At 66.5% G+C, this 50438-nt stretch carries 46 protein-coding genes and 1 riboswitch (1 of these 47 cut by a window edge); of the genes, 23 read left to right on the forward strand and 23 right to left on the reverse strand.

What is annotated here, in order from left to right:
• A protein-coding gene (locus HWN72_RS25745; protein WP_036526556.1) for a TonB-dependent receptor crosses the window boundary here: on the reverse strand, positions 1–2009 show its 5' portion. It extends 427 nt beyond the left edge of the window; 2009 of the gene's 2436 nt are visible here — the first part of the coding sequence; it begins with the start codon at positions 2007–2009; the stop codon falls past the left edge of the window.
• A gap of 428 nt (positions 2010–2437) precedes the next feature.
• Between HWN72_RS25745 and HWN72_RS25750 the strand changes: the two genes are divergently transcribed.
• The 4 genes from HWN72_RS25750 to HWN72_RS25765 are packed head-to-tail and all read left to right on the forward strand — an operon-like array spanning position 2438 to position 7763.
• A complete protein-coding gene (locus HWN72_RS25750; RefSeq protein ID WP_236727366.1) occupies positions 2438–3886 on the forward strand; it encodes an FAD-dependent oxidoreductase in 1449 nt (482 codons plus the stop codon).
• The gene (locus HWN72_RS25755; protein ID WP_211151704.1) at positions 3883–5589 is read left to right on the forward strand and encodes an FAD-dependent oxidoreductase; all 1707 of its coding nucleotides are present in this window, start codon (positions 3883–3885) and stop codon (positions 5587–5589) included. Before HWN72_RS25750 ends, HWN72_RS25755 begins: the two co-directional genes overlap by 4 nt.
• A complete protein-coding gene (locus HWN72_RS25760) occupies positions 5590–7194 on the forward strand; it encodes a GMC family oxidoreductase (RefSeq protein ID WP_036526559.1) in 1605 nt (534 codons plus the stop codon). It abuts the gene before it with no gap.
• 14 nt (positions 7195–7208) lie between these two features.
• Complete coding sequence (locus HWN72_RS25765) at positions 7209–7763, forward strand: nuclear transport factor 2 family protein (protein ID WP_036526561.1); 555 nt, start codon at positions 7209–7211, stop codon at positions 7761–7763.
• 631 nt (positions 7764–8394) lie between these two features.
• On the opposite strand, the gene HWN72_RS25770 is transcribed toward HWN72_RS25765, so the two are convergent.
• Genes HWN72_RS25770 through HWN72_RS25780 form a run of 3 tightly spaced genes read right to left on the reverse strand, consistent with a single transcriptional unit; the run spans position 8395 to position 10659 of the window.
• On the reverse strand, positions 8395–9876 hold the full coding sequence (locus HWN72_RS25770) for a class I adenylate-forming enzyme family protein (protein ID WP_036526563.1): 1482 nt from the start codon (positions 9874–9876) through the stop codon (positions 8395–8397).
• Positions 9842–10234: a MaoC/PaaZ C-terminal domain-containing protein gene (locus tag HWN72_RS25775; RefSeq protein ID WP_051586885.1), complete on the reverse strand. Its 393-nt coding sequence runs from the start codon at positions 10232–10234 to the stop codon at positions 9842–9844. Before HWN72_RS25775 ends, HWN72_RS25770 begins: the two co-directional genes overlap by 35 nt.
• Positions 10231–10659 (reverse strand): hypothetical protein, encoded by a 429-nt coding sequence (locus HWN72_RS25780; RefSeq protein ID WP_008829114.1) that lies wholly within the window; start codon positions 10657–10659, stop codon positions 10231–10233. The genes HWN72_RS25775 and HWN72_RS25780 overlap by 4 nt, the downstream gene beginning before the upstream one ends.
• Positions 10660–10804: 145 nt before the next feature.
• Between HWN72_RS25780 and HWN72_RS25785 the strand changes: the two genes are divergently transcribed.
• Both HWN72_RS25785 and HWN72_RS25790 read left to right on the forward strand, forming a co-directional pair.
• Positions 10805–11512 carry a TetR/AcrR family transcriptional regulator gene (locus tag HWN72_RS25785; protein WP_162177390.1) on the forward strand — a complete coding sequence of 236 codons (708 nt, stop codon included), beginning with the start codon at positions 10805–10807 and terminating at the stop codon, positions 11510–11512.
• Positions 11513–11700: 188 nt separating this feature from the next.
• Positions 11701–12372 (forward strand): TetR/AcrR family transcriptional regulator, encoded by a 672-nt coding sequence (locus HWN72_RS25790; RefSeq protein ID WP_248006342.1) that lies wholly within the window; start codon positions 11701–11703, stop codon positions 12370–12372.
• Here the strand turns inward: HWN72_RS25790 and HWN72_RS25795 are convergent.
• Positions 12360–13094 (reverse strand): ThuA domain-containing protein, encoded by a 735-nt coding sequence (locus HWN72_RS25795; protein WP_069709554.1) that lies wholly within the window; start codon positions 13092–13094, stop codon positions 12360–12362. The two genes, HWN72_RS25790 and HWN72_RS25795, sit on opposite strands and share 13 nt — an antisense overlap.
• A 119-nt stretch (positions 13095–13213) precedes the next feature.
• Between HWN72_RS25795 and HWN72_RS25800 the strand changes: the two genes are divergently transcribed.
• From HWN72_RS25800 to HWN72_RS25810, 3 genes are all read left to right on the forward strand, one after another.
• Entirely contained in the window at positions 13214–14422 is a 1209-nt protein-coding gene (locus HWN72_RS25800; RefSeq protein WP_211151705.1) for a CaiB/BaiF CoA-transferase family protein, read from the forward strand.
• Positions 14419–14778: a Zn-ribbon domain-containing OB-fold protein gene (locus tag HWN72_RS25805; RefSeq protein ID WP_211151706.1), complete on the forward strand. Its 360-nt coding sequence runs from the start codon at positions 14419–14421 to the stop codon at positions 14776–14778. The genes HWN72_RS25800 and HWN72_RS25805 overlap by 4 nt, the downstream gene beginning before the upstream one ends.
• A gap of 196 nt (positions 14779–14974) precedes the next feature.
• The gene (locus HWN72_RS25810; RefSeq protein ID WP_211151707.1) at positions 14975–16126 is read left to right on the forward strand and encodes an acetyl-CoA acetyltransferase; all 1152 of its coding nucleotides are present in this window, start codon (positions 14975–14977) and stop codon (positions 16124–16126) included.
• Between the two features lie 138 nt (positions 16127–16264).
• Here HWN72_RS25810 and HWN72_RS25815 read toward each other — a convergent pair whose 3' ends face one another.
• On the reverse strand, positions 16265–17626 hold the full coding sequence (locus tag HWN72_RS25815; protein WP_211151708.1) for an MFS transporter: 1362 nt from the start codon (positions 17624–17626) through the stop codon (positions 16265–16267).
• An 8-nt stretch (positions 17627–17634) separates the two neighbouring features.
• Positions 17635–18093: a VOC family protein gene (locus tag HWN72_RS25820; RefSeq protein ID WP_256434631.1), complete on the reverse strand. Its 459-nt coding sequence runs from the start codon at positions 18091–18093 to the stop codon at positions 17635–17637.
• A 102-nt stretch (positions 18094–18195) separates the two neighbouring features.
• Between HWN72_RS25820 and HWN72_RS25825 the strand changes: the two genes are divergently transcribed.
• The 6 genes from HWN72_RS25825 (at position 18196) to HWN72_RS25850 (ending at position 23336) form a co-directional block, all read left to right on the forward strand.
• Positions 18196–18966 carry an enoyl-CoA hydratase/isomerase family protein gene (locus HWN72_RS25825; RefSeq protein WP_211151710.1) on the forward strand — a complete coding sequence of 257 codons (771 nt, stop codon included), beginning with the start codon at positions 18196–18198 and terminating at the stop codon, positions 18964–18966.
• 170 nt (positions 18967–19136) lie between these two features.
• Positions 19137–20363: an aromatic ring-hydroxylating dioxygenase subunit alpha gene (locus HWN72_RS25830; RefSeq protein ID WP_036526571.1), complete on the forward strand. Its 1227-nt coding sequence runs from the start codon at positions 19137–19139 to the stop codon at positions 20361–20363.
• A 52-nt stretch (positions 20364–20415) separates the two neighbouring features.
• Entirely contained in the window at positions 20416–21237 is an 822-nt protein-coding gene (locus HWN72_RS25835; protein ID WP_211151711.1) for an SDR family oxidoreductase, read from the forward strand.
• Positions 21234–21716, forward strand: a complete 483-nt coding sequence (locus HWN72_RS25840) for a VOC family protein (protein ID WP_211151712.1) — start codon at positions 21234–21236, stop codon at positions 21714–21716. The genes HWN72_RS25835 and HWN72_RS25840 overlap by 4 nt, the downstream gene beginning before the upstream one ends.
• Positions 21717–21930: 214 nt before the next feature.
• A complete protein-coding gene (locus tag HWN72_RS25845) occupies positions 21931–22842 on the forward strand; it encodes an acyl-CoA thioesterase II (protein WP_211151713.1) in 912 nt (303 codons plus the stop codon).
• On the forward strand, positions 22839–23336 hold the full coding sequence (locus HWN72_RS25850) for a MaoC/PaaZ C-terminal domain-containing protein (protein ID WP_008830398.1): 498 nt from the start codon (positions 22839–22841) through the stop codon (positions 23334–23336). The genes HWN72_RS25845 and HWN72_RS25850 overlap by 4 nt, the downstream gene beginning before the upstream one ends.
• Positions 23337–23513: 177 nt before the next feature.
• Here the strand turns inward: HWN72_RS25850 and HWN72_RS25855 are convergent, their stop codons facing one another.
• The 7 genes from HWN72_RS25855 to HWN72_RS25885 all read right to left on the reverse strand — a co-directional run bounded on the left by HWN72_RS25855 (position 23514) and on the right by HWN72_RS25885 (position 32298).
• Positions 23514–24677 (reverse strand): acyl-CoA dehydrogenase family protein, encoded by a 1164-nt coding sequence (locus tag HWN72_RS25855; RefSeq protein WP_211151714.1) that lies wholly within the window; start codon positions 24675–24677, stop codon positions 23514–23516.
• A gap of 13 nt (positions 24678–24690) precedes the next feature.
• Positions 24691–26136: a 2-oxo acid dehydrogenase subunit E2 gene (locus HWN72_RS25860; protein WP_211151715.1), complete on the reverse strand. Its 1446-nt coding sequence runs from the start codon at positions 26134–26136 to the stop codon at positions 24691–24693.
• A gap of 11 nt (positions 26137–26147) precedes the next feature.
• On the reverse strand, positions 26148–27158 hold the full coding sequence (locus tag HWN72_RS25865; RefSeq protein WP_211151716.1) for an alpha-ketoacid dehydrogenase subunit beta: 1011 nt from the start codon (positions 27156–27158) through the stop codon (positions 26148–26150).
• A gap of 10 nt (positions 27159–27168) precedes the next feature.
• A complete protein-coding gene (locus tag HWN72_RS25870; RefSeq protein WP_211151717.1) occupies positions 27169–28143 on the reverse strand; it encodes a thiamine pyrophosphate-dependent dehydrogenase E1 component subunit alpha in 975 nt (324 codons plus the stop codon).
• A 140-nt stretch (positions 28144–28283) separates the two neighbouring features.
• Entirely contained in the window at positions 28284–29648 is a 1365-nt protein-coding gene (locus tag HWN72_RS25875) for an SRPBCC family protein (RefSeq protein WP_248006343.1), read from the reverse strand.
• Positions 29648–30409 carry an SDR family NAD(P)-dependent oxidoreductase gene (locus HWN72_RS25880; protein ID WP_008830392.1) on the reverse strand — a complete coding sequence of 254 codons (762 nt, stop codon included), beginning with the start codon at positions 30407–30409 and terminating at the stop codon, positions 29648–29650. Before HWN72_RS25880 ends, HWN72_RS25875 begins: the two co-directional genes overlap by 1 nt.
• Before the next feature lie 254 nt (positions 30410–30663).
• Entirely contained in the window at positions 30664–32298 is a 1635-nt protein-coding gene (locus tag HWN72_RS25885; protein ID WP_036526583.1) for a class I adenylate-forming enzyme family protein, read from the reverse strand.
• 272 nt (positions 32299–32570) lie between these two features.
• On the opposite strand from HWN72_RS25885, the gene HWN72_RS25890 reads away from it, so the two are divergent.
• The 3 genes from HWN72_RS25890 to HWN72_RS25900 all read left to right on the forward strand — a co-directional run bounded on the left by HWN72_RS25890 (position 32571) and on the right by HWN72_RS25900 (position 35181).
• Positions 32571–33257, forward strand: a complete 687-nt coding sequence (locus HWN72_RS25890; RefSeq protein ID WP_008830390.1) for a TetR/AcrR family transcriptional regulator — start codon at positions 32571–32573, stop codon at positions 33255–33257.
• Positions 33258–33363: 106 nt separating this feature from the next.
• A complete protein-coding gene (locus HWN72_RS25895) occupies positions 33364–34284 on the forward strand; it encodes an SDR family oxidoreductase (protein ID WP_211151718.1) in 921 nt (306 codons plus the stop codon).
• A 138-nt stretch (positions 34285–34422) separates the two neighbouring features.
• Positions 34423–35181 carry an SDR family oxidoreductase gene (locus tag HWN72_RS25900; protein WP_008830388.1) on the forward strand — a complete coding sequence of 253 codons (759 nt, stop codon included), beginning with the start codon at positions 34423–34425 and terminating at the stop codon, positions 35179–35181.
• A 4-nt stretch (positions 35182–35185) separates the two neighbouring features.
• Here the strand turns inward: HWN72_RS25900 and HWN72_RS25905 are convergent, their stop codons facing one another.
• The 3 genes from HWN72_RS25905 to HWN72_RS25915 form a co-directional block, all read right to left on the reverse strand.
• A complete protein-coding gene (locus tag HWN72_RS25905) occupies positions 35186–35683 on the reverse strand; it encodes a methylated-DNA--[protein]-cysteine S-methyltransferase (protein WP_211151719.1) in 498 nt (165 codons plus the stop codon).
• 71 nt (positions 35684–35754) lie between these two features.
• The gene (locus HWN72_RS25910) at positions 35755–37101 is read right to left on the reverse strand and encodes an SRPBCC family protein (protein WP_211151720.1); all 1347 of its coding nucleotides are present in this window, start codon (positions 37099–37101) and stop codon (positions 35755–35757) included.
• Positions 37098–38453 carry an SRPBCC family protein gene (locus tag HWN72_RS25915; protein WP_211151730.1) on the reverse strand — a complete coding sequence of 452 codons (1356 nt, stop codon included), beginning with the start codon at positions 38451–38453 and terminating at the stop codon, positions 37098–37100. Before HWN72_RS25915 ends, HWN72_RS25910 begins: the two co-directional genes overlap by 4 nt.
• Before the next feature lie 168 nt (positions 38454–38621).
• Here HWN72_RS25915 and HWN72_RS25920 point away from each other — a divergent pair, with 168 nt between their 5' ends.
• The 5 genes from HWN72_RS25920 to HWN72_RS25940 all read left to right on the forward strand — a co-directional run bounded on the left by HWN72_RS25920 (position 38622) and on the right by HWN72_RS25940 (position 42622).
• A complete protein-coding gene (locus HWN72_RS25920; protein WP_211151721.1) occupies positions 38622–39155 on the forward strand; it encodes a VOC family protein in 534 nt (177 codons plus the stop codon).
• 119 nt (positions 39156–39274) lie between these two features.
• A complete protein-coding gene (locus HWN72_RS25925; protein WP_211151731.1) occupies positions 39275–39940 on the forward strand; it encodes a murein L,D-transpeptidase catalytic domain family protein in 666 nt (221 codons plus the stop codon).
• 57 nt (positions 39941–39997) lie between these two features.
• Positions 39998–40588 (forward strand): hypothetical protein, encoded by a 591-nt coding sequence (locus HWN72_RS25930; protein WP_211151722.1) that lies wholly within the window; start codon positions 39998–40000, stop codon positions 40586–40588.
• 4 nt (positions 40589–40592) lie between these two features.
• On the forward strand, positions 40593–41219 hold the full coding sequence (locus HWN72_RS25935; protein WP_211151723.1) for a glutathione S-transferase: 627 nt from the start codon (positions 40593–40595) through the stop codon (positions 41217–41219).
• 68 nt (positions 41220–41287) lie between these two features.
• A complete protein-coding gene (locus tag HWN72_RS25940) occupies positions 41288–42622 on the forward strand; it encodes a dicarboxylate/amino acid:cation symporter (RefSeq protein ID WP_211151724.1) in 1335 nt (444 codons plus the stop codon).
• A 68-nt stretch (positions 42623–42690) separates the two neighbouring features.
• Here the strand turns inward: HWN72_RS25940 and pnuC are convergent, their stop codons facing one another.
• From pnuC to HWN72_RS25970, 6 genes are all read right to left on the reverse strand, one after another.
• Positions 42691–43266, reverse strand: coding sequence for a nicotinamide riboside transporter PnuC (pnuC, locus tag HWN72_RS25945; protein ID WP_211151725.1), 576 nt, complete (start codon positions 43264–43266; stop codon positions 42691–42693).
• Positions 43266–44357, reverse strand: coding sequence for a phosphotransferase enzyme family protein (locus HWN72_RS25950; protein ID WP_375154546.1), 1092 nt, complete (start codon positions 44355–44357; stop codon positions 43266–43268). The genes pnuC and HWN72_RS25950 overlap by 1 nt, the downstream gene beginning before the upstream one ends.
• A gap of 43 nt (positions 44358–44400) precedes the next feature.
• On the reverse strand, positions 44401–46698 hold the full coding sequence (locus HWN72_RS25955; protein WP_008830748.1) for a TonB-dependent receptor: 2298 nt from the start codon (positions 46696–46698) through the stop codon (positions 44401–44403).
• Positions 46699–46730: 32 nt separating this feature from the next.
• A riboswitch (TPP riboswitch) is annotated at positions 46731–46840 on the reverse strand.
• Between the two features lie 53 nt (positions 46841–46893).
• Positions 46894–47655, reverse strand: a complete 762-nt coding sequence (locus HWN72_RS25960) for a GntR family transcriptional regulator (RefSeq protein ID WP_008830749.1) — start codon at positions 47653–47655, stop codon at positions 46894–46896.
• A 104-nt stretch (positions 47656–47759) separates the two neighbouring features.
• Positions 47760–49490 (reverse strand): N-acetylglucosamine-specific PTS transporter subunit IIBC, encoded by a 1731-nt coding sequence (nagE, locus tag HWN72_RS25965; protein WP_211151727.1) that lies wholly within the window; start codon positions 49488–49490, stop codon positions 47760–47762.
• On the reverse strand, positions 49487–50438 hold a 952-nt coding region (locus HWN72_RS25970; protein ID WP_211151728.1), incomplete at its 5' end, for a phosphoenolpyruvate--protein phosphotransferase. The genes nagE and HWN72_RS25970, both read right to left, overlap by 4 nt.

Genomic DNA, 50438 nt, shown 5'->3' on the forward strand with positions numbered 1-50438 from the left:
GGATTGCAGCCCTGCAGGCGGGTCTGGCCGGTGACGCACGGTGCGATGAAGTCCACGTAGCGCGCCTTGTTGTAGTTCAGCGCGCCGCGCATCGTCAGGCCCGGAAGCGCATGCGGCGCCCACTCGGTCGAAATTTCGATGCCCTTGGTGCGCGCCGAACCCGCGTTCGTGGTGATGTAGCGGAACGTCTGCGCCTCGAAGAAATCGACCTGCAGGTTGGTATACTCATACGTGTAGAGCGCAACGTCGAAGCGCAGCTGGTTGTTGAACAGCGTGGTCTTCACGCCGCCCTCGAAGCCCTTGGCCTTCTCCGGCTCGAAGTCGAGATCGGCGGGGATCGACGCGTTGGTATAGGAACTCTGGTTTGAGAAGCCGCCCGACTTGTAGCCGGTCTTGAAGCCGCCATAGATGTTGACGCCCGGCACCGGCTTGTACGACGCGGTGATTTCCGGGCTCCAGTTGGTGAAGGTTTGGTTCTTGTAGATCGGGTCGTTCAGGCGGTTGATCTGGCCGGGGCGATTGACCGGGTGGACGAAGAAGCTGTCCTTGGTCTCATGTGTATAGCGGATGCCGGACGACAGCTCGACCTCGGGCACGACCTTCCAGGTGACTTGCGCGAAGGGAGAGATCGTCTCACCCTTGGTGTAGGAATCCTTGCCGAAGGCGACGTATTCCCATTCCGGCCGCTGGGTGCTGACGCGCGTGTTGCCCGAATAGACGTACTGGTCGGACTGCAGTTTGGTCTTCTGATACAGCACGCCCAGCATCATGTTGACCGGGCCGTCGTAGTTGGTCTGCGCGCGCAGTTCCTCCGAGAACGCCCACCACTTCTCACGCGAGCCGACGTAGATCTGCACGGCGCGCTGCTGGTAGTCGCTGTCGGTCAGCCAGCGGTTGTTCTGGTTCTGGTAGTTGGTGGCCGACGTCAGCGTGACATCGCCCAGGTTCCATTCCAGATTGTTGGTCGCCTGCCAGGAGCGGTACTTCGTGTAGAGTTCGCCATCTGCGCGCGCGAAGGGGAAGTTCGCAGCAATCTCGGTCGGCATCTGGTTGTGGTAGTATTTCCAGTCCCGCTTGCAGGGCACGCCGGGTTGCAGCGTGCTGAACCCGGTGGCGCAGGAGAACACGATGTTGTTCCAGGCGCCGTCGTTGGTGGTCGTCTCGTTGGCGGACACCTTGAAGGTGTTGGTGATGGTGTCGGTCGGCTCCCACTTGAGCGTGAGGCGGCCGACAAGTTCCTTCTCCTTGGGTCCGCGGCGGTCGCCCGGAGGCGCAACCAGGTTCTGTACCGGGCCGCCGGCCTGGTCGGTGACGGTGAAGGGCTGCGCCGTGGCGTAATTGCGCGAATAGCCGCCGAACATCTTCGATGCCCGCAGCGCCACGCGCAGCCCGAGCGTGTCGGTGAGCGGCGTGGAGATCATCTGCTCGATGTAGGGCCGCTTGGCCCGGAACTCGTAGCCCACACGGGTCGAGCCCTCGAAGCTGGAGCCGGGATCGGCGGTGGTGATCGAAATCACGCCCGCCGTCGCGTTCTTGCCGAAGAACAGCGCCTGCGGGCCTTTCAGCACCTCGATCCGCGACAGGTCGAAGAAGCCTTCGTTGAGGATGCGGCCGCTGGCGTAATAGATGCCGTCGACGATGATCGCGGTGGAGGATTCGATGCCCAGCGCGCTCGCCGGGGTGCCGATGCCGCGCAGCGAGATCTGCGCGCCCGAACCCGTCGTCGCGCGGCCGACCGTGAGGTTCGGCGTCGTCGCGGCGATGCGCTCGATGTTGGAGATGTCCTGACGGGCGATCTGCGCGGGCGAATAGGCGGTCACCGCGACGGGAATGTCCTGCAGCGATTCCGAACGCTTGCGCGCGGTGACGACGATTTCTTCGAGGCCGCCCGCAGCCGCCTGAGGGGCGGCGTCCTGAGCCATCGCGGGGCTGGCGAGGCCGATCGCGGAAGCCGACGCCATGAGCCCGGCTAGCAGGCAGGCGCGATGAAAGTTCGGTAGGTCCTTCATTCTCTTCTCCCCGTTCATCTCTTCGCTGCGAAGGATGACTTATTTAGAAAATCGAAGGCATGACCACAGCCCCCGGACATGCCGGAGTGCGCGGTTGAGCCAGTCTTCATCCCGTTCCCTGGAGCACCCGGCGATTCGTCGCCGTGGTGATCCAACCTCTTTTCTGCCCGGCTTTATGCGCAGGATGATTCGCCGTGACAATAAAAAAGTCGATCATGATTGCTTTTTTATGGCGCGCGCAAGCCCGCAACCCCGCCAAACCTGCGGGTTTCAGCGATAGGCCGCATTCAAAGTGCGGCCAGATAGCAACAATTGAGCTAGACTTATTACCCGTCGCTCGCCATGCTTCGGGTCATCGGCCGCGAGCGTGACCGCCTTCGTGCGGAGGCGCTGCGGCCCAACGACAATCATGGATGGAGAGGCGCCCGATGCCGGTCATGGCTGAGAGGATTTCCGTTGTGTCGCCCGTCGCGGGAGTGGAAGCGGCGATGAGTGAGGCTCTCGATTACGACGTCATCGTCATTGGCACCGGGGCGGCGGGGCTCAGCGCCGCGGCGCTTGCAGCACAGGGCGGCGCCAGCGTCCTGATGGTCGAGGCAGCCGACCGCACCGGCGGGTCTAGCGCCTTGTCCGGCGGCGTGTTCTACGCGGCGGGCACATCGCTCCAGCGCGAGGCCGGGCTGGAGGACGACACGGCCGAGGCGATGTTCCACTATTATATGACGCTCAACCAGTACAAGCTGGAGCCCGCGCTCGTGCGCACGCTTTGCGAACGCTCGGCCGAGGCGTTCGAGTGGCTGCGCGGGCTTGGCATCGGGTTCACGGTGGACAACCTCTATTCATCGGGTGTCGACAAGATTCGGCGCGGCCACCGTGCCACCGACGGCGGCGCGGGCATCGTCGAGGGCCTCGAAGGCTTCCTGTCCGGCAGGAACATCGACACCGTCCTCGATACCCGCGTCGAAACCCTGCTGGTCGAGAACGGCCGGGTCTGCGGCATCGTCGCCGACGGCGCGCCGGTGCTCAGCGCCGCAACGGTGATCGCCACCGGCGGCTTCGGCGCCAATCCCGAGATGCTGGCGCAACTCTATCCCGATGCCTCGCGTTACGGCGACCTCCACTGGTATATCGGCGCCCCTACCTGCCGGGGCGATGGCCTCGGCCTTGCCGCGCAAGTGGAGGGGCAGTTGAGCAAGGCCAATCGCGGCCTGCTCCTGATCACTCCGGGCTTCGTCAAGGACCTCGAAAGCTACCTCCCCGGCTGGCTGATGATGGTGAACCGCGACGGGCGCCGGTTCATCGACGAAACGATAGAATATTCGGTCCTCGCCGCCGTCCTCGACGAACAGCCGGGACGGGACTGCTTCGCGGTGTTCGACGAGGCATCGCGCCTCGCCTCGAAGACCACCAAATACCGGCCTGCCCCCAACTGGACGGCGGACCGGCTGCTGGACCATGTGGAGGCCGGAACGCTGATCAGCGCACCGACGCTGGAGGACCTTGCCGGGAAACTCGGCGTGCCCGCCGCCCGTCTTGCGACGACGGCAGAGCGCTACAATTCGCTGGTACAAATAGGGAACGACGAGGACTACTTCAAGCCCTCGGCGATGCTGCGGCCAGTCGCGCAAGGGCCGTTCTACGCCGCGCATATCCGCCCGGCCGTGATCTGCTGGACGGGCACCGGCATCCGTATCGACACCGAAGCCCGCGTGCTCGGCGCCGACGATCGCCCGGTGCCGGGCCTCTACGCCGCCGGGGAGACGACCGGCGGCATGTTCGGCCAATGCTACGCGGCGGGCGGCGCCTCGATCGGCAACGCGGTCGTCTTCGGCCGCATCGCCGGCGCCAACGCCGCGAAAGAGAAGGTGAACGCATGACCATGGGAGACAGGACCGTCGACGTCCTCATCGCCGGGACCGGCGCGGCGGGCCTCACCGCCGCCGTCACCGCGCGGCGCGCCGGGCTGGACGTTCTGGTGGTGGAGAAGGAAGCCGTCTTCGGCGGCACCACCGCGACCTCCGGCGGCGTGCTGTGGGTGCCCGGCAACCACCACTCCCCGGCCATGCAGCGCGCCACCGGCCAGAGCGATGACATCGCCAGCGCCCGCGCCTATCTGGTCGAGGAAACCGGCAACTACATCGAGCCCGACCGGGTCGAGGCCTATCTCGACACCGCGCCGCGCATGGTGCGCTTTCTCGAGGAAAACAGCCACGTCCGGTTCTACGGCATGGACTATCCCGACTATCATTCGGAGAGCGCGCATAGCTCCATCGTCCGCTCGATCGGCACCGTCGATTACGAGGCGCGCGAACTCGGGCCGCACCTGAAGAACCTCAAACAGCAATTGCCGCAGACGCTGTTCCTCGGCTTCGCCGTGGGTTCGGGCGTGGAGATGATCCAGTTCATGAAGGCTGGCCGATCGGTCAAGGCGCTGGGCTTCGTCGCGAAGAAACTGGCCCGGCACTTCGCCGACGTGCTGCGCTATGGCGAGGGGCAGCAGGTGGTGCGCGGGCGGGCGCTGGTGGCGCGGCTGGCGCGCACGCTGTTCGACCTCGACGTGCCGATCTGGCTGTCCTCCCCCGTTGCCGGGCTGACCCGCGCGGACGGGCGCGTCACCGGGGCCGAGATCGACACCCCGCAGGGCCGGGTGCGGATCACCGCACGCCGGGGCGTCGTCCTCGCCTGCGGGGGCTATCCCAACGACCCGGAGCGCCGCGCCGCCTCGTTCCCGGCACCTGCGAACAACCACGAGCAGCGCAACCCGACCAACCCCGGCAATACCGGCGACGGCATCCGCCTGGCCGAGAGCGTCGGCGGTGTCTTCAACGGCAATGTCGCCCATGCCGCGCCGTGGATGCCGGTCTCGGTGCTGCCGGGCTCGACGGACTTCACCGGCGTCTGGCCGCACCTGATCGACCGTCAGAAGCCCGGCTTCATCGCCGTGCGCCCGGATGGCCGCCGCTTCGGGGACGAGTCCAGCGCCTACCACGACCTCGTCCCCCAGATGACCCGCGCCAGCGAGGGCGACACCAGCGCATGGTGCTGGCTGATCGGCGACGCGGCGGCGGTGAAGAAATGGGGCATCGGCATGGTCCGCCCCTTCCCCATTCCCCACGGCGAGCACTTGCGCAGCGGCTACCTCAAGCGCGCCGCGACGCTGCAGGAACTCGCCGCCCAGTGCGGCATCGACGCCGCCGCGCTGGAACGTACGGTCGCGACCTTCAACGCCAATGCCGAGGCCGGAGTGGACCCCGAGTTCGGACGCGGCGGGCGGGTCTACGACGTCTATCAGGGCGACCCGGAGCACCGGCCCAACACCTGCCTCGGCCCGCTGACCAAGGGGCCGTACTACGCCATCCGCATGGAGGCCGGGATCATCGGCACCTTCGCGGGGCTCAAGACCGACCGCCACGCCCGCGTCCTCGACGGCGAGGGCGCGCCGGTGCAGGGCCTCTACGCAGTGGGCAACGACCAGGCCAACGTCTTCGCCGGAGCCTATCCGGGCGCGGGGGCGACGATCGGCCCTGCCATGACCTTCGCCTATATCGCGGGCAGACACCTTGCGGGGCAGGCGGCGTAAATGGAGGAGTTCGATTTCATCGTCAGCGGCGCGGGCTCGGCAGGCTGCGTCGTCGCGGCGCGGCTCAGCGAGAACGGGCGTTACTCGGTGCTGCTGCTGGAGGCCGGGCCGGAGGACAAGGCGTTCTGGATCAGGCCGCCGATGGGTTACCCGATGCTGTTCGCCGATCCCAGGGTCAACTGGATGTTCGAGAGCGAGCCCGAGGCCGAACTCGGCGGCCGCCGCATGTACCAGCCTCGCGGCAAGGTGCTGGGCGGGACCAGTTCGATCAACGGCATGCTCTATATCCGGGGCAACGCGCGCGACTACGACGACTGGCGCCAGCGCGGCTGCGAGGGATGGAGCTTCGCCGACGTCCTGCCCTACTTCCGCAAAGCCGAGGACCAGCAGCGCGGGCCCAATGCCTATCACGGCGTCGGCGGGCCGCTGACGGTGTCCGACCAGCCTGGCCGCTCCGAGATCGCCGTCGCCATCGTCGAGGCGGCGCAGGAGGCGGGCATTCCCTACAACCCAGACTTCAACGGCGCGGAGCAGGAAGGCACCGGCTTCTTCCAGACGACCACCCGCAACAACCGGCGCTGGAATACCTCGCAGGCGTACCTCACCCCGGCGCGGGGGCGGGCCAACCTGAAGATCGAGACCGGCGCCCATGCTACCCGGGTGCTCGTCGAAGGGGGCCGCGCCACCGGGATCGAGTACCGCACCAAAGCGGGCCTGGTCACCGCGAAGGCGCGGCGCGAGGTGGTGGTCTGCGGCGGCGCCTTCGGGTCGCCGCAGCTTCTGCAGCTTTCCGGCATCGGCCCCGCCGCGCACTTGCGCGAAAGCGGCATCGCGCCGGTGCTCGACCTGCCGGGGGTCGGCGCCAACCTCATGGACCACTTCTACATCTCGCTGATGTTCCGCTGCACCCGGCCGATCACCATCAACGAACTGGCCAACAGCCCGCTGCGCAAGCTGAAGGCGGGGATCGACTACGTCCTGTTCAACAAGGGGCCGCTCGCCAGCAACGGCATCTATGCGGGCATCTTCACCCGCACCGACGAGCGGCAGGACCGGCCCAACCTGCAGGTCAACACCAACATCTGGACCGTCCAGAGCCGCACGGCGGCGGGCATGAAGGCCCACCCCTTCCCCGGCTTCACGATGAGCCCGGTCCACCTCAACCCGCGCGCAAGCGGCACGGTGCGGCTGCGCGGGCCGGACCCGCTGGCCGACCCGGTGATCCGCCAAAACTTCTTGACCGACCGCATCGACGTGGACGCGATGATTGCGGCGGTGAAGGTGGTGCGCGGCGTGGCCGCCCAGCCCGCGCTCGCGCCCTACAATGCTGGCGAGATATCGCCCGGCGCGGATGCCCGCAGCGACGCGGAGATCGAGGCTTACGTGCGCGCCGCCGCCATCGCCAACCTGCACCCGGTCGGTTCGTGCCGGATGGGTGTCAGCGCCGACGCGGTGGTCGATCCGCGCCTGCGCGTCCACGGCATCGCCGGGCTTCGCGTCGCCGACGCCTCGATCATGCCGAGCCTGCCGTCCGGCAACACCAACGCCCCCTCGATCATGATCGGCGAGAAGTGCGCCGACATGATCCTGGAAGACGCCCGATAAAAGAGGAGAGAGACATGCCGACACTGGAACAGCGCATCGCCCGGCTGGAAGCGGAATCGCAGATCCGCCAGCTCGTCGCCCGCTACTGCTTCACCATCGACGACCGCGACATCGACGGCATCCGCGCCCTCTTCGCGCCCGATGCGGTGCTGAAATCGGCGGACGGGGTGATGAACGCCACCGGCGTCGATGCGATCATGACGCAGTACGACGGGCGCTTCGACGTGCTCGGCCCGGGGCACCACTTCATGCACGACGTCCAGATCGACTTCGTCGACGACGGCTCGCAGGAAGCGACCGGCCGCGTGATCGGCCATGCGGAACTGTGGCGCGGTGGCAGGATGATGGTCACCGCCATCCGCTACGACGACAAATACCGCAACACCGACGCCGGCTGGAAGTTCGCCGAGCGGACGATCGGCTTCCTCTACTACGTGCCGATCGAGGAGTATCCCGGCATCCTCTCCACGCCCTTGCGCAACCACGCCTATCCCGAGCCCATGCCGGCGGATTTCCCCGAGCGCCTGCCGACGTGGATCGCCTACGAGAAATCACGCGGGAGGGGTTGAATCCTCCCCCTGGGGGAGGATGCGCGTGTCGTACGTCATCCCAGCGAAGGCTGGGACCGCTGGCCGCGCAAAGCCCAACCCTCTGCTAGGCGTCCTGACGACAGTTGGCCGTAACAGGCCAGCGGTCCCAGCCTTCGCTGGGATGACGGGGGGTGTGCTTGCAGTCAGCGCACGCAAAAACACCCGCTGGCGAGTGCGGGCCATTACGCCGGGGAACTCAACGCAACCGAAGTGAACATCGGGTCGGCGTCGGGAGCGTCCTCACCGGGACGCTGGGTTTTGTGTTCCGTGAAGCTCTGGCGAGCGGCCGGGTAACTCACGGTGCAGCCCGGCTCGACCTGTATTCCATCGGAAAGTCCCATGTGGCCGTCGTTAGGGTTCGCATCGTTATCGGCCGAAGGCTATCCGGGATGGCCGTCCCATGCCCAACGACGTGTCGAAGGATCGTATGGACGGCGTTTTCGGTAGCGCAGAGACAGTCCGGGTCTTCGAACGGACGCGTGGTTTGCGCGATCGCGGCTGAAACCGCATCCCGGCCCACGACGCCGACCCGATACACCTCTCCAGCGTGATCATCGCCGGATCGGATGCTGGGTCATATAACCTATTTGGCTATAAATGTCAACCTGCCTCATCCGATCATCGCCTCCACTTCCTCGCGGATGATCTTGCCGCTGGCGCTGCGGGGGAAGGCTTCCATCGCGATGAAGCGTACCGCCTTGGGCTGCTTGTATCCGGCCAGCGCATCGCGGCACATCTGCATCACCACCTGCTCGTCAAGCGAGGGATCGTTGCGCGCGATCACCGCCACCGGCACTTCGCCCCATTGCGGGTCCGGGCGGCGCACGACGATGGCATCGTTGACCCGCGCATCGGCGAACAGCACGCGCTCGATCTCGGCCGGGTAGATGTTCTCGCCGCCCGACTTGATCAGGTACTTCGAGCGGCCGACGAAGTCGTAGCCCGAAGGCGTCCGGCGGAACAGGTCGCCCATGTGGAACCAGCCTCCGGCGAAGCACTCGGCATTGGTGGCCTCGGCATTCCAGTAGCCGCTGAACAGCGTCGGCCCGCGCACGCAAGCCTCGCCGGTCGCGCCGTCGGGCACCTCGTTGCCGTCCGCACCCAGCAGGCGCAAGTCGCACAGCAGGCTCAGCCGCTTGGGGAAAGCCGAAGGCATCGTGCCGACCGGGATCAGATCGGCCGATAGCGGCGGCATTCCCGTCTCGGTCGCACCGAAGGAGTTGAGGTAAGGCGCGCCCAGCGCCCGGGTGATCGCCGCGATCGTGGCGGAGGGGACGAGATCCGCCATGCAGCCCGCCGCCTTGACCCCGCGCACCCTGGCATCCCGCGCCTCGAGCCGTTCGAGCAGCGGCTCGATCGTCGCGGGCACCAGCATCAGCCAGCCTATGGGAAATTCCTCAAGCGCATCAACCAGCGCATCGGCGTCGAAACCGTCGACGATGATCCCGGTGCCGCCGCACATCAGCGTCGCCAGCAGGTGCTCGGTCCCGCCCATGTGGAACATCGGCGCCCACGAGACGTAGGCGTCGGTCATCGCCATGCCCATGTCGAGCCGCATGGCGCACATCCGCGCGACTTCGGCGCGGTGGCTGATCACGGCAGCCTTGGGCAGCCCCGTCGTGCCGCTGGTGTAGATGATGAGCAGGCCGTCTTCCGGTTCGGCCACGCTGGCGGTCTCTCCCGCCGCGCCGAGACGATCGATGGCGGCGAAGGGACGACCGTTCGTCACTGTCTCCCCCAGGGCCAGATGGCGGGGCGAGGCGACCAGCAGGGACGGGTCCACCAGTTCGACGCAGTGGCGCATCTCGGCATCGGAGAGCCGCCAGTTGAGGCAGGCCGCGATCAGCCCCAGCTTCGCGCAGGCAAGCTGGACGGCGGTGTACTCGAAGCGGTTTTCCGACAGGATCGCCACGCGCTGCCCGCGCACGAGCCCGCGCGCGGCAAAATCGGCGGCCACCGCATCGACGCAGGCAAGCACCTCGGCATAGCCGAGGCGCATCCCGCCCTGCACGATCGCCAGCGCCTGGGGGGTCGCCCGCGCGCGCATGGCGACAAGGTCATAGACGCTGGCTGCGAAAGCCTTCTCCATCATCGCTGTCTCTCCCGTCCGTTTCTATTCTTGCCCTGAGCACGACGTTGTCCGGTGCGACCACGAGTTCCGCGTCGCAGGTGTCCTGGTCCCAGGTCCCGCGCGCCAGCACGCCGTCGCCCGCCAGCACGTTGCCCAGCAGCGCCGCCTCGATCGAGCATATCTCCCGGTCGGGCCGCGCTTCCATCACCATGTTGAGCAGATAGGCGAGGTTCGTCGGCCCCGGATTGACCGTGCGCGGGCCGAAGCCCAGCGCCTCGGCCGCGGCGGGGTCGACGTGGATCGCATTGTCGTCGCCCAGCGCCTCGCACCACAGCGCCATCGCCTCGGCGGGCACGGCGCCAAGTTCCCACGCGCTCATGCGGGTGCCTGCACGGCCGGTCCGGGCGCGGGCATGATCGTGGTGAGGCTGACCCGCGCGTGCGGCCGCCCAGCGGCGCTGACCGTCATGCCCAGGGTCAGGTGGTCGGCCGCGCCGAACCTGCGGCTTGCCTTGCGCTCCAGCGAGACGACGCGGGCGGCCACGTCGTACCCGGTATCGACCGTCAGCGGCGCGTCGTAGTCGATCCGGCAGCGACCCAGCACCGCCCCCTCGTCGAACGCGAGGCCGAGCGCACGGCACACGTCGCCCACCCGCGCACCCATGCCGCCCAGCGCCGCGACGAAGGCGAAGACGGGGTGCGCCTCCTTGGCCCGGCGCTGCGGCGCTGCGCAGGAGCGCCGGATCGCATCGTCGAGCCCGGCAGACAGCAGGAAGCGCCCCGGCGGTATCGCGAAATGGTCCATGCCTCTCCCGGAATGGCTGCTTGGTAAGTCCGCGCCCACGTGTTGCATGTCGCGCGATTGGGCGTAAAGCTGACCTCGGGCTTCGCCGGAGTCAACCGCAATCGAGGCCAGTAATGAGGATGGTTCAATTATTATGGCGAACCCGGTGAAGACCACGGAGGCCGAACCCCTCGCTTGGCGGCGTCGCAAGGACTATCGCCCGCAGGAAATCCTCGCCGCCGCGCGCCGGCTGATCGAGGAGGAAGGCACCACAGCCACCTCGATGGCGCGGATCGCCAAGCTGGCGGGCGTGTCCGAGGCTACAGTCTACAAATACTACGACAGCAAGCAGGAACTGGTGAACCAGGTGCTGGTCGACTGGGCGACGCCTTTCGTCGAGCGCCTGATCGCAGAGCTGCGGCACATCACCGACCTGCGTTCGCAGCTGACGCTGATCGCCGCGCGCTTCATGCGCTCGATCGAGGAGACGCCGCGCTTCCACCGCGTGTTCTACCAGGAACTGCGCTGGGCGGACTATCGCGGGTCGGCGCTGCACAAGCTCAACCACGTCTTCGCGCATAGCGTGGTCGAGGCGGTGCAGCAGGCGCAGCACGAGGGCAAAGTCCGCGCCGACGTCGATCCGGTGATGATCCGCGACATGATGTTCGGCGGGCTGGAGCACGTCGCCATGCGCACCAGCTTCATCGGCCGCCCGCTCGACATCGACGCGGAGGCGAAGCGGTATGTCGACGTGCTGCTCTGCGGCGTGCTGTCCGAGCCGGGCGAACCGCGCGGACCGTCGGAAACGGAGCGGCTGTCGGCGCTGATCGACCGGATGGAAGCGGCGCTGAAAGACCCGTCGTCCCGGACCTGATCCGGGACCGCTGGCCGTCTTTAGGAAACGGTCGCCGGCAAGGCGCCCCGATGCGAGGTGGGCTGTTCACGGCCAGCGGTCCCGGATCAAGTCCGGGATGACGAAATGCGCGCAACTGACGTCCGTATAATTATAAAAGACGTTCATGAATGTCTTTTTTTATCGACCGGATTGCGCTACCGATCAGGTTGGCGAGGCCGGAACCCACCGGCCCGCACGGCGTGGGAGAGCGCGATCCAGTGAGACGACCCGGCGCGGACGAACCGACGATGCAGGCGCTCAAGAGCGCCCAGACCCGCGCGCGGCTGATCGACGCGACGATCCGGGTGCTCGTCCGCAGCGGCTATTCGCGCACCACGACGCCGCAGGTGGCGATCGAGGCCGGGCTGTCACGCGGCGCGATGCTGCACCACTTCGACAACGGCGTATCGCTCATCAAGGCGACCATCATGCACCTGCACGAGCGCCGCCTGCGCGCCTTCCGCCGCGCGGCGGAGCGCAGTGCGCTGGATCACGGAGCGATGGTGCGCACGTACTGGAAGCAGATCCAGAAGCCCGCCTTCATCGCCTTCCACGAACTGGCGGTGGCGGCACGTACCAGTCCCGACCTCGCCGCCGTGCTGATGCCGCTGCAGGTGGAGTTCCGCGAGCGGTTCAACCAGCTCGCCGTCCAGCTCTATCCCGAATGGCAGGCCAGCCCGGAGAAGTTCGCGCTGGCCATGGCGATCTCGCAGGCGACGATGGAAGGCATGGCGATCAACCTGCTGACGGGCGCCATGGACGCCGGGCTGGTGGAGCCGGTGCTCGAAGCGCTCGAAACCCAGCTCCACGCCCTCAGGCCGCAGGATCAGGCCGCATGAGCAAGACCCCAGCGAATGCCCCGCCGCAGCAGTTCGTGGAACACCGGGTAATTCCACGAGCAGCGCTGCGGATGGGGCCAGAACGGGCTTACCGGCAGCAGGTCGTAGTGACCCCGGCAATGGCCGAGCGTCAGGTAGAGGATCGCACCCTCGCCGACCTTGCGCTCGTAGAGCACGGGCACTTCCGCCTCGTCCCAGTCGGCATCGCGGAACTCGTCGCAGCGACCGGTGAAGCTGGTGTGCAGCAGCACGTCGATGTCTGCGGTGCGGTGCGTCAGGTAAAGCTCGTCCTCGACCCGGAAGTCGCGCAGCCCTTGCGTCATCTCGTGATCGCCCCGGGTGACGAAGACCTTGAACGGCGCGATCGGCGGATGGCCGGCGAAACGCGTGCCGAGCAGGCCGGTGAAGGTGGGCACCTCGTCCGGGGTATCGACCACGCCGTCCGCGCCGAAGCGCAGCACCGCGTTGGTCCCGTGCAGCGCCAGCCAGCGCCCACCGCGCGCCAGGAACGCCTCCAGCGCGGCGACTTCCTCGCCGCGCGTCGGCACCAGATCGCAGGTGTAGGTGATCAGCAGGTCCGCCGCCGCAAGGCTCGCCAGATCGGCGTAGTCGGAGGCCACCGAGGCGCGGATGCGCGGGGTTTCCGCCAGCAGCTTGAGCAGTTCGAGGCGGGCATAATCGATGTCGTGGAACTTCCCCGCGGCGATCAGGTGGACCTTCATTCCGGCAAACTCCCCTCACGTGTGTGCGTGTATGCGCCCGAGCGTAAGGCTCGCCGCAGCCGCGTCCAAGCATCGAAATTCAGGCCGCAGCGCGGTCGCTTCATCATCGGAGAATACGAATGAGCGGTAAGGGCAAAGGCCCCCTCGCAGGTGTCAGGGTGCTCGATCTCACCAGCGTGCTGATGGGGCCTTACGCGACGCAGATCTTCGCCGATCTGGGCGCGGACGTGATCAAGGTGGAGAGCCCCTCGGGCGACACCACGCGCTTCATCCCGCCGGGGCCGGACGCCTCGCGCGGGGCGATGTTCCTCAACGTCAATCGCGGCAAGCGCTCGATCGTGCTCGACCTCAAGCAGGGCGAGGCGCGCGCCGCGCTGCTGAAGATGGCGGAAAGCGCCGACGTGTTCATCCACTCGATGCGTTCCAGCGCGATCGGGCGGCTCGGGCTGGACTATGCGGCGCTGAAGGCCGTGAACCCGAAGATCATCTACGCCAATCTCTACGGTTTCGCGCGGAGCGGCCCGTACCGCGACTATCCCGCCTACGACGACATCGTGCAGGCCGCCTCGGGCATCGTCGACCTGCAGGCGCGCCTCTCGGGCGGCGAGCCGACTTATGCCGCGACGGTGATCGCCGACAAGGTGGCGGGCCTCACCGGCGCCTACTCGGTGATCGCAGCGCTCTATGCGCGCGAGAAGACCGGGATCGGGCAGGAGATCGAGGTCCCGATGTTCGAGACGCTGGTGTCCTTCGCCATGGTCGAGCATTTGTGCGGCTCGCTCTTCGTGCCGCCCCAGGGGCCGCCCGAATACCCCCGCGCCACCTCGGAAGCGCGGCGCCCCTACCGCACGGCGGACGGCTACATCGGCGTGATGATCTACAACGACAAGCACTGGCGCGCCTTCTTCGATGCGCTGGGCAACCCGGAGTGGTCGCAGGACGCCATGTTCGCCTCGATGCGATCGCGCACGCAGAACATCGGCACCGTGCTGGCGAAGGTGGCCGAAGTGATCGAGACGCGAACGACCGAGGAATGGGTGGAGCTGTTCCGTCAGGCCCACATCCCCGCCACCGCGATCAAGAGCCTGACCGACCTGCTCGACGATCCGCATCTGGTCGAAACCGGCTTCTGGCAGGAGCGCGAAACGCCCGAGGGCACCCTGCGCTTCCCCGGCATCCCGACGACTTTCTCCGAAACCCCCGGCGCCATCGGCGATCCCGGCCCAGCGCTGGGCGGCGAGAGCCTCGACGTCCTGCGCGAAGCGGGTTTCTCGGCCGAGGAGATCGCCGATCTCCAAGCGCGGGGCGCGGTAAGGACGGCGGCATGAGCCCCGAAACCCATTGGCGCACGGCGCTGGCGGAAGGTCGCCTGCTGCTCCAGCGCGCGGAGGATGGCAGCGCGGTGTTCCCCCCGCGCCTCGCCGCACCGGGCAGCGGCGGGCCGCTCGAATGGTTCGAGGCATCCGGGCGCGGCCGGGTCTACACGCTCTCGTGGATCAACCGGAAGCCGCCCGCCGAGCCCTATCACGTCGCGCTGATAGACCTCGACGAAGGCGCGCGGCTGATGAGCCGGGTGGAGGGCGTGACGCCCGAAACGCTGGCCATCGGGATGCGTGTGGAAGCGTTCGTCGATCACGACGGGGATGCATCGCTGCTGCTGTTTCGGGCCGTGGAGGGGGCATGATGGCCCACCCCGCTGCGGCCCACCCCGCTGCGACTAGGGCCTGCGGCCCAAGTCTCGCTCCCCTCCCGCAAGCGGGAGGGGGAGGACAGTACGACGAACGCCTTCCCGCAAGCGGGAGGGCCGGGAGGCTTGGCGGTTTACCGCCTAGCCGGACGGGGTGGGCACAGCGCCACTCCCCAAACCTCAAGGCATACGCATGACCGACACCTTCCCTCGCGCCCGCACCGCCATCGCCGGCCTCGCCACCTTCGGCATCGGCGAGACGCCTGGATACAGTTCGATGGAACTGACCGCGCAGGCCGCCCTCCTCGCCGTCGCCGATGCCGGGCTGACGCTGGCTGACGTCGATGCCCTGTTCATCTGCCAGCCCGATGACTTCTTCGCAGGGCTCTCCTTCGCCGAATACCTCGGCCTGCAGCCGCGCTATACCGACAACAACCGTACCGGCGGCTCGGCCTTCATGAGCCACATGGCAGTGGCGGCGATGATGCTGGAGGCGGGCTACATCGACTGCGCGCTGATCGCCTACGGCTCCAACCAGCGCAGCAACGGCGGCAAGCTGGCGACGAAAATAACCAATAATCAGTGGGATGCGCCTTACGCGCCCATATTCCCGCTGACCGGCTATGCGCTGGCGGCAGCGCGTCACATGCACGAATACGGCACCACCCGCGAAGACCTCGCCGCCGTGGCGCTGGCCGCAAGGGCCTGGGCGCAGACCAACCCCGAGGCTTTCGCCAAAGGCCCGCTGTCGCTGGAGGAGTGCCTTGCCGCCCGCATGATCAGCACCCCGATCTCGGTGCGCGACTGCTGCCTCGTCACCGACGGCGCCGCGGCGATCGTGATGACCCGCACGTCCCGCGCCCGCGATCTTGCGAAACCGGCCGTGCCGCTGCTGGGCGCGGCTGCTGCGACGTGGTGGAACTCGATCGCGCAGGCCAAGGACGTGACCGTCACCGCCGCCAGGGAGTCCGGCGCGCGGGCGATGGCGATGGCGGGAGTCTCTCCCTCCGACATCCGCACCGCGCAGCTCTACGACGCGTTCACGATCAACACGATCCTGTTCCTCGAGGACCTCGGTTTCTGCCCCAAGGGCGAAGGCGGCCGCTTCGTCAGCAGCGGCGCCATCGCACCGGGCGGCAGCCTGCCGGTGAACACCAACGGCGGCGGCCTCTCGTGCTGCCACCCGGGGATGTACGGCCTCTTCGCAGTGATCGAGGCCGCGCGCCAGATCCGGGGCGAGGCGGCGAACCAGCTTTCCGGCGTGGACGTGGCGCTGGCGCACGGCAACGGCGGCACCCTGTCGAGTCAGGCGACGGTGGTGCTGGGAAGCCTGGCTACCTTGTAAGTCGGAATGCGTCGTCGTCCCGGACTTGATCCGGGACCGCTGGCCGTGAACAGCCCACCTCGCGTCAGGACGTCTCACGGCCAGCATTCGCCTCAAGAATTGCCAGCGGTCCCGGATCAAGTCCGGGAGGACGCGTCTTCACTGCAGCGCCAGCACCCGCCGATAGCCCTTGAGCGCGCGGCCCACGAAGAACGCCGAAACCCCCGCCGCCGCCGCGCACGTCACCGAGAGCGAAAGCCCGACGCTGCGCTCGTCGGCGAAAACATGGTCGGTCAGCAGCGCCACGATCGTCGGCGCGGCGCCGAGCCCCATGACACTCGCCACGAAGACGTAGACCGACGAGGAAATCCCCCGCATCCGGTTCGGCGTCGCCATCTGCAGGCCCGAAGACGCCAGCGCCTGCGGGAGCGAATAGGTGAAGCTCGCAAGCGTCGCCACCACCATCGCGAATTCGTAACTGGGCGCGAATGCCAGCGCCAGCGAGATCGGGATCAGCGCCAGCGCGGCGAAGAACGGCACCCGCATCAGCGCGTCGATCCGCCCGCGCCGCTGCAACCAGCCCGCGATTACCGGCCCCGCCAGCACGCCGATCGAGCCGGTGACGAGCACCGCCACGCCGTACTGCACGCCCACCGTGGCCGCGCTCGCCCCGAAACGGCGCATCAGCATCGCCGGCATCCACGCCGGGAAGGCGTAGAGCACGATCACCAGCGAGGCCATGCCCGCATAGAAGTTGCCGTAGAAATCGCGGCGCTCCGCGAACGTGCGCCAGACTTGCGCGAACGGCATGCGCTGGCCGCTGTCCTGCGCCGCCAGCTTGCGGGCAGGCTCGCGGATGCGCAGCATGAGCAACAGGATCGCGAAGCCCGGCAGTCCGGCGACGAGGAACACCACCTGCCACGGCTGCAGCGCGCCCAGATAGGGCACCGCGCCGAGGTCCCAGCCCTGCGCCGCCTCCAGCAGAAGCCCGCCGAATATCAGGGCGAGGCCGCCGCCGATATACGGCCCCATCAGGAAGATGCTGAAGGCACGCGGGATCATGCGCGTCGGGAAGCTGTCGGCGATGATCGACCATGCGGCGGGCGTCAGGCTGGCCTCCGCACCGCCCACGGCGGCGCGAGCGAAGAACAGCTGCCAGTATCCGCGCGCGAGGCCGCACAGGCCGGTGCCCAGGCTCCACAGGCCGATGCCGCCGATGAGGAGGCGGCGCCTGCTGCCGGTATCCGCCAGTCTCCCGAACAGCGGGCTGAACAGGATATACGCGGTCGTGAACGCCAGCCCCTGCAACAGGCTGAGCCGCGTGTCGGACAGCCCGAAGTCCGCCTTCAAGGGCGCCACCAGCAGGTTGAGCACCTGTCGATCGATAAAGCTGACGGTATAGGCCAGCGTGAGCACGAAGATCAGATACCACGCCGCGGCGCCGGGCGCCGGTTCGGTATCGACCGGGAGCGGTGCTGCCTGCTCCCCGGGTTCGGCCATGGCGATCGCTGCGCCGCTCATGCCCCCGCTCATGACCCTATCCATTCTTCGATCATCGGCCGGATCGGCTCGCCCACGAGTTCCAGCACCGGGCCGTCGCCGCGCGCCATATAGGCCATCTGGCCGTAGCGATGCTTGGGGGACGCGCCTGCCGCGATGAGGCGCCAGCCCTCCGCCAGCAGCGCTTCCACCTCCGCGCCGACATCGTCCACCCAGGCCCCGACATGCGCGGGCGAAACCGCGCGCAAGGCCTCGTAGGCGCCACCGGACACCATCTGGATCAGTTCGATATGGATCGGCCCCTGCCGCGAATAAGTGACGGTAAGATGCGCCTCGGACCAGCCCGCATCAGGCAACCAGACCCGCAAAGGATCGAACTTGCGGACAGGACACCAATTTACTCCAAGCCCACGCCCCAATTCGTCCATGGATCTATAGATATCTTCTACTATAAATCCATGATGATGCAGTTTTTCGAAAGATTTCAATTTATCCTCATCCCATATTATCGATCAGCTTATATGCTGCCGTGATTCGAAAAGCGGATAACACCACCTGAAATTGGCGTATGACTTTGGGAGAATAACGCAATGACCGGACTGATCGTGGAACACCGCGGCGCCGTATGCCTGCTGACGATCGACCGCGAGGACGCGCGAAACGCGCTCGACGCGGCAACCTCGCGGGCGATGGACGAGGCGATCTCGGCGGCCGAGGCGGACCCGGCAGTCGGCGCGATCATCGTCACCGGCACCGGCAACCGCGCCTTCTGCGCTGGCATGGACCTCAAGGAAGCTGAGCGCATCGGCGCCGGTCACGGGTTGATCCCCGGCCGCGGCTTCGGCGGCATCACCGAGCGCCGCCGCACCAAGCCGCTGATCGCCGCGATCAACGGCACCGCTGTCGCGGGCGGGTTCGAGATCATGATGGCCTGCGACATGGTCTTCGCCGCCGACCACGCGCTGATGGGCGTGAGCGAAGTGAAACGCGGCCTCTTCGCCTTCGCGGGCGGCATCCAGCGCCTTGCCGCGCAAGTCCCCCGCGCCACGGCGCTGGCGATGATCATGACCGGCGAACTGCTCCCCGCCCGCCGCCTCTACGACCTTGGCGTCGTCACCGAAGTCGTGCCCGGTGACCGCCTGCTGGACCGCGCGCTTGAGGTTACGCAGGCGATGCTGGCGAACAGCTGGCAGGCGATCGGCAACGGGCGCGAACTCTACGAGCTTTCCACCGGCATGGACACCGCACAGGCGCTCGCGGTGGGCAATGCCTGGGGCAAGGCCACGCTCGCCAGCGCCGACAGCCGCGAAGGCATCGCCGCCTATGCACAGAAGCGCGATGCGCAGTTCGGCCAGCGCTGACGCGTCCGCTCGTCGAGATGATGAAAATACAATCACTGTTGACTGTTTTATCGTGCAGGAGGTAGGATCGCAAGCATCACATCGGCAGAATCAAACATTCATGTCTGTTTTTTGATTCTGCTGCGGCCCACTCCGCCCAACCGGAGTGCAAGGCAAGGGAGAGAAGGCCGATGCTCGATCTGGTCGCAGATCAAAGCCCCGAGAACGATTTCGCGCGGATGGACTACGAGCGGGATCGCAAGGGGCCGCCCGAAGGCTTTCCCAAGCTGCCCGATATTCCCGGCAGCCGCTATACCGACCCCGAATTCCTGCAACTCGAAAAGGAGATGATGTGGGACAAGGCGTGGCTCTATGCGGGCCACACCGATCAGGTCCCCAATCCGGGCTCCTGGTTCCTGACCCGCAATTCGGGCGTGCCGATCATCGTCGCGCGCAACCTGCAGGGCGAGGTCAAGGCGTTCTACAACACCTGCCAGCATCGCGGCGCCCCCCTCGTCACCGAAGAATCGGGCGAAGGGCGCGGCTTCGTCTGCGGCTATCACGGCTGGAGCTATACCCTCGACGGCAAGCTGACGGCGGTGCGCGACAAGCGCGACTTCGTCGATTTCGACATGTCGTGCCGCTCGCTGGTACAGGTGCGCTGCGAACTGCTGGGCTCGCTGATCTTCATCAACCGCGATCCCGATGCGCAGCCGCTGATGGAACACATCGGCCCGATGGCGGAGCAGCTGGAGCAGTTCGAGCTTGAGAAGCTGCGCCTCGTCGACAGCCGCAGCTACGAGGTGGACTGCAACGTCAAGGTCCTGCTCGACGCCTTCCTCGAGGTCTACCACATCAAGTCGATCCACGTGAACACGGTGGACCGCTTCCTCGATCACCGCGCGATGATCATCACGCTCTGGCCGAACGGCCACAGCCGCATGGCGACGCCGAACCGGCGCCCCGACTGGGTCGATCCCGGCACCGTGGGCATGCCGGAAATCGCATCGATCACCGAGTTCCCGGCCAAGAACAACGTCAGCTACCAGATCTACCCCAACTTCATCATGCCCCCTGCCCCCACCGGCATCCCGATTCTGCAGTTCTGGCCGATCGGCACGAAGCGCACGCGCGTGGTGTCCAGCTGGCTGGCACCGGACCACGATCCCGAGAACCCGCACCCGCTCTGGCCCACGCGTCTGAGCAACTGGGAGCGTATTCTCTACGAGGACCTGCAATACGCGCCGCAAATCCAGGAATCGCTGGAAAGCCCGGGCTTCAGGGCGATGCCGCTCAACTATCAGGAGCGCCGCATCTACCACTGGCACGAGGAACTCGACCGCCGCATCGGCCTCAACCGGGTGCCGGAGCACACGCGCGTCGAGCAGGTGCTGGGCGACTGGGTACAGCGGGACTGACTTTGCCCCGCTCCCACGCGGGACGAGAAAACAGGATAACGGGAGAACACGCATGGCCGATCTGGCAGGAAAGGTCGCCGTCGTCGTCGGCGCGGCCAACCGGGACAACATGGCGCAAGTGATCGCGCGCCGCCTTGCCGCCGATGGCGCGACGGTGATCGTCGCCGGGCGCAAGGCGGAGGAACTGGAACGCCTCGCCGCCGAGATCGGCGGGCTGGCGGTGACCGGCTGCGATCTCACCAGCGAGGAAGATCTCGCCCGCCTCGGCGACGCCGCGAAGGCGACCTATGGCGGCATCGACATCGCCGTGAACGCCACCGGCTGGGGTCTGCTCAAACCCTTCCTCGACACCACCAAGGCCGAGATCGAGAAGATGACCGCGCTGCAGTTCACCGGCGCGATCCTGTTCTATCAGGCGATGCTGCGGGTGATGCGCGACGGGGGCTCGCTGATCCAGATCAGTTCCGCCACCGCCTCGATCATGCTGGAGGACCATGCCGCCTACATGGGCACCAAGGCGGGCGCCGACCACGTGATCCGCTGCGTGGCCAACGAATTCGGCCATCGCGGCATCCGCGCCAACTCGGTCGCGCCCGGCTTCACGGCCACGCCGATGACCGAGAAAGCGGCGAAGAATACGGCGATCACCGATACCTTCGCCAGGGAATATCCCCTGGGCCGCGTCGGCACCAGCGAGGACATCGCCGAAGCCGTCTCGTGGCTGGCGGGCGACGCCTGCTTCATGAGCGGGCAGGTGCTGCAGGTGAACGGCGGCCTGACCCTGCGCCGCAATCCCACCAACGCCGAGATCGTCTCGGCCGTGAAAGCCGCCAGATCCGCAGTGGGTCAGTCCGCCGTGGATCAGGCGGCATGATCCGGGGCGTCCACCACCTCGCCATCTCGACGCCGGACCTCGAACGGTTCGTCGATCACTACCAGCGCTGGTTCGGCTTCGAGCGCGCCGGCAAGGAGGGCGGCTGGCAGCCCGGCAACGCCCGGATCGACACGATGGTCGGCCTCACGGACAGCAGCGCACGCTATGAGATGATCCGGCTGGGCAACCTGCATATCGAAGTCTTCGAATATGCCAGCAACGATCCGCAGGTGGTCCATCCGCGCATGTGCGACCGGGGCATCACCCATATCTGCCTCTATTGCGACGACGTCTTCGCCGAATACGAGCGGCTCACCGCGCTGGGCATGGAGTTCAACTGCGAGCCCGGCGGCTCGGCGGCGACCCGTGCCACTTACGGCAAGGACTGCGACGGCAACGTGGTGGAACTGCTGCAGATCGTCGATCCGGACTGCGGGTTCGGGTTCGAAAAGCTGGCGGTAACTGAGGCTGCGGCGTGATCGCCACGTCGTCCCGGACTTGATCCGGGACCGCTGGCGGTCTTTAGATCAGTGCTGGCAGAGGGGGCTTCGACAAGCTCAGCTGAGACCCTTCGACAAGCTCAGGGTGAGCGGAGGTCGTGTAATAACCTATAATTCCGCTCAGGCTGAGCCTGTCGAAGCCCCCGCGTCACACGCCCACGGTCCCCGAACAAGTCCGGGATGACGAAATTGGATGCACTGCTTGCCCGATACCAATCCCTACATCGACGACCCGGAACGCGAACGCCGCCTCGCCTATGCCTTCGAGGAAATCGCCCCCGACCACTACCGCGTCGCGCCGGTCCCGAGCGATCTCCTGCGCCTCTACGGCGGCATGGCGCTGTCGCAATGCCTTGCCGCCGCGCGACTGACGGTGCCGCAGGACAAGGTCGCGCACAGCCTCCACGCCTATTTTCTCCAGCCCGGCCTGATCGACCGCGCAGTGGAGTTCAGCGTCACGCGCGAGAGCGACGGACGCACATTCTCCAACCGCACCGTACGCATGACGCAGGACGGCGCGCCGATCCTCAACCTGATGGCCTCCTTCAAGGCGCCCGAGCCTTCCGGCCGCCACGGCTTCCCGATGCCCGACGTGCCAGAGCCCGAAGGCCTGACCAGCCTCGCTGAACTGGTGGAGCAATACGGCGATCGCCTGCCCGAACGCCACCGTCCCTTCTGGCGTCGCCGCCAGCAGATCGACTGGCGCCCGATCGGCATGTTCCCGTTCGACGAGCGCGACGTTCGCCCGGCGACGCGCAGCTTCTGGTTCCGCCTGAACGACACGATCGACGCCCCCCTCGACGTCCACCAGCGCCTGCTCGCCTATGCCTCGGACCTGCACATCTTCCACACGGCGCTGGGGCCGCTGGGCATCGGCTGGGCCAACGACTTCCTGCAGAGCAGCAGCCTCGACCACGCGATCTGGTTTCATGATGACTTCCGCGTGGACGAATGGATGCTCTACGCGATGGACAGCCCCGCCGCGACCGACGCGCTGGCGCTCGGCCGGGGCAACATCTTCCGCCGCGACGGCACCCTCGTCGCCACCGTCAGCCAGCAGGGCCTCGCGCGGATGCTGGACCAGAAACGCGAAGGAAAGCTGTGACCGAGCTGTTCACTCCCGCAAAACCGCACCGCACCTTCGAGGATCTGGAACTCGGCGAGTTCCGCCGCTCCTCCTCGCGCACGGTGACGCAGGAAGAAATGCTGGAGTTCGCACGCAAGTACGATCCGCAATGGTTCCACACCGACCCGGAAAGCGCCGCGCAGTCGGTCTTCGGCGAAGTGGTGGCGAGCGGCATCCACGTCCTCGCGCTGTGGCGGCAGATGGACCACGAGATAAACTGGGACATCGACTGGGTCTGCGGCGTGGGCTGGGACGAACTGCGCTTGAAACGCGCGATCCGGGCCGGGGACACGATCCACGTCACCAGCGAGATCGTCAGCCTCGAACCCTCGAAGACCCGCACCGATCGCGGCACGGCGATGACGCGCTATGCCGTTGTGCTGGAAGACGGGACCGAGGCGGTGACGTTCACGAGCATCAACCTGGTCTACACGCGCGGCGCGCGGGAGCGGATGGCCGGCACCGCGCGCTAGAAGCGCGGGTGCCGGGCCACCCCCTCATGGCTCTGGCGAACCGTCATCCCAGCGAAGGCTGGGACCGCTGGCCGTCTTTTGCCCATCCATCGACAGGGCGCTTTTCCGACAGGTGAGTTATTCCTTGCCAGCGGTCCCAGCCTTCGCTGGGATGACGCCTATTTTAATTCATATGCCTCACCGCCGCTGATCGAACCGCCGCCCGAGCATGGCCCCGGCGATATTGACCTTCTGGATATCGATCGCCCCGCCCGCGATGCCCCAACCCCACGAGTCCCGCAGGCGACGCTCCATCGGGAACTCCTTGGAATAGCCGTAAGCCCCCATCAGCTGCATCGCATCGCCCGTCACCTCGCGCGCGATGGTGTTGGCGAAGCACTTGCCGGTGGAGCTGTGCAGCACCGAAGGCAGGCCATCCTCGGCCAGCGAGGCGGCGCGCCAGATCAGCAGGCGGGCGGCCTCGATCTTCATTTGCATCTCGGCCAGCTTGATCTGCACCGCCTGGAATTCGGCGATCGCCTTGCCGAACTGCTTGCGCTCCTGAACGTAGACGCTGACGTCCTCCAGCGCGCCCGAAGCCTGCGCCAGCGACATCGTGGCATTGCCGCAGCGTTCGAGGTCGAAGGCTTCCATCAGCTTCTTAAAGCCGCCGCCGGCCTGCACGATGATATTGTCGAGCGGCACTTCGCAATCGTCAAAGTTGATGTCGGACGACGGCACGCCGCGAAAGCCCATCAGCTCCTCGTTGGGGCCGAACGAGATGCCCGGCGCATCCTTTTCCACCAGCACCGCGCCGATGCCCTTGGCGCCCGGATCGTCGGACAGGCGGCAGTAGACGACATAGGCGTCGGAATGCCCGCCGCCCGAGCACCAGCGCTTGGTGCCGTTGATGATGAGCTTGTCGCCCTTGACCACGCCCCTGGTCTTGAGGTCGGTCAGCGCGCTGCCCGCGTCCGGTTCGGACATGGAGACCGCCACCACCATGTCGCCCGAGCAGACGGCGGGAACCACGCGCTTCTTCAGCGTGTCGGACGCAAAGTGCTCGATCGCGCGCACCGGTCCGACCGAGCTTTCGAAGATCGGGAAGCCGACCGCGGAAGAGATCTTGCCGAACTCCTCCAGCACGATCAGCGCCTCGATGTTGCCGAGACCCAGGCCGCCGAGTTCGCTCGACACGTTGATGCCGAGGAAGCCCATCTCGGCATAGCGCTTGACCAGCGCGCGGCTCGGCGGCTTGTTGTCGCGCTCCAGCTCGGCAGCGATGGCGGGCAGTTCAGCGCGGGCGAAGGTGCGGGCGGCTTCCTGCAGCTGGAGCTGGTCTTCGGTCAGCTTGAAGTTCATCGTTTCTTTTCCGTCAGAGCAAATGGGGCTGTTCGATGAGGTTCGCGAGCGCGGCCATGAAGCGGCCACCGTCGGCCCCGTCGATCGCGCGGTGGTCGCACGAGAGCGAAAGGTGGAGCACCGGCACGATGCGGATCGCGCCGTCGTCGTCGATGGGCTCGGGCCGGGCGGTGCCGACCGCCAGGATCGCGCCCTGCGGCGGGTTGATGATGGCGTCGAACTGTTCGACCCCGAACCCGCCGAGGTTGGAGAGCGAGAAGCTGCCGCCGATAAATTCCTCCGGCTTGAGCTTGCCGCTGCGGGCGCGCTGGGCGAGGCCCTTCATCACACTCCCGATCTCGGCCACGGAGAGATCGTCGGCGCCGAAGACGATCGGGGTGACGAGGCCCTTCTCGGTCGCCACCGCCACCGCAACATCGGCCGAACCGAAGCGGTGGATGTCGTTGCCGTGAACCTGCACGTTGACGGCGGGCACTTCCATCAGCGCCAGAGCGCAGGCCTTGACGATGAAGTCGTTGACGCTGGGCTTGTCCGACCCCAGCGAAGTGCGCAGCGCCAGAAGACGGTCCGCACGGACGCGGCGACGTACGTAGAAGTGCGGGATCTGCTGCTTGGCCTCAGTGAGCCTGCGCGCGATGGTCCGGCGCATCGAGGACATCGGCATGACATCGACATTGCCCGATGCCGGACGCGGTGCGGACGCTGCCGCGACGGGGGCCGGGGCCGCGCTGGCGGGCGCCGGAGGGCGCGCGGGTGTCGGGGCGGCCTGCTGGACGATCGCCAGCACGTCGTCACGCCGCACTTTGCCGCGCGCGCCGGAGCCCTTGATCGTGGCGAGGTCCAACCCGTGCAGCGCGCCGAGACGGCGGGCGACAGGAGTGGAGAGCACCGGGCTGTCCGGCGTCGCCGCGAAGACGCCGACAAGCTGCGGCTGCGCCTCGGGCCGCGCAGCTTGATGCACGTCCTGCGCGAAGATGCGACCACCCCGGCCCGTGCCGGTGACGGTGGCCAAATCGACGCCAAGGCGCTGCGCCTCCGCCAGCGCAGCGGGGCTGATAGCAAGGCCCTCAGGCACCGGCGGCGCGGCGGGCGTAGCGGGCCTTTCCGGTTCCACGGCAGGTGCAGCAGGCGTATCGTCACCGTCAGGCCCGAAGCCACTTTCGGACGGCGTGAACGCCGCGATCACCGCGTCGATCTCCGCCGCGCTGGCTTCGCCGCCGTCGCTCAGCACCGCCAGCAGCGCGCCGACCGGGTAGGTCTGCCCGGCTTCGGCAAGGATGCGCACGAAGCGGCCGTCCTTTTCCGCCTCGATCTCGTTGGTGATCTTGTCGGTCTCGACCAGCGTGAGCACGGTGCCGCGTTCGAACGGGGCGTTTTCAGCCACCATCCAGTCGGCGATCGTTCCTTCGGCCATTTCGATGCCCCACTTGGGCATCGTGAAGGGCGTGAGCTTTGCCATGTGCCCTCCCCTCAGCGGAAGGCGAGGACGCGGCGCACGGCATCCTCGATCTTCTGCGGCGAGGGCACCCAGGCGCGCTCCAGATTGCGGGCGAAGGGGATCGGGCTGTGCGGCGCCGTCACCATCGCGGGCGGGGCCTTGAGGCTGGTGAAGGCGCGCTCGGTCACCATCGCGGCGATGTCGGCGGCAAGGCTGCAGCGCGGCGGGCTTTCGTCCACCACGACGAGGCGGCCGGTCTGCTCCACCGATTCCAGGATCGCGTCCTCGTCCAGCGGGCTGGTGGTGCGCAGATCGAGCAGGTCCATACCGATGCCGTCCGCCGCCAGCTTGTCGCCGGCTTTTTCCGAGAAGTTCACCATGCGCCCGCAGGCGACCACGGTGACGTCGCCACCCTCGCGCACCACGCGCGCTTCGCCGAAGCGCTGGCGGTGGTCGCCCTCGGGCACTTCGCCCTTCACGCCGTAAAGCGTCTTGTGTTCGAAGAACATCACCGGATCGTCGCCGCGCAATGCCTCGGTCAGCAGGCCCTTGGCGTCGGCCGGGGTGGTGGGCAGCACCACCTTGAGGCCGGGCATCGCCGTCAGCATCGCATAGACCGACTGGCTGTGCTGCGCCGCCGTCTGCATCCCGGCGCCATAGACCAGCCGCACCACGGCGGGGCACTTGGTCTTGCCGCCGAACATGTAGCGGAACTTGGCCATCTGGTTCCAGATCTGGTCGAGGCTGACGCCCACGAAGTCCGCGAACATCAGTTCAGCCACCGGCCGCTTGCCCGAAAGCGCCGCGCCCGCCGCCGCGCCGATGATGGCGCTTTCGCTGATGGGCGTGTCGATCACGCGCTCGGGACCGAACTTCTTCCAGAGCCCCGGACTGGTGCCCCAGATGCCGCCGATCGCCTCGGGCCCTCCGGCGGTGCCGTTGCCGCCCACCACGTCCTCGCCCAGCAGGATGATGTCGGAATCGCGTTCCATTTCCGCGTGCAGCGTCGAGACGATCGCCTCGCGGATGTTCATGATGGCCATCTGCGGTTCCTCAGTAGTATTCGACGTAGACGTCGTCGGCGACAGTGGCGGGATCGGGCTGCTCGTCGGCACGCGCCTCGGCCACGGCCTCCTCGATCAGGGCGAGGACTTCGGCGTCGACCGCATCGAGATCCTCATCGGTCAGCAGCGCGGCGCCGGTCACGCGCGCGCGGAAGGCCTTGAGGCAGTCCCGCTCGGCACGGATGCGATCGAGTTCGCCCTTGCCGCGATAGCGCTGCGGATCGCCTTCGAAGTGGCCGTAGTAGCGCTCGGTATCCAGCTCGATCGCGGCGGGGCCATTGCCGGCGCGAACATATTCGAGCAGCTCGGTGAAAGCGGCGTAAGTGTCGAAGAAATCACAGCCGTTGGCGCGCCAGGCCTTCATGCCGAAGCCTTCGGCGCGGCTGGCGATGTCCTTGTTCGTGCCGACCGCATACGCATCGCCGGTGTGCTCGGAATAGTGGTTGTTCTCGAAGACGAAGATCGCCGGCACCTTGGTCACGACGGCGAGGTTCATCGCCTCGAAAGTGGTGCCCTGGTTGCAGGCGCCGTCGCCGGAGAACGTCACGCCCACCCTGCCCTTGCCATCGATGCGCGCGGCGATCGCGGCGCCCACCGCCTGCGGTGCACCGCCGCCGACGATGCCGTTCGCACCGAGCATGCCCACTTCGAGGTCAGCGATGTGCATCGAGCCCGCGCGGCCCTTGCAGAGACCTCCGGCGCGGCCGTAGATCTCCTTCATCATGCCCTTCACGTCGCAGCCCTTGGCGATGCAGTGGCCATGGCCGCGATGGGTGGAGACGATCTTGTCGTCCACGGTCAACTGATCGCAGATGCCCACGGCAACCGCTTCCTGCCCGGCGTAGAGGTGCGTGAAGCCGCCGATCTCGCCGGTCTTGATCTCTTCATGCAGGCGTTCCTCGAATTCGCGGATGGTCTTCATCCGGCGATAGGCGCCCAGCAGTTCGTCGCGGTTCAGTTGCATCGCCCGCTTCTCCCGTTGGTGTTCTTAAATCGTCGTCCCGGACTTGATCCGGGACCGGTGGCTGTCTTTAGGCGCGTCCTGCCGAGGGTTGGGTGACGCTCGGCCAGCGGTCCCGGATCAAGTCCGGGACGACGTCCTTGTCACAAGTCATCCGGCCCCTTCCCGTGCGTGTAGATGTAGTCGTCCAGCACCTTGTGGAAGTGACGGATGCGCAGTTCCTGATCGCCGATGTGCAGGCCGGGGAAGAAGTCCGACTGCATCCCCGTCTGCACCGTCGGCAGGTTGAAGGCATCCTGATCGAGCACCTGACCGATAGTCTTGTCACCGTGCCTGAAGCGCTGGTGGCGGACACGCTCGGGCCACTCCTCGCCCTCGGGGACGAGGCCGAACATCCAGATGTCGTAATACATCTTATTCGGGTCGGAGGCGTGCGGGCGCTGACGGAACAGCATGACGTCGTCCGCGTGGACGTTCACCGACACGTTCGGGAAGATCGTGTAGTGGTAGTCGTCGGTCAGTTGCTCGTCATTGAGTTCGGAATAGTCCTTGCCCTGCGCTGCGCCATGCTCGCGCTTGAACAGTTGCACGTCGCGGCGGATGTCGGAGACACGGCCCTCGTATTCAGCCGGGTCCATCCCCGCATGCACCATGATCTCGTGGATCGCGGGCGGGATCTGGCTCGGCATCGCCACACGCGGGGATATCGCCGCGAAGGGGATCAGGTAGCGGTTGTGCTTGCCGTAGCAGTCGATCTGGACGTTGACGTCGTCGAGATACCACTTGAGCTGCGGGTGGATGCCCTGGACGTGGTAAGTCTCGCTGAAGGCATCGACCGAAGTTTTCCAGTTGCAGTCCCACTCGACGGTGATGTCGCGCATCCACGCCATCCGCTCGGGATGATAGGGTTCGAGGTGGCGCTTCAGCGGATCGATGAAGTCGTCGAACGGCTCGACGTTCGGATCGAGCGAGAACCATACGAAGCTGTTCCACTCGATGCAGGGCAGCGGCGTCAGCTTCATGCCGTCCGGGCCGCCCTGCACGAAGGTGCACAAGTCCGGGATATGCTCGAGCTTGCCGTCAAGGCCGTAAGTCCAGTGGTGATACATGCACTGGAACTTCTCGGCATTGCCGCGCCCCTCGGGACGCAGGCGGTTGCCGCGATGGAGGCACAGGTTCGGGAAGGCGCGGATCGAGCCATCCGCCTGCCGGACGATCAGCACGGATTCCTTGCCGATATCGGTGCAGATGTAGTCGCCCGGTTCCTTAAGATCGTCGGAGCGGCCGCCCAGCAGCCACACCTTGGTCCAGACGCGCTCCCACTCCAGCTTCATGAATTCGGGCGAGTAATAGCGCGCGGCCGGGATTATGTCGGTGCCCAACTCCGGATCGGGCGCACGCTCCGTCGGGGTGCCGTTGCCCACGGACTCGGGATCGACGCGAAACACGTCGACGACGCGCTTGACGTCCATCGACGCCCGGTCCCAGCCCATGACATGCGGCTTCATCAGAAGTGCGTCCTGTTGGTGAAGCCCCCGTCGACGACGAGGTGCGACCCGTTGCACCAGCTGGCCGCGTCGCTGGCGAGGAAGGCGATGGCCTTGGCCACTTCCTCCGGTCGGCCGAGGCGGCCCGAAGGCTGCTGGCGAAGCTGGGAAGCGTAGAACTTCTCCATCGTGCCCTTGATCATGTCCCAGTTGCCGCCCTCGAACTCGATCGGACCAGGGGAGACGACGTTGACGCGGATGCCGTTCTTGCCGTGCCACAGCGCCAGCTGCTTGCCCCAGGTGACGAGGCTGGCCTTCATCGCGTTGTAGGCCTGCGGACCACCCATCGCCTCGCCCACCGAGGTCGAGCCGAGCAGGACGATCGCGCCGCGCTGCTGCTCGGTCATCTTTTCGATCACGCCCTCGACCGCGCGGACGACGCCCATCACATCGGTCTCGAAGGCGTTGTACCAGTACTTCTCGCTGCCCATACCGCCGCCGGCCGAGGTGAACGGCACGAGGATATCGACGCCGTCGAGCGCTTCGATCGCCCAGTCGATCCAGGCCTTGTATTCCTCGGGCTGCTTGGCGTTGACGGCCTTGCCGACGACTTTGGTGCCGTACTTCGAGAGGTTGGCGACGGCGTCCTTGACGCTATCCTCGCTGCGCGCGGTGAGCGCGATGTCGCAGCCCTCGCGCGCCAGGACTTCGGCCACCGAGTAGCCGATGCCGCGCGCCGCGCCGACGAGGATCGCCTTCTTGCCCGCCAGTCCCAGATCCATTCGCTTCTTCCTTGTTCCGTATGGCCGCGGAGTCGGAGTGCGGCCTTGAAGTCTTGAGAGGACTGTAAGCCCCTCGCCCCGGACGATGCAATAAAAAAGACAATCACGACTGCCTTTTTTATTGCGATAGCTATGCCCCTCTCCCCAACGTCATTGCGAGGCGGCGAAGCCGACGAAGCAATCCAGGGCCGCGTAACCCGCCTTGGATTGCTTCGCTGCGCTCGCAATGACGAGCGGTGGGCTAACGCCCTTCGTCAAACCGCCTGCAACTCCGCGATCAGCCCTTCGCGCAGGCGGAACTTCTGGATCTTGGAGGTCGACATCGGCCACTCCGCGACGAAGCGCACATGACGCGGGATCTTGAAGCTGGCGATGCGGCCCTTGCAGTGGTCGATCAGTTGCTGCTCGCTGGCGCTCTCGCCCTCGGCGAGTTCGACGAAGGCGGCAGGGACTTCGGCGTAGCGGTCGTCCGGCAGGCTGACGACCTGCGCCAGCTTCACCGCCGGATGAGTCTGCAGCATGGCCTCGATCTCCGCCGCCGCGACGTTCTCGCCGCCGACTTTGAGCATGTCCTTGGTGCGGCCATGGAACATGACGTTGCCGTCCGCGTCGATCGAGCCGATGTCGCCGGAGAAGAACCAGCCGCCCCGGATGGCCTCGGCGGTCTTTTCGGGGGCGTTGTAGTAGCCCTTGAGGATGTTCGGGCCGCCCAGCACGATCTCGCCCTGCTCTCCCGGCCCGCAATCCTCGCCGGTTTCTGGATCGACGATGCGGACATTCCACTCGTCGAGCGGCACCCCGCAGCGGCCGGTGCGCACGTCATAGCTGTCGGAAAGACGGCTGGTGGAGACGGTGCCCGCGCCTTCCGTCAGCCCGTACGTGCCGACCTGGATGGTGTGCGGCATGGCCTCGGCCACCGCCAGTTTGATCCATTCGGGCTGGACCGCAAAGTTGGAGTTCATCACCCGCAGCTTCGACAGGTCGGTATCCTTGAAGGTCGGGTGGGTGATGAGGTCCTGCATGATCGTGACGAAGCTGGGATAGGCGATCGTCGCGCCCTCCTTGCCCAGCATCGCCAGCCCTACCCCGGCATCGAAGCGCGGGATCGTCATGTAGACGCCGCCAAGGTCGAGGATCATCGTCATCGGCAGGATGCCGGCGATGTGGAAGATCGGCAGCGGCGACCAGACCTTGTCCTCGCCGGTGCATTCGTAGCGCACACCGAGATTGCGGCTGTTCGCCACTTGCGCGCGGTGGCTGATCATCGCGCCCTTGGGATTGGCCGTGGTGCCCGAAGTATAGAGGATCATCGCCGTATCCTGCGGCGAGACGGCGTCGATCCGCGCATCCACTTCGGCCTCGGGCGTCTCCAGCCCCGCCCCCAGCGCCGCGCGGGCGGAAACAAGGTAAGGCGCGCACCGGTCGTCCAGGCACACGATGCTGCGCAGGCGGGGCGCCTCGGGCAAGGCAAGCGCCCAGGGATCCTCCGCCTGCGTCAGCGAGGGCAGCGCCGCTTCGAGACGCGCGCTGAAATCGAGACCGTCGGCGACTTTGCCGATGGTGATGATCGTCACGAGATCGGCGTCGGCGGCGACGAAGCCCAGTTCGCTCGCCTGATACCGCGCGTTGACCGGCACCGCGACGGCGCCCGTCATAGTGATGCCGTAGAACGCTGTGATGAAGTCCACGCAAGTCGGCAGCAGCAGACCGACGTTGTCGCCGGGCTTCACGCCCATCGCCACGAACGCCCGCGCCCAGTTGCGCGCCGCCTCGTTCAGTTCGGTATACGTCAGCCGCCGGTCCGGCAGTACGATCGCATCGCGGTCCCCGAACTTGCCTGCCGAGGATCGCACCATCTCGCCCATAGTCAGGATTGGCCTATCGCCCATTCCCGCTCTCCCATGTCCTGTGCTCTTATCAGATCGCGCGGCAAAGCGCCCGATCATGCGAACTGTGTTTGACGCCAGCTTATCAAGCGGCGGGAAAAATACAATCAGTCATGTCTGTTTTGTTTACAGGGGTGGCAAGGTGATGCCAGCGGGGCGATATCCGCAGGAATGGCCGCGATCCGGGGCCTTCGGGTGCTTGCCTAACGGGCGGTCCAGAGCGTAAGCGGATTGAATCCGCAATCACTGCCGACAGCATTTTCCAGGCGAATCACATGGCTCTTTCGCGCACGCGCACCACCCGCACTGCAAAGCCCGCCGCTCCCAAGGCGTCTCCCGCAAAGAATGGCGGCACGACCCTGCAGGCGACCAAGGCGGCACAGACGCGGGGGCGGCTGATCGAGGCGACGGTGCGCTGCCTCGTCAAGCACGGCTACGCCAACACCACGACGCCGCGCGTGGCCGAGGAGGCGGGCCTGTCTCGCGGAGCGATGATGCATCACTTCGAGAACGGCGCCGCGCTCATCAAGGCGACGATCATCGAACTGCACGAAAAGCGCCTGCGCGCTTTCCGCCGCGCCGCCGAGAAGCCGGAGGAGCACGACGTCGATACGCTGGTGGAAGTCTACTGGGCGCAGGTCCAGAAACCCGCGTTCATCGCCTTCCACGAACTTGCCGTGGCGGCGCGCACCGACAAGGACCTCGGCGCGATCCTCTTCCCGCTGCAGGAGGAATTCCGCGAACGCTTCAACGCGCAGGCTGATGCTCTTTTCCCCGAATGGCGCGATGCTCCGGCCCAGTTCGACATGGCCATGAACCTGTCCCAGACGATCCTCGAAGGCATGGCCATCGCGGTGCAAACCGGCGCGATGGACAAGGCCAAGGTCCCGGCCATGCTGACCCATCTTGAGAACCAGATCCGCGCGCTGATGCCGTGGCACAAGGGCGTCGCCGTCTCGTAAAAACAATCTTGTTTGTCTTTTTGATCGCCCGCCGCTACCGTGGTGGCGGGCAGAGGATCAACGCGGCGTAAGTCGGCCTCTGTCCCGATTCGTGAGGACAAGAGATTTGAACGCGCCCAGCAACTACACCGCGAAAGTGTTCCGCCCCGAAGACGATGGCCCGGACCGTCCGGCGCGCGGCCTTGACGAAGAGGCGCTGCGCCAGCAGTCCACGATCTACCGTGACGACATGCTCGCCGGGCAAACGGTGCTGATCACGGGCGCGGGCAGCGGCATGGGCAAGGCGGCGGCGTTTCTGGCGGCCAGGCTGGGCGCCAACGTCGCGATCTGCGGGCGCGACCTGGACAAGCTGCAGACCACCGTGGACCTCGTGCGCGAAGAGGTCGGCAACGAAGTCCTCGCCGTATCGACCAACATCCGCGATCCCGAAGGCGTCGAGGCGCTGATCGGCACCGTCCACGATCACTTCGGCGGGCTCGATACGCTGGTCAACAACGCGGGCGGGCAGTTCCCACAGGACGCCATAGACTTCACCCGCAAGGGCTGGCTGGCGGTGATCGACACCAACCTCAACGGGACCTGGTGGATGATGCAGGAAGCCGCCAAGCGCTGGCGCGAGGACGGCAAGCCGGGCAACATCGTCAACATCGTCGCCAACGTCGAGCGCGGCATGCCGCAGGCGGCGCACACCTGCGCGGCGCGTGCGGGGGTGATCTACCTCTCCAAGACGCTTGCCACCGAGTGGTCGCAGTGGAACATCCGCGTCAACTGCATCGGCCCCGGCGTGATCGAGACCGAGGGCTTCCGCATGTACCCGGAGGAAGCGCTCGCCCGCTTCCACAAGGCCAACCCGATGCGGATGCGCGGCAACGCCTGGGACGTGGCCGAGGCGATCGCCTACCTGGCCTCCCCGGCGGCGCGGTTCATCAATGGCGACCTCATCATCATGGACGGCGGGCAGGCCCAGTGGGGCGTTATCTGGCCTGCCGGGATGCCGGAATATTTCAGCGAGGACGGGGCGGCGTAGCCCTGCTCCCTCTTCCCGTCATCCCCGCGAAGGCGGGGACCCAACTGATGAGCGTGCAACAGGCACCGTCAGGAGATGGGTTCCCGCCTTCACGGGAATGACTGCTCTGTTTTTAGAAAACAACGGATGGAGAGAGACATGGGCCGGGTTGAAGGCAAAGTCGCGCTGGTCACCGGCGGCGGCTCGGGGCTGGGAGCGGCGGACTGCGAGGCGCTCGCCCGTGAAGGCGCCACCGTGGTCGTCACCGACGTGAAGCTGGAGACCGCGCTCGCCGTAGCCGACCGCATCGGTGGCGGCGCGCTGGCGATGGCGCTCGACGTGGCGGACGAAGGGCAGTGGATCGCCGTCATGCAGGAGATCGAGGCGCGCTTCGGCAGACTCGACGTGCTGGTGAACAACGCAGGCGTGGTGCTCAGCGCCGACGTCGAGGATACCACGCTCGAACAGTTCCGCTGGGTCAGCGCGATCATGACCGACGGCGTGTTCCTGGGCTGTAAGCATGCGATTCCGCTGATGAACAAGGGGAGCGGCGGCTCCATCGTCAACATGAGTTCGACCGGCGCCCTGCTCGGCTATCCGATCTTCTTCGCTTATTCCGCCGCCAAGGGCGCGGTGCGGGCGATGACCAAGTCGGTCGCGGTGATGTGCCAGGAAAAGGGCTACAAGATCCGCTGCAACTCGGTGCATCCCGGCGCGATCGAGACGCCGATGGTGCAGACCGCCGAAGGCCGCCTCGACAAGCCGAAGGAAATCCCGGACGGCGTCCTGCCTCCCGGCACGCCGGGCCATCCCAAGGACGTGGCGGCGCTGGTGCTGTTTCTCGCCTCGGACGAATCCCGCTTCATCACCGGCGCGGAGCTTGTCATCGACAACGGCGTGACGATCAGGCCGTTCTGACCGGTCAGAGCAGGAGCGGCTGCCCTTCCTCCATCGCCAGCAGCCAGGCTTTCGCCTCGATGCCGCCAGCGAAACCGGTGAGGTTGCCGCTCTTGCCGATTACCCGGTGGCACGGCGCGATGATCGAGATGGGGTTGCGCCCGTTCGCCGCGCCGACCGCGCGGCTTGCACCCGGAGTGCCGAACCCGCGCGCGATCTCGCCGTAGCTTCGCGTTTCGCCGAAGGGAATTTCCAGCAACGCGGCCCAGACCTTGCGCTGGAACTCCGTGCCCCGGAAATCCAGCGGCAGATCGAACACGCGCCGACCGTCCGCGAAGTATTCGCGCAGCTGTGTCTGCGTGGCCGCCAGAACCGGATGCTCCTCATCGATCAGCGGCCCGAGGGGAACCCGGTCCGGCCGATCATTCTCCCACAGCACCGCGACCAGCCCGGCGTCGCCGGCCACCAGCGTGAGTTCGCCCACCGGCGACGGCATCATGCGGCGATAGAGAGGCTGTTCCATCCGCGCCTCCTTGCCGCCGCCGCGCCGGGTGTCAATCCGTCAGAGGATCATAACCGGAACATTTGTACTATCTAACCTTTCAGCCAACGGTCCAGTTCGACGTGGAAGTGCCTTAGCCGGGCTTCCTGCTCGCCCCAGAGCGGGCCACGGAATCCCCGCGAACGCGCGCCCGCCTGAACGATCGGCAGCAGGTCGGAGTCCTGATCCAGAACCTCGCCCATACCCGGCGGTTCGCCGAGCCCGGTATGGACCACCTCGGGCCGCGTCGCGCCCGTCACGTCGACCTCCGCGCCCAGCCCCATCCAGCCCGGCGCGCCGTAGCCAGGGGCATCGACGTGGCGATAGAGGATGGTGGTTTCGTAGGTGAACTGCTCCGGATCGCTGGCGTGCGGCTTGAAGCGATGGAGGAACACCGCCTCGGGGTGGCAGCCGATCTGGGTATTGGGAAATATCCCGAAGATCGTCGCATCGGTCAGCTGCGCATCGGAGAAGTGCGAGTAGTCCAGCCCGATCCGCGCCGCCCGATCCCGCTTGGCATGGGCCACCGCGGAGCGGCTTTCCATGGCGGTGCCGGTGAAGCTGTCCGGATCGACGCCCGCGTCGGCCAGCAGCATGGCGATGCCGGGATTGATCCTCTCCTGATCCGGGAAGTGCGAGTTGGGCTGGGCCATCGGCACGAACTGGCGAGAGAGGCCGTGCGGGAAGAGGTCGATGTGCGTGCGGTCGTCAATCACCCCCATCGTCTGCGGATGGATCGCGTGAAGGTGATAGCTCTCGTAGAAAGCGTCGATTCCGCCCTTCCAGTTCGCCGCCCAGTCCGACCGGCGATGCTGGACGACGTGCATCCGGTCCATGCCGTAAGTCTCCAGCATCGGCAGGATCGGTGCGAGGAACTCGGCCAGCGGCCGCGCGCCTTCGTCCATGTTGATGAACACGAGGCCCGCCGCTTCCTCCGCGCGAACCGAGGTCAGGTCGGTGCCATGGCAGAGCACTTCGGGGCGGAAGGTCTCGGCGTCGGTCACCTTCTGGTTGTGCCCGTCGATCCCGTAACGCCACGAGTGAAACGGACAGGTGAAGCTGTCCTGGCTGCCCATCTCTCCGGTGACGAGGCGGCTGCCCCGGTGCGGGCACACGTTGTAGTGCGCCGCTACCGAGCCGTCCGCCTGCCGCACGACGATGAAACTCTCCGGTCCGGTATCGAACTTCACCCAGTCGCCGGGCTCGGGAATATCGCTGGACGGCGCGGCGAGCAGCCAGGTGCGGGCGAAGACCTCGTCCAGCTCGCGGGCGAAGAATTCGGGCGAGGTGTAGCGCGCGGGATCAGGCCGTGCAGTGCCGTTGTCGATCGCCGGGGCGGGCTGGTCGAACGGGTGATCGGAGCCCTTGTGGACGGTCCAGCTGCGCGGATCGTAGTTCATGCGCCTGCCTCCATCCGGCGGTCGAGTTCGGCGTGGAAGTGGCGCAGGCGGCCTTCCTGCTCGCTCCACAGCGGTCCCCGGAAACCGCGCGAGCGGGCGCCCGCCTGCACGATGGGCAGCAGATCAGAGTCCTGGTCCAGCACTTCGCCAAGCCCCGGCGGCTCGCCGAGGCCCGTGTGGACGATCTCGGGCCGGGTGGCGCCGGAAAGGTCGGTGTCCTCGCCCAGCCCCATCCATGCCGGAGCGCTGTAACCGGGCGCGTCGACGTGGCGATAGAGGATACAGGTGTCGTACGTGAACTGGTTCGGATCGCTGGCATGCGGCAGGAAGCGATGGAGGAAGATCGCCTCCGGATGGCAGCCGATCTGGGCATTGGGGAACAGACCATAGACCACGGAATCGCTGAGCTGGCTGTCGCTGAACCGCTCATAGCCGAGCCCGAGGTCTGCCGAACGGCGGCGCTTGGCCTGCTGCACCGCGCGGCGGGTCTCGGCGGCGGTGCCGTCGTACGTCTCGGGATCGATCCCGGCGTCGCGCAGCATCGACTGGATGCCGGGGTTCACCGTCTCCTGATCCCCATAGCGCGCGGCGGGCTGCGCGAAGGGCACGAACTGGCGTGAGAGGCCGCCCGGCCAAAGGTCGATCTGGGTGCGGTCGTCCATCAGGCACTGCGTCTGCGGGTGGACGGCATGGAGGTGGTAGATCTCGGCGAAGGCATCCACCCCGCCCTTCCAGTTCGCGCCCCAGTCGGAGCGGCGGTGCTGCACCACGTACATCCGATCGATGTCGTAGAGTTCCAGATGCGGCAGGATCGGCGCCAGCCATTGCTTCAGCGGCTCGACCTGCGGGTCCATGCAGATGAACACCAGCCCCACCGCCACCTCGCAGCGTACCGAAGTGAGATTGCGGTCATGGCACAGGACTTCGGGCCGGAACGTCTCCGGATCGGTCACCGCGACGTTGCGGCCCTCGAGGTCGAACTTCCACGAATGGAACGGGCAGGTAAAGCGGTCGAGCGAGCCGAAGTCCGACGTCACGAGGCGGCTGCCACGGTGCGGGCAGACATTGTAGTGCGCATGGATCGCGCCGTCGTCGCCGCGCACGACAATGAAGCTCTCCGGACCGACCTCGAAAGTGAAGAAGTCCCCCGGCTCGGGAATGTCGGAGGCAGGTCCGGCCAGCAGCCAGCTCTTCGCGAAGACCTTCTCCCATTCCTCGCGCATGAAGGCGCGGTCGTGGTAGCGGCGCGGGTCGGGCCGCCCGGTGCCGTTGTCGATCGCGGGCGACACCCGCGCGTTGAACGGATGCGGCGTGCCGACGTGGATGTTCCAGTCGTCGAAATCGAGCTTCATCATGGTCATCCCTCTCCTCTGGGATCCACCGGGCGGCCGTCTCTCATGTCCGACTCACCCTCGGGGTGGACATTCAGTAGAAAACAGTCATGAATGTTTTTCAAGAAGGATCGCGACCACCCGTGCCGACCGGACGCGGGAACGCGGCATAGCGGGAGAGTGACCGAGATGAGCCGCATCTATGGCAGGATTTTCCAGATCGCCTACGTCGTCCCCGACCTTGACGAAGCGGTCGAGCACTGGACGAAATCGATGGGAGTCGGACCGTTCTACGACTTCCCGATCCCCCTTCCCTTCGAGGAACTTTCCGTCGCCGACAGCCCTGCATCGCTGGACGAACCGATCTTCGGCGGCGTCTCGATCAGCTACAGCGGCGACACGATGATCGAACTGATCCAGCCCGGCGCGGCGCCGTCCACCTACCGCGATTTCCTGGAAAGCGGCAAAAGCGGCGTGCATCACTACGGCACCTGGATCGATGACTACGAGGCCACGCTGGCACAGGCACGGGCGGACGGCGTGCCCGTGCTGCTGGAAGGCCGCCTGCCGCTGTCGCGCTTCGCCTATCTCGATACCGCGCGCAACGGCCTCAGCCCTCTGATCGAGGTAATCGCACCGCTGCCGCCGATGGTCGAGTTGTTTGCCATGATCAAGGACGCGGCGGCAGCCTGGGACGGCAGCGATCCGCGCCGCTCGATCTGAAAAGCCCTTGCGAAAATGGCCCAAGGCATATCCGTAACGGATATGGTCCGATTTGAAGTTTCCTCGAGAAACCCCATATCGGGCTCATGACGGAAGAATCCTCCCGATTGAGCAGGCGTATGCTCATGGCCGGAAGCGCGGCCGTTGGAATCGGCGCGCTGGCGCAGTCTACCTCGAGATCGCTCGGGCCGTTGGCGCCGCCAGCGCCCGTGCGTATTCCGGCACCGCCGAAGCTGGTCGAAGCGCGTCCCGCCGCTCCGCGTTCGACATTCTCCACCGTCGATCCCAAGCTGCTGCGCAAGGCGCTCGCCTCGCTCGATCGGCATTCGAAGCTGATCAAGGCCCATGATCGCATCGCGATAGTCGATTTCGACGCGCCATCTTCCGAGATGCGCATGCATTTTCTCGACGTTATCGATGGCAAGGCCTCGAAGCTGCTGGTCGCTCACGGCTCGGGTTCCGACCCGCACCATACCGGCTTTGCCGAGCGGTTTTCGAACGCCTTCGGCTCCAACGCGTCAAGCGAGGGCGCCTTTCTCACGGACGACTATTACGTCGGCAAGCATGGCCGTTCGCAGCGCCTGATCGGGCTCGATACGACCAACAACAATGCGCTGGACCGCGCGGTCGTGGTCCATAGCGCGTGGTATGCGAATGACGACATGATCCGCGCGCACGGCAAGCTCGGGCGCAGCCAGGGCTGTTTCGCGGTGGGTGAGAACAAGCTCGACGATGTCTTCCGGTTTCTCGGCAAGGGACGGATGATCTACGCCGGACGGGCTTGAGCCGGGCGGCTTGACTGGCCTATGGGCCAAGCCCCGTCCTCTCCTACCGAGAATGCCATGCCTCCCGTGAAAGACCTCGCCCAACTTGGCCAGCGCGTCGCCGCCACCCATGGCTGGGCCACCGCCAAGGCATTCAAGGCTTACGCATGGACCGAGGCCGACCAGGCGCGCATCGCGGCCACGGCCGGCGATCTGCTCAAGGTCTTCCCGAGGCAAGCCGGTTCGGGAATGCTGCTGAGCACGGCACTTGCGGTGCAACTCGAACGCCGTCTTGACGCACCCGTCGTCCTGGTAGCCGGTACGCTGAGCATCGACGGCATGCCGGTTCAGGGCGACCGCCGGCCTTTCGATGGCCCGCAAATCTTCGGAGAAGTCGGGGGTGAGCCCGCATGGAACGGCCATTTGTGGATCATGGTCGGCGCCCATGTCGTAGATGTCGCCATCTTCGGGCTCGCGCGCTCCGCCGACTGCCGCCCCGAACTCGCCCGCCATGTCCATTCGGTGTTCGGGCCGGACAAGGGCCTCTACGCCGACGAGTGGCGCCGATCGCGGCGCGTCGGTCTCGAATACGAGCCGCAATATGTGCTGAGCCCGGAAGACGTCGATCGACTGATGACCGCCGCCTATCGCCTCATGTCCGGCGACTGACGCAGTGCCCGCTCCGATCCTCTACAGCTTCCGCCGCTGCCCTTATGCCATGCGGGCGAGGCTCGCGGTGATCGTGAGCGAGACGCGCTGCGAACTGCGGGAAGTCAAGCTCTCCGCCAAGCCAGAGGCGATGCTCGCCATATCGCCGAAAGGCACGGTTCCGGTGATGGTCGTGCCGGAGGGCGAAGTCATCGACCAGAGCATCGACATCATGCGCCGGGTGCTGGGCGCAAACGATCCCGAAGGCTGGCTTGATCGCGACGATCCCGCGCTCATCGCCGTCAACGACGGACCGTTCAAGTACGACCTCGACCGCTACAAGTACCCCGAGCGTCACGGCGGAGACCCCTTGCGGCACCGCGCCGGGGGCCTCGATTTCCTGCGCGAACTGGATGTTCGGCTCGATCGTACCGCAAACCTCTCTGGCGCATCGCGCGGACTGGCCGACGCAGCGGTCATGCCTTTCGTCCGACAGTTCGCAGCGGTCGATGCGGACTGGTTCGCCGAAAATGCCCCGCTCAACGTGCGGGACTGGCTCGCTCGCCATCTCGCGTCCCCATTGTTCGAGGCTGCAATGGTTCGCGTACCGCCCTGGACGCCTGAAACCCCGCCGGTGATGTTCCCGGCCTGAGGCAACGTTTGCCGGGTTCGGACTTTGTCTCTCAAAAGGCAGGCGACGTCAGGAGACAGACCGAAGGCATGGATCAGGCCAGCGAAACCTCCGACAGCGCGCCCGGTCGCACGCGTCACAAGCGGCTGCAGCTTCGCATCCTCGCAGGCTTCGTCCTCGGGCTCGGCTCGGGGCTGCTGACCTACACGCTTGCGCCCGATGCCGCTTGGATCGCACCCCTCGTCGAATATGTGACGATGCCGATCGGGCAGATTTTCCTGCGCCTGCTGTTCATGCTGGTGCTGCCGCTGCTGTTCTCGGCGCTGGTCATCGGCATTGCCGAGATGGGCGAGATCCGCGCGCTGCGAAAGGTCGGCGTGGCCACGCTGGTCTATACGCTGATCGTCTCGGGGATCGCGGTCGCCATCAGCCTCGCCCTCGTGAACATCCTCAGGCCAGGCGAGGGAGTGGACCGGCAGGCAGCGCAGGAACTGCTTGCCAGGGGCGCGGATTCGGCGGGGAGCATCCTGCAGACTTCCGCGAAATCGACCACCGGCGTCGATGCCGTGCTGGCGCTGGTGCCCTCCAACGTGATCACCGCGATGAGCGAGAACGACATCCTCGCCGTCATGTTCTTCGCGCTGTTCTTCGGCATCGGCCTCCTGCTGGTGCAGAGCCCGCGCACCGAGACGCTCAAGAATACCATCGAAGGCGTCTTCGAGGTTGCGATGAAACTGATCGGCATCGTCATCCAACTCGCGCCGATCGCGATCTTCTGCTTCATGTTCAATCTCTCGGCGCAGTTCGGATGGGACCTGCTGGGCAAGCTCGCGGCCTTCGCGGGGGTCGTGCTGCTGGCGCTGGGCCTGCAGATGTTTGGCGTCTACCCCCTGCTCCTCGCCTTCATTGCGCGCAGGAATCCGATCGTCTTCTTCCGCTCGACCCGCGAAGTCAGCCTGTTGGCGTTCTCGACCGCGAGTTCCAACGCCACCCTGCCCACCTCGCTGCGCGTCGCAGACGAGGAACTCCGCCTTCCCAACAAGGTGGCGCGCTTCGTGCTGACGATCGGGGCTACCGCCAACCAGAACGGCACCGCCATGTTCGAGGGCGTGACCGTGCTGTTCCTCGCGCAGTTCTTCGGCGTGGACCTGAGCCTGGGGCAGCAGCTTTACGTGATGGTCATCTGCATCCTGGCCGGGATCGGGACTGCGGGCGTTCCTGCAGGATCGCTTCCCGTGGTCGCCCTGATCCTGGGCAGCGTCGGGGTGCCGCCCGAAGGCATCGGCCTCATCATCGGCGTCGATCGCTTCCTCGATATGTGCCGCACGACCCTCAATGTCATCGGTGACCTCGTATGCGCCACCGTGATTTCGGCCGTGAGCGCTCCCGACAGAGCGGCGCCTGTTCGAACGCGGACGACCTAGCTGGGGCCGCCAGTTAGGCTAGAAGGTTTCGCACCTATCTCGAGCCCAAGGCGGTGACGGCGTGCCTATCAGGCTGCGGCTCGCCCTTGCCGTGCCGCCGCTGCCCGCCAGCGCCGGTAGCCGAGCACGGCAAGAGCGACCATCGCGGCGTAGAGCCCCGCCGTCAGCCACAAGTCCTTGAACGCGAACATGCCGACGTAGAGCACGTCCACCGCGATCCACAGCAGCCAGCTGGCCGACTGCCGCCGCGCCGTCCAGTACTGCGCGACGAGGCTGAAGCTGCTCAGCCCCGCGTCCATCCACGGCAAGGCGGCGTCCGTGTAGCGACTGGCGAGCCAGCCTATCGCAGCGGCACCGACAGCCCCGGCGCCGAGGCCCACCGCAGCGCCGAGCAGCGATAGCGGCTTGACGACGATGTCGCCGCTATCGGCCTTCCCGCGCCCCCAGGACGCCCAGCCGTAGAGGATCGCGACGCCGAACAGCGCCTGCAGCACCATGTCGGAATAGAGGCGCACGTCGAGGAAAACCTTGAAATACAAGGCGCAGGCCAACAGGTTGACCGGCCAGCACAGCATCCAACGGCGGGCAGTGAGCCAGATGCCGAGGAAGCTGACGACGACGGCGACGATCTCCAGTATCGACATCAGGCTGCGGCCTCCAACCGGCTCAGGAAATCGCGTCCCGGCGGGGACAGGAACCACTCCGCATGGCCGATGAGATAGTCCTGCCACGCAAGATCGGCCTGCCCGCGATCGGCGAGGATTCCTGCGAAATAATCGACTTCCGACAAAGCGAATTCGACATGCACGAGCGGCAGCAGACGGGCAATCGTCCGAACGTCCGCGCCAGTCAGCGGGAGGACCGTCCGGTAGCCCGCGATCAGTGCCAGCGCCGCCTGCGGATCGCCCGCATTTCCGCCGATTTCCAGCCAGGGAATGGCCGTTCGCTCGATCGCCGTGGCGAGGTCGTGGATAGCGCAAGTACGGGTCGCCAGACCGAAATCTATAACGGCACTCACGGTGCCCCTAACGGACCATAAGAGGTTGGAAGGGTGCCAGTCGTTGTGCGTCCATAGGGTAGGCCGACCCTTGATCCGGTCCACAATTCCCTCGCCCAGCGCATCGAACAGTCGAGCCAGTTCACGGCGCCATGACTTGCCATCGAGGTAGGCGTCGAGAGCCGGCCGTGCTGCCAAATAAGCCTCGGCCGCTGCGAGCGGATCGGACGAAGGCACGATGGTGAAGCTGGCGACCAGCGGACGATCCTCTCGCGCCTCGGCTGCGAAATCACGCGAAGCCGCATGCAGCCGGGCCAGCGCGACGCCAGCCTCGAAAGCATGATCATGCGAGAGGAAGGGCGTCCACGACTGCCGCTCGCGGTAGAGATCGATGCCCGGCGCCCGGCGATGGAGTTCGTATGTCCATTCCCCCTGCGCCACCGCTCCGCTGCCGTCCGACGTCACTATGACATCGGGCACGCTCAGCCCTTTCGCCCGCAGATGTGCCATGAAGGCGTGCTCCTCGCCCAGCGCGGCGCGGGAGCGCACCGCGCGGTGGTGGCGCTTGAGGAACAAAGTTTCCCCGCCCGCCTCTACCAGCGTCGCGGCCGAGAATGGACGGGGCGAATGCCAGCGCAGCGCTTCCACTCGCCCGACTTGCGGGAAGTGCGCGAGAACGCCTTCCGCCTCGGGCTCGGTTATCGCGGGCCAGACGGGCGCCTCAAGCTCCGTGCCCATCCCGTGCACGAGATGGTCCGCCCGAGACACCGCGCCGCTCATGTCAGAACGCGCGCGACAGCGTCGCCACCACCGCCCGGCCGCCGCCGATGTAATAAGCGGGCGCAGAACCGGAGATCACCGTCCCGTTACGCCCAACGGTGTCCTGCGCGTTGCTGCTGACCGAGTACACGCCCGAAAGCACGCGCGGATTGGTCACGTTGATCGCGTTGACCCGCAAGTCCATGCGCTGCGCATCGATCAGCCCGGCCAGATGCACACCGATCGCTAGGTCGAGCGTCGCATAGCCCTTGATGCTCTCGTCGTTCATGAACGACGAATATTGCCGCCCAACGTACTTGAGCGCGGTGCTGCCGAACAGGCGCCCGTCGTCATAGGTGCTGCCCACGGCAAACTGGAACTCGGGGCTCGAAACCGCGCGCTTGCCCTTCGTCGGCAGATAGTCGCCGCCGATAGCCAGATCGTCGTCCTGCCGCGTGTGCAGATATTCGCCCGAGGCGTAGATGCTCACGCCCTTGGCCGGGCGATAGTCGATCTCGGCATCGAGGCCGTAGCTGGTCTGACTGCCGCCATTGACCGTAGAATTGACCAGCGCCCCGCCGCTATTGATCACCGTCGCCACCTGCCGGTTGCGGAAGTGGTAATGGAACGCGGTCAGCGAAAATGACAGGCTCGGCCCGATATAGCGATAACCCAGTTCCTCGGAGACCGAGTACTCGTTCTTGAGGTTCGAAGTCCCCTGCTGCACCACCTCGCCGCCATAGTAGCTGTTGTAGAGCGCGAACTCGTTAGGCGTGCGGAAGTTCGTGGTCACGTTGGCGAACAACTGCTGCCGCTCGTCCAGCTTGTAGTGCACCGACGCGCGCGGAAGCGCCGCGAAGCTGTCGGTATGCACCTTGTCCTGCGGCCCCGGCAGATGGTTGCGGCCATTGCGCAGCAAATCCACGCCCTTGAAGCCCACATCGACGGTCAGGCGCGGCGTGACGGTCACGCTGTCGGCGACGAAGAAGCCCTTGGTCACCGTGACCGTACGCGCGTTCTCGTAAGCGAGCAGGCGGCCGTCCGCAGTGCGGATAGCCTTGCGCGGATAACCCCACTTGTCGAAGGGTTGCCCGTCCGCACCGATCGAGGTGTAGGTCTGCTGCACGCGGTCCGTGCCGTAGTCGAACCAGAGCCCCGCCGTGATCGTGTGCGCGCCGGCCTCCAGCGTCAGCTTGCTGACGTTGCCGGTCCGCATCTGCTTGCCGGTCCAGTTCCCCATCACCGTGGCGAGGCCGTCCACGGCGCCCGGCAGTTCCACCGGCTGCGTCAGCTCCTCGGTGCCGAGGTAATTGCCGGTCGTGGTCAACTGCGTCCCGTAAGGCGCATTGCCGTAGCCGAACTGGAGATACGTGGTGCTGTCGAGCGTCAGGCCGCTGCCGAAGTTCAGATGCACCGGCGCGGAGGCGTAGAGGTTACGGAACGGCGCGCGGTAAAGGCGCCAGTACCCGGTATCGCCCTCGGTATACTTCGTGCTGTAATTGAAACCGCGACCGTAAGCGCGCCAGTCGGCCAGCGTCGGCGCCGGATAGCCCGAAGTCTCGGCCTCGTTGAACGACAGGGCCAGACTGGCGCGGTTGCCCTCGCCCCATTCAGCGAGCAGCTTGGCGTCGATGTGCTGGCGCTTGTCGAAGCCCGGCCCCCGCCAGTTGTCGGCGCGGTTGTTGGAGTACGACACGAAGGCCTTGAGCCCGGTATTGCCGATCTCGCCGGTATCTAAGCGCGCGAAAACGCGCCGTTCGTCGAACGAACCGACCGACAAGTTGACCAGCCCGCCCATCCGCTCCTTGGGATCGTCCAGCGTCAGCGACAGCAGACCTCCCGCCGCCGCGACGACCGGCGCGTCGATGTCCGCTCCGCCCTGCACGAGCCTGACCTGACGCACGTTCTCGGCATCGGCGAACTGCGAGGGATAGGCGTTGTAATAGCCGATGTCGTTCTGCGGCGCCCCTTCCATCAGCACGCCGATCTGGTCCTGCCCCAGCCCGCGCAGTGTCAGGCTGGAACTGGCCGAGAGCCCGTAAGGGTCGCTCATCGATACATTGGCGCCGGGCAGCAGGTTCACCAGCTGGAAGGCGTTGAACGTCGGTGCCTGCTTGACGATGAACTCGGACGAGATCGCGCTGACCGCCTTGGGTTCGGTCTGGTCGGGCAGCAGGCCCTCGGGGTCGGCATGACCGATGACCTGGATCGGCGAGGCATCGGCCTCGTCAGCCAGCGCCGGAGCCGCCGCGAACGCCGCCGTAAATAGGGCCGGGAATGCCAGCGCCGCGCCACAAAGATACGAAAAATTGCCCGTCATAGTCTCGCGTCCACTCCACTCGGAGGGATAACGGACCTGCCGCCAGCCCTCCCTACGCCGGTGTCAACCGGATCAGGTTCAGCGGGTCGTGGTCTGCTGACCACCTCTCAGCCGCGCATGAGCGGCCCCCCGGGGATGGAGCGCGCCTTAGGCGCTTCGATGCGAAGTGGGAAGCGATATTATTACAGGTTCGGGTCAGTAATCGCCCTGTTCGACGACGAGGTCATAAGCATCGCCCCGGTAGTAACAGTTGGTCGCCTCGACCAGACGGCCATCGGGCAGGAACGCGCGGCGCTCGATGGCAAGGCACGGATCGCCGGCCGAGATACCGAGCATTGCGGCATGTTCCGGGCTGAAACCCACCGAGCGCAGCCGCTGCAGCGCGCGCACCGGCCGGTGACCCTCCGCATCGAGGGCGGCATAGAGCGAATCCCCGACCACCTCGGGCGAGGGCAGCGCCCAGCCCGGGACGACGGCATGTTCGATCGCCATCGTCTCGCCGTCGGCGCAGCGGATGCGGTTGAAGCGCAGGATTCGCGAGCCCGGCGAGAGGCCGAGCAGCATCGCCTCGTCCGGCGTCACCACGCCTTCGGAGCGGTCGATCCACACGTTGGTCGGCTTGCGTCCGCGCGCGGCCATGTCCTCGGAGAAGGAGGTCATGATCGAGAAGCTCTTTTCCACGCGCTGGCCCTGATCGGATGCGCGCGGCGCGGCGACGAAGGTGCCCGCACCCTGCCGCCGCTCGAGCATGCCTTCGTCGACCAGGCCATCGACCGCCTTGCGGACGGTGACGCGCGAGACGCCGTATTCCTCCACCAGTTCGCGCTCGGTCGGCAGGGCCGCCCCCACCGCGATCCGGTGCTTTTCGATAGCGTCACGGATGAGCCGCTGGAGGCGCATGTAGCGGGGGCCGGTCTCGCTGTCGCGAAGCGGGCCGATCTTGTCCACGGCTGCCATAGTTCTCCTCTATGTCCCGGCATACGCCGGGAAAGGGATCGGGACAACACCAATATCATTAGTATCGCATTGGTATCGAAAATACCTTCCCTGCAGTCCTCGCCTCAGCTCGGCGAGCGCCAGCGCTCCACTGCGACGGGTTCGAACAGGAGGTGCCAGCGCGTGCCCACCAACGCGCCGCGCCGCAGCCCATGGCCTGCCAGCGCTTCAAGGTCCGGTTTCGCGGAGGCATCTACGAGAAGACGCCCGTGCGTGGCCCATATCGCCGCGTCGGGTCCGATTGCCTTGCGTACATCCGCAGGCAGTCGGGCAGGATCGAACGCCTCGGTCCCATCCGCCTCGACTTTCGGCGAAGGCACGGCGGCGACGGGAGTCCTTGCCCCGCCGTGCGCCGCAGCGCGGATCTCGTCCGCCACCGCGTCCGCGATCGGGCCGAGCACAACCTGCAGGCCATGCGCCGAAGGCCGGATGATGCCCTTGGCGCCCAGCGCCCGCAGTTCCGCCTCATCGATCAAGCCCTGCTCCGCAACGACAAGGCGCAGGCGCGTGGTGCATGCCCCGATCTCGCGCAGGTTTTCTGTGCCCCCAAGCGCGTCGAGGAAAGCCAGCCCCCGCTCCCCGGCGGGACGCTCGCGCCGCTCGGCCATGCCTGCGACGGCTTCTCGGCCCGGGGTCTTGAGGTCGAAACGCAGGATTACCCAGCGAAACACTCCGTAATAGACCGCGAAGTAAGCCAGGCCGACCGGCAACAGCAGCAGAGGCTTCTGCGCCTTGCCGAAGTTGAGCACGTAATCGAACAGCCCGGCGGAAAACCCGAAGCCGAGATGGACGTCCAGCGCCGACATCAACGCCATCGACACGCCCGTCAGCACCGCATGGACCACGAAGAGCACGGGCGCGAGGAACATGAAGCTGAACTCGATCGGCTCGGTCACCCCGGTCAGGAACGAGGTCGCAGCCAGGCTCAGCAACATGCCTCCGGTCGCCTTGCGCCGCTCTGGCAGGGCCGAGCGGTACATCGCGAGGCAGGCCGCGGGCAGGCCGAACATCATGACCGGGAAGAAGCCCGTCATGAATGCGCCCGCGTCCGGGTCGCCCGCGAAGAAGCGCCGCAGGTCGCCGGTCGTGCCGTGATAATCGCCCAGCACGAACCACGCGACATTGTTGATGATGTGGTGCAGGCCCGTGACCAGCAGCAGGCGGTTGAGCAGGCCGTAAACGAAGAGGCCCCACTCGCCGCTGGCCAGCGCAAGACGGCTTATCCCGTCGATGCCGCTGTTCACGGCGGGGAACGCCGCGCCTACGATCCCGGCGATGACGACGCCCACGGTCCCGCTGACGATCGGCACGAAGCGCCGCCCGCCGAAGAACGCCAGATATTCAGGCGCGCGGAAATTATGGAACCGGTTGTACGCGCTCCCCCCGACGATGCCCGAGACGATCCCGATCGGCACCGAGAGGCGCGCGATCTGCGACTGGCTCCAGGCCGCCGTGACGGCCGCCTGCAGGTTCGCAGCCACGCCAGCGGTAACCTCCGGCGGGATCGCCAGCAGCGCCCGCGCGCCCTCGCTGGCGACAAGGAAGCACACCGCTCCCGCCAGCGGGGCGGCGCCGTTGCCATCCCGCGCGAAGCCGGTGGCGACGCCGATCGCGAACAGCAGGCCAAGGTTGGCGAACATGGCATTGCCCGCCGCGCTCACGAACTCCAGCCCCAGCAGGTCCGGCTGGCCTAGGCGCAGCAGCAGCGCCGCTACCGGCAGCACCGCGATCGGCAGCATCAGTGCGCGGCCGAGGCCCTGCAGCCTCTGGCCCAGCGATCTCGTCCAGCCCCTCACAGTCCCACCTCCCTGAGCATTTCAAGCGCCAGCGCGCGAACCTCGGCCGCACTCGCCGCCTCCAGAGCCGCGCGTGCCAGCGCTGCGCATCCCGCATCCGTCACTGCAGCCAGCGTTGCCTTGATTTCGGCCACCTGCCCCGGCGCGGCGGACAGTTCCCCGACGCCGAGGCCGACCAGCAGCGGCGCCGCCAGCGGGTCGGAGGCCAGGCCGCCGCACACCCCGACCCACTTGCCGAAGCGGCTCCCGCCGGCGCAAGTCTGAGCGACAAGGCGCAGCACCGCCGGGTCCAGCCCGTCGAGCCCATCCGCAACCGCCGGGTTTCCGCGATCCATGGCTAGCGTATATTGCGTGAGGTCGTTCGTTCCGATCGACAGGAAATCACACTCCGCTGCGAGCAGATCGGCCATGACTGCGGCGGCGGGTGTCTCCACCATCACACCCAGTTGCGGGACAGCGACGCCGAGCCTCTCGGCCTCCGCGATGAGGACCTGGCGGACCGCGCGCAATTCCTCCACGCGGGCGATCATCGGCACCATGATGCGGATATCGCCCGATGAGGCCGCGCGCAGGATGGCCCGCAACTGCGTTGAAAGCACTTCCGGCCGCGCCAGCCCGATACGGATGCCGCGCAGCCCCAGCGCCGGATTTTCCTCCGCAGCGATGGGCAGGTACGGCGCAGGCTTGTCGCCGCCGATGTCGAGCAGGCGCACGATCAGCGGCCGCCCTTCCAGCGCCCTCGCGATCCCGCCGTAGCACGCCGCCTGCTCATCCTCGTCAGGCGCGTCCGCGCGATCGAGGAACAGGAACTCCGTCCTCAGCAGCCCGCAGCCCTCCGCCCCCTGCGCCAGCGCGGGCGCGACGTCGCCCAGGCTGCCAAGGTTCGCGAAGACCTCGATCCGGGTGCCGTCGGCCGTGGCGCCCTGACGCCCGGCCGCAGCCAATGCC

The organism is Novosphingobium sp. HR1a, from assembly GCF_015594425.1.
Taxonomy (GTDB): domain Bacteria; phylum Pseudomonadota; class Alphaproteobacteria; order Sphingomonadales; family Sphingomonadaceae; genus Novosphingobium; species Novosphingobium resinovorum_A.

Coding starts and splice junctions, on each gene's coding strand:
- HWN72_RS25750 (WP_236727366.1), top strand. CDS start 2,438: ATGCCGGTCATGGCTGAGAGGATTTCCGTTGTGTCGCCCGTCGCGGGA.
- HWN72_RS25755 (WP_211151704.1), top strand. CDS start 3,883: ATGACCATGGGAGACAGGACCGTCGACGTCCTCATCGCCGGGACCGGC.
- HWN72_RS25760 (WP_036526559.1), top strand. CDS start 5,590: ATGGAGGAGTTCGATTTCATCGTCAGCGGCGCGGGCTCGGCAGGCTGC.
- HWN72_RS25765 (WP_036526561.1), top strand. CDS start 7,209: ATGCCGACACTGGAACAGCGCATCGCCCGGCTGGAAGCGGAATCGCAG.
- HWN72_RS25770 (WP_036526563.1), bottom strand. CDS start 9,876: ATGATGGAGAAGGCTTTCGCAGCCAGCGTCTATGACCTTGTCGCCATG.
- HWN72_RS25775 (WP_051586885.1), bottom strand. CDS start 10,234: ATGAGCGCGTGGGAACTTGGCGCCGTGCCCGCCGAGGCGATGGCGCTG.
- HWN72_RS25780 (WP_008829114.1), bottom strand. CDS start 10,659: ATGGACCATTTCGCGATACCGCCGGGGCGCTTCCTGCTGTCTGCCGGG.
- HWN72_RS25795 (WP_069709554.1), bottom strand. CDS start 13,094: ATGAAGGTCCACCTGATCGCCGCGGGGAAGTTCCACGACATCGATTAT.
- HWN72_RS25800 (WP_211151705.1), top strand. CDS start 13,214: ATGAGCGGTAAGGGCAAAGGCCCCCTCGCAGGTGTCAGGGTGCTCGAT.
- HWN72_RS25805 (WP_211151706.1), top strand. CDS start 14,419: ATGAGCCCCGAAACCCATTGGCGCACGGCGCTGGCGGAAGGTCGCCTG.
- HWN72_RS25810 (WP_211151707.1), top strand. CDS start 14,975: ATGACCGACACCTTCCCTCGCGCCCGCACCGCCATCGCCGGCCTCGCC.
- HWN72_RS25815 (WP_211151708.1), bottom strand. CDS start 17,626: ATGAGCGGCGCAGCGATCGCCATGGCCGAACCCGGGGAGCAGGCAGCA.
- HWN72_RS25825 (WP_211151710.1), top strand. CDS start 18,196: ATGACCGGACTGATCGTGGAACACCGCGGCGCCGTATGCCTGCTGACG.
- HWN72_RS25830 (WP_036526571.1), top strand. CDS start 19,137: ATGCTCGATCTGGTCGCAGATCAAAGCCCCGAGAACGATTTCGCGCGG.
- HWN72_RS25835 (WP_211151711.1), top strand. CDS start 20,416: ATGGCCGATCTGGCAGGAAAGGTCGCCGTCGTCGTCGGCGCGGCCAAC.
- HWN72_RS25840 (WP_211151712.1), top strand. CDS start 21,234: ATGATCCGGGGCGTCCACCACCTCGCCATCTCGACGCCGGACCTCGAA.
- HWN72_RS25845 (WP_211151713.1), top strand. CDS start 21,931: ATGCACTGCTTGCCCGATACCAATCCCTACATCGACGACCCGGAACGC.
- HWN72_RS25855 (WP_211151714.1), bottom strand. CDS start 24,677: ATGAACTTCAAGCTGACCGAAGACCAGCTCCAGCTGCAGGAAGCCGCC.
- HWN72_RS25860 (WP_211151715.1), bottom strand. CDS start 26,136: ATGGCAAAGCTCACGCCCTTCACGATGCCCAAGTGGGGCATCGAAATG.
- HWN72_RS25865 (WP_211151716.1), bottom strand. CDS start 27,158: ATGGCCATCATGAACATCCGCGAGGCGATCGTCTCGACGCTGCACGCG.
- HWN72_RS25870 (WP_211151717.1), bottom strand. CDS start 28,143: ATGCAACTGAACCGCGACGAACTGCTGGGCGCCTATCGCCGGATGAAG.
- HWN72_RS25875 (WP_248006343.1), bottom strand. CDS start 29,648: ATGAAGCCGCATGTCATGGGCTGGGACCGGGCGTCGATGGACGTCAAG.
- HWN72_RS25880 (WP_008830392.1), bottom strand. CDS start 30,409: ATGGATCTGGGACTGGCGGGCAAGAAGGCGATCCTCGTCGGCGCGGCG.
- HWN72_RS25885 (WP_036526583.1), bottom strand. CDS start 32,298: ATGGGCGATAGGCCAATCCTGACTATGGGCGAGATGGTGCGATCCTCG.
- HWN72_RS25890 (WP_008830390.1), top strand. CDS start 32,571: ATGGCTCTTTCGCGCACGCGCACCACCCGCACTGCAAAGCCCGCCGCT.
- HWN72_RS25900 (WP_008830388.1), top strand. CDS start 34,423: ATGGGCCGGGTTGAAGGCAAAGTCGCGCTGGTCACCGGCGGCGGCTCG.
- HWN72_RS25905 (WP_211151719.1), bottom strand. CDS start 35,683: ATGGAACAGCCTCTCTATCGCCGCATGATGCCGTCGCCGGTGGGCGAA.
- HWN72_RS25910 (WP_211151720.1), bottom strand. CDS start 37,101: ATGAACTACGATCCGCGCAGCTGGACCGTCCACAAGGGCTCCGATCAC.
- HWN72_RS25915 (WP_211151730.1), bottom strand. CDS start 38,453: ATGAAGCTCGATTTCGACGACTGGAACATCCACGTCGGCACGCCGCAT.
- HWN72_RS25920 (WP_211151721.1), top strand. CDS start 38,622: ATGAGCCGCATCTATGGCAGGATTTTCCAGATCGCCTACGTCGTCCCC.
- HWN72_RS25925 (WP_211151731.1), top strand. CDS start 39,275: ATGCTCATGGCCGGAAGCGCGGCCGTTGGAATCGGCGCGCTGGCGCAG.
- HWN72_RS25930 (WP_211151722.1), top strand. CDS start 39,998: ATGCCTCCCGTGAAAGACCTCGCCCAACTTGGCCAGCGCGTCGCCGCC.
- HWN72_RS25940 (WP_211151724.1), top strand. CDS start 41,288: ATGGATCAGGCCAGCGAAACCTCCGACAGCGCGCCCGGTCGCACGCGT.
- pnuC (WP_211151725.1), bottom strand. CDS start 43,266: ATGTCGATACTGGAGATCGTCGCCGTCGTCGTCAGCTTCCTCGGCATC.
- HWN72_RS25950 (WP_375154546.1), bottom strand. CDS start 44,357: ATGGGCACGGAGCTTGAGGCGCCCGTCTGGCCCGCGATAACCGAGCCC.
- HWN72_RS25955 (WP_008830748.1), bottom strand. CDS start 46,698: ATGACGGGCAATTTTTCGTATCTTTGTGGCGCGGCGCTGGCATTCCCG.
- HWN72_RS25960 (WP_008830749.1), bottom strand. CDS start 47,655: ATGGCAGCCGTGGACAAGATCGGCCCGCTTCGCGACAGCGAGACCGGC.